The sequence below is a fragment of the Streptomyces sp. R44 genome, assembly GCF_041053105.1.
Classification (GTDB): domain Bacteria; phylum Actinomycetota; class Actinomycetes; order Streptomycetales; family Streptomycetaceae; genus Streptomyces.
In genome coordinates, this window is sequence record NZ_CP163444.1 from 7482093 (window position 1) to 7538602 (window position 56510).

Below are 56510 nucleotides of genomic sequence, written 5' to 3' on the forward strand. Positions count from 1 at the left end.
CTTGGAGTTGGTCAGGTTCGAGCCGGTGACCTTGGCGCCCGAGTCATTGATGTACTCGTAGGACGCGTCACCCTTCTTGAAGTACTCGACCGTGAGCGACTGACGGCCCGTCGGGTCGGTGATGTACTTGAGGAACTTGGTCGGCTTGTTGTTCGACTTCCGTTCCTCGTAGGTGTACGTCTGGGTGTTGCCGTTCTTCTCGATGGCCGACGTCATGTAGCCGTCGCAGCCGAACACGAACCGCGTGCCGTCGGGACGGGTCATCGTCCAGGCGTCCGGGACCGGGTCCTTCAGCGGGGTGCAGTCCAGACCGGGCTTGGCGGCCAGCTTGTAGTGCACACCGGCCGGGGCCTTCCAGGAGCTGGTGGCCGAGTCCCAGCGGAAGACGTGCGTGGTGCCGTCACCGTCCGGGAGACGGATCTCGGTCGGGTTCGGCTTGGGGTGGAACTCCAGCGGCGCACCCAGCCGGACCGGACCGGCTGCCTGCATCGACCAGCCGTAGCCGGAGACGGTGTCGGAGGTGTCCAGGCTGTTGTAGGCAAACCGAGTGAACGTGGTCAGGCCACGGCCCGGGTTGGTGAACGCGTTGTACGACCAGACGCTGTTGCCCGACGCCAGGTTGTTCATGACCGTGGAGCCGGCACCGGTGTTCTTGCCCGTGTAGGAGTAGAACTTCTCCATACCGAGCTGGTTGGAGGTGGGGTCCTCGACCGCGACGTTCTGGGTGAGGCCGGGGATGCCGGAGGTGCCGGAGGTCCAGGTGCCGGTCGTCTTGTTGTAGACGTCCCAGGTCAGGACGTAGTCCGTGCGCTTGTTGCCGTTGTCCGAGTTGATCGGCGTCTTGATCTGCGCCTGCAGGCTGACCGAGCCGCCCGGGGCGACGTTCGACGGAAGCGCCGTCTGGACCTGGTTGCCGCCGGTGGTGACGTCGCTGCCGTCGGGCAGGGCCCACTTGTAGGTCAGGACGTTGTCCGCCGAGGTCCAGGTGGACGCGGTGGTGTTGGTGAGGTTGAAGTCGACCGTGTAGTCGCTGTTCGGCGTCATACGGGCCGGGGTCTGCGGCGCGTAGTACGTCGAGTCCGTGGTGGAGTCGATGTACGTGACCACGATCCGGGGCGCGAGCCGCGGCTCGGTGCCCTCGGACGACAGGAACAGGGTGCGCTCCTGGGAGGCGGCCTCGTCGGCCATCTTCAGGACGACGCCCTTCTGGGAGGCCGGGGTGGTCACCCAGGACTGGGCGAGGGAGGTGACGTTCCAGTCGTGACGGGCGGGGTCGTTGGTCATGGCCCCGGTGTCGGCGGTGACGGCGCCGAAGTCGCCGCCCGCGGTCGTCCAGTTCGTCGCCGCGTCGGCCTTGGCCCAGGTGGCGGTGGCCTCGTCGAAGTCACGCGTCAGCGGGCGCAGCTCGTAGAGGGCGCCGGTGGTGTCCTGGGCGGTCTGGGTGGACCACAGGCGCACGTTGGCGTCCAGGACCCGGGCGGTGGTGGGGATGCCCAGGGCCGGGAACTTCAGCAGTGCGCGGGTGTCGCCGTAGGTGGCGGAGTTGTTGCCGACGGACAGCCAGTTCTTCGGGCCGGAGTCGTCGATGGTGTCGTGCGCGAGGGTGGACTGCGTCGAGGACAGGGTGGTGTCCTGCGAAGCGGCGTACACCTTCGTCGTGCGGCCGGCCTTCGGCAGACGCACCAGCTGGGTGGGCGCGGCGACGACCTGTCCGTCCTTCGTCTTGACCGCGACCATGTAGTAGTAGGCGCGGCCGTAGGGGTCGGGGTCGTCGGCCTTCGTCGGCGTCGCGGAGGTGTCGGTGTACGACGTGGTTCCGGGCGTGACGGGTGCCACGAGGGTGGCGGCCGAGGGGGTGAAGGTCTGGCTGACCGAGCGGTGGACCTGGTACTCGACGATGTCGTCGCCGGTTGCGACGGGGTCCTTGTCCTGGTACGCGGACCAGTTCAGCTCGGCACCGGTGTCGTGGATGGTGGTCGGGGCGGCAAGGTCGACGCCCTGACGGCCGAAGGTGAGGACGAGACGGGGGTAGTTGGCGGTCTCGCCGCCGTACCCGAACTCCGAGCCCTCGTAGCGCGGACCGCCCTTGGGGCCGTTCGCGGACTCGTCACCGGCCTTGATCACGAAACCGTTGTTGACGTTCGTACCGTCGATCCACGACTGGACAGTCTTGGTGACGGGGAAGGTGTGCCAGGTGTTCAGCTCACCGGGCTGCTTGGTGACCACACCACCCTTCGTGAACCGCACCGCATCGGCAATGACGGACGTGGTGGTCGATGCCGGACCGTCACCGAGAACGATCTTGCCGAGGGTGCCCGCCTTGAACGGGTGCGAGCCGAGGGTCTTCCAGACGCCGGCGGTGCCGGCCTGCTGGTTGACGGTGTAGGCCTTCGTGCCGCCGTCATAGGTGACGGTGAACGGCGCATTGGTGGCACGGTCCGAGGCCGGGACGTTGTGCGTCTCGACCTGATAGGTGCCGTCCTCGGGAAGACTCGGCTGCCAGGTGTACGTGTCACCCGCGACCGAATCCTTGTTGTACATGTACGTCTGATTCACCGCGTACTGCGTGTACGCCGTGTTCCCCGACGCCGGCCACGAACCCACCGCCGCCGTACGACCAGCCTCACCGTTGTCCACGACCACGGCCGTCCCGGACAACTCACCGGTGATCGCGTTCGCGTTGCTCCACGTCGCACCCGACTCGGTCCACGCCTGCGTCGCCCGGTGCGCCTCCAGCTGCACCTCGGTGTCACCCGTGGTGTGCGTCTGGTCGAAGTACATCCGCAGATCGGCCGAGTCCAGCTTGGTGCCGGCCGGGATGCTGCTGACCGGGAAACGGATCAGCGCACGCGAAGAACCCGTGGAGGTGTTACCGACCGACAGACGCCAGTTGTCGTCATAGTTCGTCGTCGCACCGTCCGACGAGATCATCACATCCTGCGCCGTCGACGGCGTCGGAGCGATCGAGATCGTCGGGTCGATGGTCACCGGGTACTGCCGCTCGGGCGCGGCCAGCCACGATGCGTCGGGAGTGACCGTGAGGTCCCAGCCCTTGCCGGCCCGCGTCAGCTTCTGCGTCACGTTCCCGCTGTACGCGGAGCCGTACGCGGCCTTCGCGTCCTTCTTCGCGTCCGTCATGAACGCGGCCGGGATGACGAGAACCGGGTCCGCGCCCTCACCGAAGAAGGAGACCGAGCCGTCCTTGTTCTGCTTCGGCGTCAGACCACCGGTGTTCAGGGTGAACGTGAAGGACACCGGACCGGACGGCTTCGCGTCCAGGACGATGTTCTCCTTCACCCGGCCCGGACCGACCACGTACGACAGATCCGCACCGGACACCGCGTCCTTGTACGTGACCGTGCCGCCCTTGGCCACCGGCGCGAGCTTCCCCGCACCCTTCAGACCCAGCGTCACCGCGTGACCGTCGGCCTGGAAACGCAGCAGCCGCTCCGCGTCCGAACCGAACCAACTGCCCGCCGCGTTCGTCGTGTTGGAGAACGCAAAGCCCTGGGCGTCGGACGGAACGACCGTCGGGTCGATGTCCTGCCAGGACTTCCCCGCCCGATACCCGGTCGGGACGGCCGACACCTCGGCCTGCACCCGGCCGTCGGACAGCTGCCAGTACCGCGCGTTCGCCGTCCGCTTCCCGGTCAGCTCCGCGACCCGCTTCGGCTTCGCGGCGGCTTTACCCTTCGGCAGCTTCTCCCGGCTCGGCAGCACACGCTCACCGCCCGCCGTCGGACTCTCAGGGCCCTTGTTGGCGTCACCCTCATCCGAGAACCAGCTGCCGATGGAGTCGATCAACCCCTTGTCGTCGCCCTGCGGCGGCGAACTGGGGGCCGCATACGCGACCTGCGGCAGCAGTGTTCCCGCTACCGCCGAGACCACAAGGCAGGAGAGATATCTCCTGTAAGGAACTTTCACGCCAATACCTTTCAGCCAAAAGGGCCCGTTTTCGGGCACACAAAGAGGGCGCACACAGTGCGCCCTTGGAGGCCTGCCGGTTCTAGCGGGCGAAGTGATCTTGCGTCAAACACACTCAGATTTAGGGCACTTACCTTGAATGGGAGCGAATGGCCTGCCGATGTGTCCGGCTTATCTGCGTGCTGGGGCGCCATGCCGCGGATGGTCGATGAACCTGGATCCGGCGGCATACGGGTGAGCGATTTCGGGTGAATCCATGGCCGAGCTGTGGCTGTGTTTCGACCGGTGGGCGTGTCTGATGGCCGGGTGGTCGTCCCGGCCGGCGGGGTTTCCGAAGCTTGGTGAGCGGTCCGGCAGGTGTCGGAGGCGCGGAGGGTCGCGGATCAGCGGCTGCACGCCACGGTCGTGTAGCTCAGTGAACCTCTTTCATCCTGGGCTGGTGGGTGAAATGGGCTGGTCAGCGGATGCGGTGACGAGGCAGGGCCCCTCGTCGTTGGCGCGGTGATTCCACTCATCACACCGGCGACCGAAGGGCCCTGTTGGTTCCGTATCGAGCCACGCTCGACGTCCCGCAAGAGCTCGTCGGGCATGTTGCCTGGCTGCTGTACGAGCACCGCCGGACCCGCAACACCCGCTGGCGCAAGCTCGGCTGCTTCGACCAGGCACTGCTCACCCTGGTCCACCTGCGTAAGAACGAGACGTTCAGCTCGGTGCCGGGTTCGCTATATCGCAGGCCACCGCCTGGCGCTACGTGGACGAAGCCCTGGACGTCCTCGCGGCCTGGCGCCAGGTCTGCACGAGGCTCTGACCGGGCTGGGCGAGGGCGACTTCGTCATCGTCGACGGCACGCTGGTCCCCACCGACCGTGTCCACGCCGACGAGCCGTACTACTCGCAGAAACACAAGAAGCACGGCATGAACGTGCAGGTCATCGCCCGTCCCGATGGCACACCGCTGTGGTTCTCCCGCGCGACGCCCGGTCGCACCCACGACCTGACCGCGGCCCGCGCCCATGGCATCGTCCAGGCCTGCCTCACCCGGCAGATCCGCGTCCTCGCGGACCGCGCCTACCAAGGTGCCGGCGCCACCAGCCTGGCGGCTGCTCCGGCGAGCCAGATGCTCCACCCGCCGCATCGGCACCATCGTCCAAGCTGTCCACACGCTGCTGACCTGCAACTATTCAGGATGAAAGAGGCCGAAGGAATCAGGCCGGCCTCCTCACCTATGGCTTCACATCGAGACGCACGAGCGCGCCGATCTCCACGAGTTGGTCCGGCAGTGCCAAGTCGGAAACGCCCATGACCGTGCTGGCGGGCCGGTGCTCCCCGAAGTACTCGGCGTGGAGGCGTGCTGTCGTGTCGAAGTTCTCCCGCAGGTTCCTCACCAGAACCGTGGTCTCCAGTATCTGGCTACGCTCGGCCCCGAACTGCCTCAGCACCAGGTCCAAATTCTCCAGCGTGGTGCGGACCTGCAGTTCGAAGTCGCCGGCACCCACGAAGTTGCCGTGACGGTCATGAGACAGCTGCCCCGACACATAAACCGTGTCACCGGCCTGAGTGGCCTGACTGTACCCGTACAACGACTCCCACGGCATGCCGAACCCGAATGCCTTCACCTGAGAACTCATGACTCACTCCCTTGATACAGCGCGCGGAACCGTCAGTTGCAGACAGCCCCCTTGCGCGTAGAAGTTACGGGTCCGCACAACCGATGCTTGTCTGGTAGCGCCTTCCAAGTGTTCTCTGCGCGCGCGGGTCAAACGGGCTGGCCGACGGGTGTGGTGAGGAGACAGGGCACCTCGTCGTCGGCGTACAGGCTCCAGCGGAGGATGAAAGAGGCTCAGTGGGCAGGGTTGACGAAGTGCAGGGCCTCACGGGCCAGTTCGTCCCAGCCGAGCTCGGAGTCAGGGTCCAGGCTGAGCCACTCGCGCATGAGCCGACCGTGCCCCGGGTCGAAGCGCTCGCCCTGACCGGCGTCCACCAGCTCGTCGACCCGGGACCGTGGGAGCTTCACCACCAGACGGCCCTGCGCGAGCATCGCGAAGATCTTCCCTCCCACCTTGAGGGCAGCAGCGCCGAACTTCCCCTCCCGTCCGGGCTCGTCGCCAGGGACGGTCACCCCGTCCACCTCCGCGAACCGCGCGACCAGCCGCTCGTACTGCTGCTCGGGGGAGACTGCCCGCCGTCGCTGCATCGGCTCCTCGACTCGTGCCGGCCGGTGCGGGGTCTCCTGCTGACCTCCGTCATCTCGGTGACAAGCAGCCTAGTGCTGTGGCCAGGTCAGATTGTGGATCGCTCGCTCCAGCCCGACGACGTGCCGCTCCTACCGGTCGCACGATCAACAGTCCGGCTGCGCGGTCGCCACATGGTCGGGGCCGACGGGCAGCCGTCCAGCCCGGGAGCAAGGTGGGCCGCACCCGTGAGCCGCGTTGTTGATGTGCGGAACTCGATCCGTCCGTGCGGCCTGCTTTTGGGCTGGGCGTGCCGCGTTCTGCGGCGAGGCTCATGGCCCTGCCGCCCTTCTAGCCTTGGGGGAGGGAGGGGTGATCGGTCTGGCTCAGGAGGAGGGGGAGTTCGGTTCGGGTGGTGATGCCGAGCTTGGGGAAGGCCCGGTAGAGGTGGTGGCCGACGGTGCGGGGGCTGAGGAAGAGCTGGGTGGCGATCTGGCGGTTGGTGGCGCCCGTTGCGGCGAGTCGTATGACTTCCCGTTCCTGCGGGCTGAGCCGGCTGAGCAGCGGGTCGGGGCGGCTGTCGGGGTCCGTGGTCTCGCCGGTGGCCTGGAGTTCGGTGCGGGCCCGGGACGCCCATGGCGGGGCGTCGAGTCTGTCGAACGTCTCCAGGGCGGTGCGAAGGTGGTTGCGGGCGTCGGTGCGGCGTCTTTCGCGGCGGAGCCATTCCCCGTACAGCAGCTCGGTGCGGGCTCGTTCGAACGGCTGGGTGGTGCCCTCGTCGTGCAGGCGCAGCGCGTCCTTGAAGTGCTGCTCGGCCTGGTCGTCCGGAGCAGTCAGTGCCTGGCAGCGGTGCGAAAGGGCGAGTGCCGCCGGTTGGCGTGCTGCCTGCGCCCATTGCGCCAGCAGCGTCGCGGGCTCCGTCGCGCGCTCTCGCTGCCCGGCCCGGATCGCGGCCTCCACCAGGTCGGGGAGGAGGAAGGCCGCGAGAGCGGGGTGCCCCACACGGGACCTTGCCGCCTCCAGGTGGGTGAGCGCGCTCGCGGCGTCGCCGAGGCCGAGGTCGAGCAGACCGAGGGCCCGGTGCGCGTGGGCGGCGGCCAGATCGATGCCGTGGGCATCGGCGTAGTCCAGTGCCGCTGTGCTCAGGTCGGTGCACTGCTCCTGTCCGCCCTGGAGGGCGGCGAGTGTCGCCAGGGTCGCGTGCAGGTACGTCTCCCGGTGGCGGCGGCCGAACTGCTGCGCGACGGCCAGCCCCTCCATGGCGGCGCTGCGGGCCTCCTCGTGGAGCCCCAGCGACATGTGGGCCTCGGCGAGCAGGTGCAGCGTGGTGTGGAGCCAGCCGACCACGTCTTGGGCCCGGCAGTCGCGTACGCAGGCGACGGCGATGTCGAGGGTGGTGCGGTGATCGGCGAAGAGCTGGCTGTACGTCCCGGCCAGGACCCTTTCGGCGAATCCCGCCTCCCCGCCCCCGTCCCCGGCCTGCGCATGCCTCATCGTGTCCCTGACCGCGTCGAGGGGGCCGGTCATCGCTCTCGCCATCGCGTACTCCGGCGATTCGGGGAGCCGGGCCGCGACGTCGGCCATCAGCCGGCGGTCGCCGGAGGACTGTGCCGTCTGGACCGCCTCGGTCAGCACCGGGGCCAGATCGGCGGAACGGCCGAGCCGGTCCGCGCATTCGAGCAGGATGCGTGCGGCCTGGCCGGGTGATCCCCGGTCGAGCTCGACGATGGCCCGCACGCGGGCGAAGTCGGCGAGCATTCCCTGGTCCAGGGCGAGCGCGTTGATGCGGTCGGTGAGGGCCGCGGTGCGGTGGAACTGCCCGGCCTCGGCAGAGGTGAAGGCAGCGGCGGCCAGGAGCCGGGCGCGTCCGGCGGAGTCCGCGGTCAGCTGTGCTGCCCGTTCGTAGGAGGCCGAGGCCGAGGCGGTCCCCTGACGGCCTCCCGCCCTCTGCGCGACGCCCACCATCTCGGCAGCGACGGCTTCGTCGGTTCCGGTCGTGGCGGCCGCCAGATGCCAGGCCCGGCGGTCGGCGTGCTGGGCGTCGCCCGGCTCCCCGTCCAGCGCGTCGGCCAGGGCCCGATGGGCTGCGAGGCGCCGGGCCAGCGCGGCGTCCTGGTAGGTGGCGGACCTGACGAGGGGGTGACGGAAGGACAGGGTGTGCTCGGTGAGCAGGACGAGCGTGGCGCGTTCCGCGGGTTCGAGGTCCTCCAGCGTGGCACCGAAGCGCGTCGATGCCCGCAGGACGAGGTCGAGGTCGCCGGAGTCATCGGCCGCGGCCACCAGCAGCATGGCCCGGGTGGCGTCGGGCAGTCGGCGGATCTGTTCCTGGAACGTCTCCTGGATCCGGCTGGAGGGCGAGGACAGCCCGGCGGGGAGGGTGACAGGGTTCAGCTGGCCGGCACGCTGTTCCGCGGTGAGGGCCGCGGGCAGTTCCAGCAGGGCCAGGGGGTTGCCCTGGGCTTGCTCGATGATCTGTTCCCGTGCGTAGGGCGACAGGGTGGCGACGCGGTCGCTGAGGAAGGCGTTGACGGCGGCGGAGTCGAGCCCCTCCAGCAGCAGTTGCGGCAAGCCGGTGATCTGTCCGCCGGGCACACCGTCCCGGACGGCGAACAGCATCACCACGCCCTCGGTGTGGAGCCGTCGGGCCGCGAACGTCAGCGCGTCCAGGGACGCCCGGTCCAGCCACTGGGAGTCGTCGATCAGGCACAGGAGAGGACCGCCGCCCGCGGCCTGCGACAGGGTCGTCAGCACCGCTGTCCCCAGGCTGAACCGGTCTCTCACCGATTCGCCGGACACCCCGAACGCTGCGTTCAGGGCGGCTGCCTGCGGCGCGGGCAGCCGGTCCAGTTGATCGGTGACGGGCCACAGGAGCTGGTGCAGGCCACCGAAGGCCAGCTCCGTCTCCGACTCGATGCCCACGGTCCGCAGCACACGCCCGGGGCCCGCGAGCCCGGCGGCGTACTCCATCAGTGCCGTCTTGCCTATTCCCGCCTCACCGTGAAGCACCAGCGCGCAGCTCGCACCGTCGCCGGCACGCGTGAGCATCCGGCGTATCTGGTCCTGCTCGATCCCCCGCCCGTACAGCATGGGGTCAATCTACCCAAGGATCCCGCCTTCTTGATCATCGCGTTAAGTCATGCCGACCGATGTGCCGGACCGTCAGACCGCCATAGCTTTCCGTGCATCAGGTCACATCGATCGCAGGAGTCGTCACCTTGTCCGAGCACGTCCACGTCGTACCTCTCCATCGAGTCTCGGTGACCGATGCCGCCGCATGGCACCAGGTCGTCGCCGCCTCGATGGCCCACGACCTGCCGGGAGTGCCGTCTCCCGGCCCGGGGCAGGTCCATGCCCAGCTCACCAAGCCCACCCTGGACAGCTCCCGGCTGACCTGGCTGGCCACCGGAGCGGACGGTGTCCCGATCGCGGTCGCGGGCCTGCGGCTGTTCGCCTCCGAGGGGAGGGATCACCTCGCCGAACTGGAACTCCACGTCGACCCCGCACACCGGCGTCTGGGAGCCGGCTCCCGCCTGCTGTCGACCGTCGTGGCGGCCTGCCGCACCGAGGGCCGGCGGAGCCTGATCGTCGAAGCTCCGGCGGAAAGCCCGGGCGAAGCATTCTGCGTACGGTGGGGCTTCCGACGGGCACTGAGTCTGGACCACCTGCTGCTGCACCTCGACCGGTCGGACGAGGCTGCCGTGATCACGGCCGCCGGCACCGGGCACCCCGGGTACCGGCTGGTCCACTGGACCGGAACTGTTCCCGATGGCCTTGCCGACGCCTTCGCCGCGGCCAAGAACGCGATGAACGACATGCCCATGGGGGAGCTGGACTACGGCAGCGTGGCGTGGGACGCCGACCGCGTCCGCGCCATGGGCAAGGTGATCTCCGACCGAGGGGACGTACTACTGACCCTCGCCGCTGTCCACGACGACGGCACCATGGCCGGCTATACGGAGGTCGTGCTCCCCGGGGGCTCTGGGCCGCGTGCCCAGCAGTACGACACGGCGGTCGTGCCCGCGCACCGCGGCCACGGGCTGGGGCTGTGGGTCAAGGCTGCCATGGTGCGCAGGCTGCGCTCCGAGCACCCGGAAGTGGTCGAAATCGAGACGGACAACGCCGAGGACAACGTCCACATGCTGGCGGTCAACCGCGCACTGGGTTTCCGCTCCTACCGGCGCACGCGCGAGTTCCAGCTCGACGTGCCCGCGATCTGATCTCCGTACGACGTCCCCCTAGAAGAAGCGAGCAGCCCTTGCACAAGCTGGACACCACCTGCGACACCCCCCGCCCACCCGTGATCACACCCCCGGCGGGCCACGTCAGCGCCTCCCCGAACACCAGCGCGACCCGCCTGGCGGCCCCCGGCAGCGGAAGCACCGAGCTCAGCACCCGGACCGTCACGGGGGACGAGGCCGCAAACCGCCCCGAGCGCTCCACCCGTCGCGATCACATGTGGACGGCCATGTCGGGCACGCGAGAGGCGGTGCTCGGGCCGCCCTCGCAGCTGCTCGGCCTGATGGCCTTCCCGTACGTGCGTTGACCTGCTGGGTGGCGGACAAGACCGAAAGTGCCGCCACGTCGACTCCGGCAAGATCCCGGGCCGAGTGCCGGCTGCGGCTGGACGATCCGGTGGACCGGTGGCTGCCGGAGCTGGCCGACCGGCAGGTCCTGAAGACGTACGACGGCCCGCTCGACGACACCGTCCCGGCGCGCCGTCCGATCACCGTCCGGGACGTGCTGACCTCCACCTTCGGCCTCGGTATGGACTTGACCTCGATCGGTACGCCGATCATGAACGAGGCCTTCGCACAGGGGCTGACGCCCAACCTGCCCACGCCGATGCCCGAGCAGGACGAGTGGCTGCGCCGCCTGGGCGCGCTGCCGCTGATGCACCAGCCCGGTGACCACTGGCAGTACCACCTCGCCGGCGTACTGGTCTCCCGGGTGGTCGGCAAGACCTTCGAGGAGGCGCTGCGCGACAGCGTCTTCGGCCCCCTCGGGATGGAGGACACCGGCTTCCACGTCCCGGACGACAAGATCGAGCGGCTGCCGGTCCTCTACGCGCCCGACCCGGAGTCCGGCGAGTTCCACGTATGGGACGCGCCCAAGGGCGGCCGTTGGAACATTCCTCCGGCGTTCCAGGGCGGTGGCGGTGGTCTGGTCTCCACCGTGGACGACTACCGCGCCCGCGCCACACACGAAGTCCGTCCCAACGGACCCGGGGCAGGCAGGCCCTGAAGACCTGGATCCTGCCGAACCGACGCCGGCTGATGCCGGCAGGCACCTATAGAAACGAGAAGCACGACATGCGTGTGTTGTTGATGGCGTACGGATCGCGCGGCGACATCGCCCCACTGGCGGGACTGGCCGCGACGCTGCGGGAACTCGGCGCGGCGGTGCGCGTGTGCGCACCGCCGGACGAGGAGTTCGCGGAACTGCTGGCCGGTGTCGGCGCGGAGCTGGTCCCCTTCGGGCGGGACGTGCGCGCGCTGCGGACGGGAGCGCCGCCGTCGGACGCGGCCGCGTTCGCGGCCGAGCTGGTCGCCGAGCACTTCGAAACGGTCGGCAAGGCGGCCGAGGGCTGTGACGTGCTGGTGGCGAGCGGTCTGATGCCGGCCGGCGCCCGTTCGGTGGCCGAGAAGCTGGGCATCCGCTACGTGTACGTCGGCCTCCACCCCTTCGAGATGCCCTCACCGCATTACCTGCCGCCGCCGCGGCCCGGCCGGCCGGCCCCGCCCGGCACGACCGACAACCAGGCCCTGTGGGACCTGGATACCGAGAAGGTCAACGCTCTCTACCGGGAGCCCCTCAACGCCCATCGTGCGGCGCTCGGCCTTTCACCGGTGGACGACGTACGCGCCCACGTCTTCAGCGAGCGGCCCTGGCTCGCGGTGGACCCGGTCCTGGGCCCGTGGAAGGAACTGCCGGACCTCGACGTCGTGCAGACGGGCGCGTGGATCCTGCGCGACGAACGCCCCCTCCCCGCCGATCTGGTGGCGTTCCTGGACGCCGGCACCGCGCCGGTGTACGTCGGCTTCGGCAGCATGCCCCTGAGCGCGGCCACCGAGATCGCCAGGACCGCCGTGGAGGCGGTCCGTGCGCAGGGCCGCCGCGTGCTCGTCTCCCGCGGCTGGGCGGACCTGGGCCTGGTCGACGGCTCGGACGACTGCTTAGCCGTCGGCGACGTCAACCACCAGTCCCTGTTCCGCCGGGTCGCCGCGGTCGTGCACCACGGCGGCGCGGGCACCACGACCACCGCCGCCCTGGCGAGCGCACCGCAGGTGGTGGTACCTCAGTTCGCCGACCAGCCGCACTGGGCCGCCCGCGTGGCCGAGCTGGGCATCGGTTCGGCACACGACGGCCCGATCCCGACCGTCGAGTCCCTGTCGGCTGCCCTCAAGACCGCCCTGGCCCCCGAAACGGCGGCACGGGCGAAGGCCGTCGCCGGCACGCTCCACACCGACGGAACGATGGTGGCCGCGAATCTGCTCCTCGACACGGAGCACGCCGCCGCGCCGATGAGCCGCGAACAGATCTCCGCGATCGCCCATGCCGACCACCCGATCAAGTCCCCGCTCGACGACGACTCGGTCAGCCGGCTGCTCGAACGCGGCCTGCCGCGAGGCGACGAGCGCGTGCTCGACCTCGGATGCGGCACGGCGGAATGGCTCCTGCGCGCCCTGGAGACACGCCCGCACCTGCACGCCGAGGGCGTCGACGTCTCCGAGGTCGCCCTGACGCAGGCACGGGAGGCAGCGCGCGCACGCGGCGTCGACGAGCGCCTGGTCCTCCACCGGCAGCAGGCCGCGGACTTCGGCCCTTCAGAGCCCTTCGACCTGGTGATCAGCATCGGCGCCACGCACGCCTTCGGCGGCCTCCTGCCCACCCTCGCTGCGGCCCGCGAGCACCTGGCTCCCGGCGGCCGCGTCCTGATCGGTGAGTCGTTCTGGGACCGCGACCCGTCACCGGAGGCCGTCGAGATGTTCGGTGAACTCGACGACCTGGCGACGACGGTGGACCACGTCGTCGCCGACGGCTGGACGCCCGTCCACGGCCACGTCAGCACCCGCGCTGAGCTGGACGCCTACGAGTGGGCCTGCTGGGGCTCGCTGGCCTCATGGGCTCTGGACCACCGCACGGATCCGGCCGCCGCGCAGGTGCTGGAGGCTGCCACCGACGCACGTGCGCAGTGGCTCCACGGGTACCGGGACAGCTTCGGCTTCGTCTGCCTGGTGCTGCGTCGCACCTCGGAGTGATCGCGTAGGTGCCTGGCCCACACACCAGGGTGTTCCCCGCTGGATATCTCACGGTCAATTCGCCTCCGGCCCGAACCGGGCCTTGTATGCCGACGGAGTGATGCCGGTCTCTCGGCGCATCAGCGCGCGCAAGTTGGCAGCGGTGCCGAGCCCGCTGCGCCGTGCGACCACTTCGAAGCGGTACTCACCGCGTTCGATCAACCGGCATGCCAGGGCGAGACGTTCCCCTGTGAGCCATGTCAACGGTGTCGTTCCCAGCTGGGCCCGGAAGCGGCGATGCAGCGTCGCCGAACTGACCGCCGCACGGGCCGCAAGGTCAGAGACCGCGAGCCGTGAGTCCAACCGCTCCTGAGCCCAGGCCAGGACCGGCGCCAGGGACTCGTCCGACAGGTCGGGCATGGGGCGCTCCACAAACTGCCGCTGCCCGCCGTCCCGGTGCGCGGCGAAGACCAGCCGCCGGCTCACGGAACTGGCGACCTCCGCGCCGTGGTCGCGGCGGACCACATGCAGCCCGAGATCGAGCGCGGCCGCGCTCCCCGCTGCGGTCAGGATGTCGCCGTCGTCCACGAACAGCACGTCCGATTCAAGGTGGACAGAGGGGAAGCGGGCACGGAAGGAATCCGCCCACTGCCAGTGCGCGGTGGCCCGGCGGCCATCGAGGACCCCGGCCTCGGCCAGTGTGAAGGCGCCGCTGCAGAAGCCGATCAGGCGCGTACCACGTGCGTGCGCCCGTCTGACGGCATCGAGCACGGCGGGACGGTGGGGCACCTCGGTGTCCGGGCGGTTGGGGACGATCAAGGTGTCCGCCTCGTCGGCCGCTTCCAGACCGGCGACTCCCGTGAGCGTGAAGAACCCGTCTCGCATCAGGGTGCGGGGCGCGGGAGAGCAGAGCCTGAAGTCGTAGAGATCACGACCGATCTCCGGTCTGCGCAGACCGAAGACCTCGGTCGCGCAGCCGAGCTCGAAGGGGTTCGAGTTCTCGTCCACGATCACGACGACCCGGTGTGCGCCCGTCGCCCGAAGCGCCTGCGAGGATTCTTTCGTCATGTGCGATTCCTAGCACTCACGCCGCGTCTGCGAACGGGTTCACGATGAGCCCGTGAGCAACGAACCCATTCCCCTCAGCAAGGCTCTGGCCTCCTTCGACGCCCTGTGGAGCCCCCGGATCGTCACGCGCGTCAACGACTACGACGTCCGCATCGCCAAGGTCGAGGGCGAACACATCTGGCACGTCCACGACGACACCGACGAGTTCTTCCTGGTACTCGACGGCGAGCTGCACATCTCCTTGCGCGAGCACGATGGCGAGCGCACGGTCCTCCTCTCACAGGGGGCGGTCTTCACCGTCCCCCGAGGCACGGAACACAAGCCGTACGCCCCGTCCGGCGCCGCGATCCTCATGTTCGAGCCCAGCGGGACACCGACCGTAGGTGATCGCCACGACGAGGTCCCAGACCACGTGGACTCCACGACCGGACATCCACTCAACGCCTGAGCCTTCGCCGCAGCCACCGCCGGCGCCGACGGCTCCTGGCGTCCTCGGGGGCTCATGGATCAGCCGCCCCCTCGTCGAGGTGACGGTGATCACGGATGCCGGCGGGGGAGTCCTGCGTACGCTTGTGGGGTCGTCGCGGTGAGATCTGGCGGGGCGAGCGACGTCCTGCCGTCGATGCCTGATGATGCGTCAGGAAGTCAGCAAGCGGTCAGCACGAGTCCTGGAAAACCTGGGGACAGCTGCCCGGACTGCGACTCGTTGTAGGGTGTGGAAACAGCCCTTGACCTGCAAAAACGCAGGCAGGGAGCCTAAGTCCAGGAGTACCTCAGTGATACGCACCATGTTCAAGTCGAAGATCCATCGCGCCACCGTGACCCAGGCCGACCTGCACTACGTCGGCTCCGTCACCATCGACGCGGAGCTGATGGAGGCCGCCGACCTGCTGCCCGGCGAGCTGGTCCACATCGTCGACATCGACAACGGAGCCCGCCTGGAGACCTATGTCATCGAGGGCGAGCGCGGCTCCGGTGTCATCGGGATCAACGGCGCGGCCGCCCACCTCGTGCACCCCGGCGACCTGGTGATCCTCATCAGCTACACGCAGCTCGAGGACGCGGAGGCGCGGAGCTTCGTGCCGCGCGTCGTGCACGTCGACGGCGACAACCGCATCGTGGAGCTCGGCGGCGACGCGTCCGCGCCCGTCCCCGGCAGCGACACCGTCCGCGGCCCGCACGCCGTGCCCGCCCAGGTCTGAGCCGCCCGGGCGCCCGGCTCCTCCTCCGAGGGGCCGGGTGACCCGAAGGGCCGGGTCCGGCGGGCGCGGCCGGGGTGGCGGGGCGACCCTGGAGAGGGAGCCCCCGCAAGGCTCCGTGCGGCCGAGTCTCCGCGCCAGGGGTCCCGTCGACCGGGAGGTCCGTCATGACCCACCCTTCCCCCGATCCGCTGCCGCCGTCGCCGATCCCGCCGCCCGTTCCCTCGCCGCCGCCGGTGCCCCCGCCGAACCCGGTGCCGGTCCCGCCGGAGCCGTCACCGACCCCGGTGCCCCAGCCGGGCGGGCCCGTACCGGAACCCGAACCTCAGCCCGAACCCGGCCCCGCCGGCGGTTGACCGGATCCAACGCCGAGGTGACACAAGGCGCTTGAGGTTTCGCGTAGACCCTTGTCACGGAGCGTGCACCACCCCTAACTTGGACGGCTGCTGCTGTGTTCAAGGGGGGCCCATGGCCGTACGCGGACGTCACCGCCGCCACCAGCCGAGCCGGATCAACCGTGCCTCGCTCACCGTCACGGCGGGAGGCGCCGGCATGGCGCTGCCGCTGATCGGCGCGGGCGCCGCACAGGCCGCCTCGCTCGACGTCTGGGAGAAGGTCGCGTCCTGCGAGTCCTCCTCCAGCTGGCACATCAACACGGGCAACGGCTACTTCGGCGGCCTCCAGTTCACCCAGTCCACCTGGGAGCGGTACGGCGGCACGCACTACGCCCCGCGCGCCGACCTCGCCTCCAAGGACCAGCAGATCGCGATCGCCGAGCGCGTCCTCAAGGGCCAGGGGCCCGGCGCCTGGCCGTCCTGCGGCCCCCGCGCGGGGCTCGCCCGTGGCGGGGAGGCACCCGCCGCGGGCGACGAGGGCGCCGGTGGGAACGACGTCCGCACGGCCTCCGTGCCGGGGCAGCGCCTCCTGCCCGAACAGCCGGCGCGGAGCGCGAGCCCGACGACCGTGCCCACCGTGCGCGAGATGTACACCGTGACGCCCGGCGACTCCCTGTCGAAGATCGCCCGGGACGAGCACGTCAAGGGCGGCTGGCAGCGCCTGTACGAGGCCAACCGGCCGGTCGTCGGCGACGACCCCGACCTCATCCTCCCCGGCCAGCGCCTGACCCTCCGCATCACCGCGCCGAAGAAGTCCGCCGAGAAGGCCGTGGAGAAAGCCCCGGGGAAGGCCGCCCCACGAGCGGTCAAGGCCGCGCCTCCCAAGGCCGCGCCCCCCAGGACCGCCCCTCCCAAGACCGCCGTGACCACGAAGCCGTCCCACAAGCCCGCCCCGAAGCCCGCCACCGAGCCGAGCACCCAGCACACCTCGAAGCCGGCCCCCGAGCCCGCCGCCAAGCCGGTCCACAAGCCCGCGCCCAAGCCCGCCGCCAAGCCGTCCACCGGCGGCTACTCCGCGCCCGTCTCCGCGGACATCGGCACCCGGTACGGCACCCGCGGTTCCTCCTGGTCCAGCGGCTACCACACCGGGGTCGACTTCCCCGTGCCCACCGGCACCTCGGTCAAGGCCGTGGCCGGCGGCCGGGTCGTCTCCGCCGGGTGGGGCGGCGCGTACGGCTACCAGATCGTCATCCGCCACGACGACGGCCGCTACAGCCAGTACGGGCACCTCTCCGCCCTCACCGTCCGCGAGGGCCAGCGGGTGCAGGCCGGGCAGCGCATCGCCCGCTCAGGATCGACCGGCAACAGCTCGGGACCGCACCTCCACTTCGAGATTCGGACGGGTCCCGGGTACGGCTCCGACATCGACCCCCTGGCCTACCTCAGGGCGCGGGGAGTCTCCCTCTGACGCGACGGGGCGGTCGGATGACACCGACAGCGACTCCGGCGGGACCGCCATGCGGTCGAGCGTGAGCTGGACGAGGCCGCCCGCGGCGACCGCGCCGCAGATCAGCGCGGCGACGGTGCCCGCCGCGCCGTAGCGGAAGCTCTCGCCGAAGAGCGTCACGCCCACCGCCGCCGCGACCACCGGGTTCACCACCGTGACGGTGGCCAGCGGGGCGGCGAGGCCCGCGCCCCGGTACGAGGCCTGGGAGAGCAGCAGGCCGGTCACCGCGAACGCGGAGAGCACGAGCAGCCCCGTCCACTCGGCGAGCGGGGCCGAGGGCGTCCACTCCTCGGCGACCGACTTCGTGAGGACCGAGGCCATGCCGAAGGAGACGCCCGCGGCCGCGGCGAGCACGACGCTGCGCAGGACGGACCGGCCCACCAGGCGCGCGGCCGTGAAGAGGACGGCCACCGCGCCGAAGGTGGCGCCCGCGAGCAGCCAGCGATCCCCGTCGGACAGGGACCGGGCCTCGGCGCCGCTGGTGAGGCTCAGCAGCCCGGCGAGGCCCACCGTGGCCATCAGCGCACCGCGCCAGGCCCGCCGCCCGGCCCTGCGGCCGACGAACAGGGCCGCCATGGGCAGCGCGAAGACGATGGTGAGCGCACCCAGCGGCTGGACCAGGCTGAGCGGCCCGTACGCCAGGGCGGCGACGTGCAGGGTCGCACCGACGCCGTTCAGCAGCACGGACACCCACCAGGCAGGGCTGCGCAGCGGCGCGTAGCGCGGACCGGCGGCGGAGGCCGCGACGCGCTCCTGCACGATCGCCGCGGCCGCGTAGGCGACCGCGGAGGCCAGGGCCAGGGCGACGGACAGCATGAGGGGGCTCATACCTTCCACGATCTCTCTTCCGGGCCGTTCGCGTCGTCGTACCAGGGGACGTCTTCGCGGATACCGCCGACGCAGTACACGGCCCGCGCATACGACCCGGGATGTACACCCGTGCAGGTCGGAACGGGTGCAAAGCGGCCTTTCCGGCCGGTCGGGGGCGGCTCTCCGGGAGCCCGCGGAGACGTTACGGTGGGGCCGGACGACAGGAACCGCGGGGCGGGGGGCGTACGGACATGGAACTCGGCGCGAGCGGTGCCGGCGGATCGCCGGGCGGCTTCTTCGTCCTGCGGACCACCGCCCCGGCGGCCGGCGGCGCGCACCGCCCGCTCGCCCGCCTGTACGCGGGGGAGGACGGCCCCCTCACCGCGCGCGTGGACCACGTCACCGCCCGGATCGGAGCCACCGAGCGGCGCGTCGGGGCCTCCGTCGCCCACCTCGGGCTCGCCGCCCGGCTCTGGTCCACCGCCCTCGGCCCCGCCGCGCTCCACGGCCGCTTCCCGGCCCTCGACCCCGCCGAGCTGTACTGGGACGGGGCGTCGGCCGCACCCGACGACCTGTGGTGGGCCGGCACCGAGACCCGTCCCGGGACCGTGGACGCGCTGCGCGAGGCCGTCCAGGAGGCCCACCTCGTCCCGCTGCACGCGGCACTGCGCCGCGACGGGAACGTCTCCCCGCGGCTCCTCCGGGGCAACGCCGGCTCCGCCCTCGCGGGCGCCCTGCGCGAGCTGACCCGCTGGGCGCGCGCCCACGGCCGTCCCGAGGCGGCCGAGCGGGCCGCCGTCCTGGTCTCCGGGCTCCTCGACGACCCGGACCTCGCCGGGACCCTCCGCGGCCCCCGGCTGCGCCGCACCACGTGCTGCCTCTACTACCGCGCCCCGGGCGGCGGGCTGTGCGGCGACTGTGTCTTCGACCACGCCCCCCGAACGGGTTTGGAGGCGCGGCCCCCCGCTCCGTAAAGTTGGGTCTTTGAATGCCCGAGAGCGGCGACGTACGAGCGAACGAGGAACCCGAAGGCCATGACGGTGACCGAAGAATTCCAGGACTACGGCCCGGGCATCGACCCCGAGCGCCTGGCCGTCTGCCTGAGCGTCCTCGACGAGCTCGACAAGATCGACGTCGACCACCCGGACGCGATCACCGTCCGGCGCGCCACCGCCGGGATCTACCGGACCGTGAAGCAGCGCCGCCGGCAGGAGCGCCGGGCCGCGAAGACCGCGAACGACAAGGCGGTCACCGAGGCCACGGCCACCGGCTCCGCGCAGCGCATCGACGACGAGACCGAGGGGCTGCTGCCCAGCTCCGTCACCGAGGAGGGGCGGATCGCGGGGATACTCCAGCGCCCGCGCTCCTGCTACGTCTGCAAGACGCGGTTCGTCGAGGTCGACTACTTCTACCACCAGCTCTGCCAGAAGTGCGCGGCGGAGAACCGGGCCAAGCGGGAGGCCCGCGCCGACCTCACCGGCAAGCGCGCCCTGCTCACCGGCGGCCGGGCCAAGATCGGCATGTACATCGCGCTGCGGCTGCTGCGCGACGGCGCCCACACCACCATCACGACCCGCTTCCCCAAGGACGCCATCCGCCGTTTCAAGGCGATGGAGGACTCCGCGGACTGGATGCACCGCCTGGAGGTCGTCGGCATCGACCTGCGCGACCCCGCCCAGGCGGTGGCGCTCGCCGACCAGATGACCGAGGCCGGCCCGCTCGACATCCTCATCAACAACGCGACGCAGACCGTGCGCCGGCTGCCCTCCGCGTACGCCGCGCTCGTCGAGGGCGAGGACGCCCCGCTGCCCGCCGGCGAGCTGCCCGCGCACCACGTCATCGGCGCGTTCAACTCGGGCGCGGTCGGCGAGCTCGTCGGCTCGTCCGAGCTTCCCGCCGGCGTCCGCGACCTGGAGGCCCAGCAGGTCGCGGACCTGGCCCTGGTCGCGGGCAACGCCAGCATCGCCCGGCACCTCGACGGCACCGCCATCGACGCGGGCGGCCTCGTGCCCGATGTCGTCGACACCAACACCTGGGTGCAGAGCATCGAGCAGATCTCCCCGGTGGAGCTCCTCGAGACGCAGCTGTGCAACTACACGGCGCCGTTCATCCTGATCAGCAAGCTGCGGCCGATCATGGCCGAGGCGGCGAAGAAGGCGGCCAGCGGCCGTGCCTACGTCGTGAACGTGTCGGCGATGGAGGGTGTCTTCAGCCGCGGCTACAAGGGCGCCGGCCACCCGAACACCAACGCCGCGAAGGCCGCGATGAACATGGTGACGCGGACCAGCGGCCAGGAGATGTTCGAGACCGACGGCATCCTCATGACCTCGGTCGACACCGGCTGGATCACCGACGAGCGCCCGCACTACGACAAGCTGCGCCTCGCCGAGGCAGGCTTCCACGCCCCGCTCGACCTCGTCGACGGCGCGGCCCGGGTGTACGACCCGGTCGTGCGCGGTGAGGCGGGCGAGGACCTGTACGGCTGCTTCCTGAAGGACTACGCGCCCGCCAACTGGTAGGACCCGCGGTACCGCGGGTCCCGCGGTCCTGACAAGAGCGCCCCATCGGCCCGGTGGGGCGCTTTTTCGGCTCCGTTCACTCGATCGCATCACACTTTGGAGCCCGGTAGAGCGCAGGCGTGCTCATTTGGTTAATCTGAGGCACACGGAAGGCCACCGAGGAAACACACATTCCTCACGATCTTCCCGGGACAGGCCTGCCACCAAGGCCGCGGTCCCGCCACCAACGGCGCCACCGCGACCGCCCGGCACCTCTCCCACATTGACGCGACACAAAGGAGTGCGCGGTGACACCCGAACTGACGAAGCAGGAACCGCGACCGGCCGAACGCACCGAGCGGCAGCGCCGCAACGGCGAGCTGGGCAGCCTCGAGGTGTGGGCCCACGCGGCCCCGATCCGGCTCGCGGGTTACGAGGAGGACCTCGCGGAGCCCCACATCCTGCCCGGTATCGACTGATCTCTTCGCTTCACCCCCGGGTGCCCCCGGCCGTCCTCGGCCCGGGGGCACCGGCGTGTTCAGCGGGCGGTGTCGGTGGGTTCCCGCAGGCGGATCGGCGGCAGGTACTCCCGTACCAGCGTCCGGTGCCACCAGGCCCCGGTCTCCCGGAGCTCGCGCCAGGTCGTGTACCGGTAGCGGTAGAGCCGGGCGCGGACGAGGGCCGGCGGCGCGTCCGGGAACGGGTTGTGGGCGAGCAGCCGCAGGGTGTCCCGGTCGTTGTCGAGGAGCCGCTCGACGAAGGGCCCGAACCAGTCGCGCGCGTACCCGGGGGAGAGCGCGGCGAACCACATCAGCCAGTCGAGCCGCAGGTGGTAGGGGGCGAACTGCCGGGGCAGCCGGCGCGGATCGCCCGGCTTGCCCTTGAAGCCGTACTCCCGCCACACCGTGCCGGGGTGCGGCACCTGGTCGTCGGTGCCCTCGACGACGATCTCGTCCCGGATCCGGCCGACGGTGCCGAAGGCCCCGTAGCTGTTGACCAGGTGGTACGGGTCGTACGAGCGGTTCATCGCCTGGTGCTTGGAGAGCAGGTTGCGCGCCGGGCGGTAGCTCCGTACCAGCACGAAGGCGGTCACCGCGACCACCGTGACCACGTACCAGAGCGGGGGATCCGGCTGGGGGTGCTCGCCGACGACCGGGGAGGCGTCCACGACGGAGAGCGCGAGGACGATCGTGAGCCAGTTCAGCCAGGCGAAGTTGCCGGAGAGCACGAGCCACAGCTGGGTCGCCACCATCAGACCGGCCGCGATCGTCGCCACCGGCTGCGGGGCGAAGATCAGGAACGGGACGAACAGCTGGACGACGTGGTTGGCGGCCACCTCGACCCGGTGCAGCGGGCGCGGCAGATGGTGGAAGAACCAGCTCAGCGGGCCGGGCATCGGCTGGGTCTCGTGGTGGTGGTAGAGGCAGGTCAGGTTCCGCCAGCAGGGATCGCCGCGGATCTTGATGAGCCCGGCGCCGAACTCGACCCGGAAGAGCAGCCAGCGCAGCAGGAACAGCACGAGGACGGGCGGCCCGGTGTCGTCGTTCCCGAGGAGGACGGCGAGCATCCCGGTCTCCAGGAGCAGTGACTCCCAGCCGAAGGAGTACCAGGTCTGGCCCACGTTCACGATGGACAGGTACAGCCCCCACAGCACCAGCCAGAGCAGCATCGAGACCGGCAGCGGCACGGCGTCCCCGGCGCCCGCGACGAGCGCGAGCGCGAGGCCGAAGCCGGACCAGGAGACGGTCGCGAAGAGGCGGTCCGAGTAGCGCCAGTGGAAGAGCGAGGGGGTGTGGCGCGGGCGGGTCCTGCGCACGTACTCCGGTACGGGGAGCATGCCGCGCTCGCCGATCAGCGCCCGGAACTGGAGGGCTGCCGACAGGAACGCCACGCAGTACAGCCCGGCGAGGCCCCGCTGGAAGACGATCCGGCTCAGCCACAGGTCGGGTGCGGTGAACCACTCCATCACCACCAGTATCGGTCCGGGCTCACGTCCTGACGAGGCGCGCGAGGGTCCGGCCGAGGCGGCGGGCGTAGGCGTGCTGGAGCCGCGGGATCACGGGCCCGGCGAGCCGGGTGTACCAGGTGGCGGGGCGGCTGAAGGCGGTGACCGTGAAGCGGACCGTGCCGTCGGCTTCGAGGGTCACGACGAAGGACTCCTCGCCGCACTCCGCGTGCCCGGCGAGGGTGCCGTAGGCGAAGCCGATGCGGTTCTCCTCGTACGCCGTCCATATCACCTCGCAGGGGACGCCGAACCGGAGCGGGCCGGCGCCGAGCGACACCTCCAGGCGGGCGCCGGGCTCGGCGCGGTCGGCGTCGGCGTGGACGCCCGCCCCGGAGGCGCGGTGCATCCGCCAGGTGGTGACGGCCGCCCCGGCGGTCTCGAAGGCGGCCCTGCCGTGGCCGACGACCGCGCTGTGCCGCAGGTGGTGGTAGCCGTCGGGGAGGGCCTCCGGGGTGCGGGTGGTGCCGACCTCGCGGTAGGTGAGGCCCGGGCGGCGGGCGGGCCGGGCGAGGCTGTTCAGCAGGCGGGTCATGCCGGGAGCTCCGTTCGCGGGCGGGTGATCGTGCGGTCGGTCTGAGGGCGGCGGGTCTGCGGGCGGGTGGGGTGGGGCGGGGTCGTGCGGTCGGTCTGCGGGCGGGTGGGGCGGGGGACGGGGTCGTGCGGTCGGTCCGCAGGCGGCGCCGGGCGAGGAGGGCGCAGACGGCGAAGCCGAGGGCGTTGCCCAGGCCGTGGGTGGCGGCCGTCCAGGTCAGCGAGAGGTGGGGGAGCCCGGTGGCCTCGCCGAGCGCCCAGCTGAGCGCGAGCAGCATGGTGACGGCGAGGACCAGGGCAGAGACGGCGAGGAGGCCCCGGGTGAAGCGGTCGGCGGCGAGTTCGCGGCGCTCGCGGAGGGTCAGCACGGAGACCGCGGCCATCCCGGCCGTGAGGACGACGGCCCCGGCGAGCTCGGCCCAGTCGTCGACGAAGTAGCCGAGCAGGACGAGCAGGGTGCCGGCGGGGACGCTGAGCGCGGCCGCGCGTGCGGCGGGACCGTCGGAGGTACGGCTGACGAGTCCGGCGACCAGTGCGGCGGCGAAGCCCGCGAAGTGGAAGTGCGGGACGGTCAGCGCGAGGATGTCGAGGTCGAAGCCGAACAGCGGGTACGAGGCCCGCTCCGCGACGAGCGCGAGACCGGCGACGGACGGCGCGACCAGGGCGGAGAGGACGGCGATCTCGCTCGGCCGGAGCGAACGCGTCAGCATCAGCCTGGCCGGGGCCTGGAGCGCGAGGGCCAGGGTCGCGAGGGCGTAGACGCCGGCGAGCGCGGTGGCGAGTCCGGACCGCGGGAGCCAGAGGGATACGGCTCCCGGGACGGCGAGCAGGGGCCAGACACGCCGGAGCGGGTCCCAGGTCGGTGGCCGGGGGCCGTCGAGAAGCGCGAGCCCCGTCGGTACGACCCAGAACATGCCGATCATCACGACCGAACTCACCAGGACCGACAGCGCGGTCATACGCCAGCACCCCCACTTGAACGCGTTCAACTGACGGGTCGAGCGTAGGGCCTCTCTTGAACGTGTTCAAGTCCCCGGGATGGTGGACCCGGTCGGCTGCGCTCCGCTTGCGGACCCCTACGCACTGCGACAGACATGAAGGACTGGCCGCAAACCGGGCGCCGGGCCCGGAGAGAGAAAGTCGGGAGAACCAGGTGCGCTCATCCCTCCGCCGGACGCGGCGAACCGGCCTCGCGGCCGCGGCGCTCGTCCCGGCCCTGCTGCTCACGGGCTGCGACTCCGTGTGGGAAGGCGCCGGCGGCGAACCGGCCGCGGCCCCCGTCCAGGAGGACGTCTTCCTCCAGGCGCTCGGTGCCCACGGTCCCGACCCCTTCACCGCCTCCACCGTCCGCAACACCGCACCGCCCGCCGCCCCGAACCGGCAGCCGGACGACGGCGCCGAGCAGGTCCGCGAGGTCGCCGGCTCCACCCCCGGCCTCTACGGCGGCACCCGTGCCGTCGGCAGCTGCGACGTCGAACAGCAGGTCGCCCTCCTGGCCGCGGACCAGGCCAAGACGCGCGCCTTCGCCGACGCGGCCGGCATCCCCGAGTCCCACGTCGCCGACTGGCTCCGCGGGCTCACCCCGGTCGCCCTGCGCGCCGACATCCGCGTCACCGACCACGGCTACCGCGAGGGCAAGCCCCGCGCCTTCCAGGCCGTCCTGCAGACCGGTACGTCGGTCCTCGTCGACCAGTACGGCGCCCCGCGCGTCCGCTGCGCCTGCGGCAACCCCCTCCGCAGCCCCGCCGCCGACCGCAGCGGCATCCACCAGGGCGAGGCCTGGGACGGCTTCGACCCCGACCGCGTGATCACCGTCAAGCCCACCAGCTCCGTCGTCGGCAGCCTGGTCATCGTGAACACCACCGACCGCACCTGGATCGAGCGGCAGACCGGCAGCGACGGCGCCGAGGACCGGAAGCCCGACGTGGAGCCCGCCTGCGACCCCGACGCCTGCGCCCTCGGCGGGGCCGGCACGCCCGACCCGACCGGCCCCGGCCGGCCCGCCTCCCCGGACCCCGCCTCCCCGGCTCCCGTGCCGCCGCCGCCCGGCTCCCCGGACCCCCTCCGGCCGGCCCCCACGACCCCGCACCAGGACGTCCCCGACCCGTCGGAGCCGACGCCGTCCGCCCCCGATCCGTCCGCGGACCCGTACCCCGACCCGTACACCGAGCCCCTCCCCGACCCGTTCGCGGAACCCCCCACCGTCCCCGACGGCGAACTGCCGCCCGACGAGCTCTTCCCGGCCGGTCCGGCACCCGACCAGCCGGAGACCTTCCAAGGGTGAAACGGATCTTCCTGGTGCGGCCGGGCGGGGCTGCGCCTAGCGTGGCCCCATGAACGCGGGCAGCGGGGGCGGGGAGGCGATCGCGCGGCTCGGCCGTGCGCCGGAGAAACCGGAGACCGGCACACGGATCCTGGCCGACCACGGCTCCGCCTTCCGGATGGGCGGCTTCGACTGGGACCTGCTCACCGGCACCATGGCCATGGACGACGCCGCCCTCGACGTGTTCGACATGGACCCCGACGAGTACGACGGCCGGCCCGAGAGCCTGAGCCCGCGGGTGCTGCCGGACGAGGGCCGCCGGCTCGACACCCTCGTGGCCCAGGCGCTCAAGGACGGCAGCGAGCAGTACGGCGCGTACTTCCGCATCCGCCGCCGCGACGGCAGCCACCAGTGGACCCACACCCAGGGCCTCGTCCACCGCGACGACGCCGGCCGGCCCGTCCGCATCATCGGCATCCTGCGCGACGCCACCCATGAACTCACCGAGTCCGCCGCCCGGCTCGGCCTCGACGAAGGGCGCAGAAAGCGGGCCGGGGTCGTCGAGGGCACCACGGCGGCCCTCGCCTACGCCCGGACCGTGCAGGACGTCATCGACCTGCTCAACGACTCGCACGCGCTGGAACACTTCGGGGCCGCCAGCCTGGTCATGGGCCTCCTCGAAGCCGGCCGCATCCATCTCGTCGCGGAGGGTCCCGACGGGGCCTTCGTGCCGGGCACCCGGTTCACCCGGGTGGACGAGCCGTACCCGATGAGCGAGGTCATCCGGACCCTGCGCCCCCGGTTCATCGAATCGCCCCGGGACTTCGCCGACTCCTTCCCCGTGCTCTGGCCGCACATCAGCGGGCTCGGCATCACCGCGGCCGCCTATCTGCCGCTCATCGCCCAGGCCCGGCCCATCGGCGCGCTCGGCCTGCTCTACAGCGACAAGACCGGCTTCAGCGAGGACGAGCGGACACTGCTCGTCGCCCTCGGCAGCAGCATCGCCCAGAGCCTCCAGCGGGCCGTGCTCTACGAGCAGGAGCACGACCTCGCCGAAGGGCTCCAGCAGGCGATGCTGCCCCGCCGGATCCCCGAGGTGCCCGGTGCCCAGACGGCCGTCCGCTACCGCTCCGCCCGGCTCGGCCGGGACATCGGCGGCGACTGGTACGACGTCATCGCGCTGCCCGGCGGCCGGGTCGGCTGCGTCATCGGCGACGTGCAGGGCCACGACACCCACGCGGCGGCCGTCATGGGCCAGCTGCGGATCGTGCTGCGCGCCTACGCCGCCGAGGGCCACCCGCCCGCCACGGTCATGGCCCGGGCCTCCGTCTTCCTCCATGAACTCGACACCGAACGCTTCGCCACCTGCACCTACGCGGAGGTCGACCTCGGCACCGGAGTCGTCCAGGTGGTACGCGCCGGTCATGTCGACCCGCTGATCCGGGAGATCGACGGCCGCTGCCGCAGACTCCCCGTGGAGGGTGGCCTTCCGCTCGGGCTCTCGGCGGAGTTCGGCCGCCTGGACTATCCGGTGACCACGCTGGAGCTGGACCCCGGCCAGACGCTGATGCTCTACACCGACGGGCTCGTGGAGAAGCCGGGCGCCGACCTCGACGAGGGCCTCCAGTGGCTCTCCTCGCTCGTCCGGCGCGGCCCCGCCGACCTCCAGCACCTCGCCGACCACCTCTGCGACGTCGTCGCCGAGCGGGGCGGCGAGGACGACGTCGCGATCCTGCTGCTGCGCCGCCACGGCACGTACCACCCGCGGGGCACCGGCCGCTTCCAGCAGCACGTGGCCCAGAACGACCCGGAGGCGCTGAGCTCCGCCCGGCACATGATCCGGGCCGCCGTCCGGGCCTGGGGCGCGGGGGAGCGCGCCGACGAGATCGAACTGGTCGCCGACGAGCTGATGACCAACGCCCTGATGCACACCGACGGGGGAGCGATCGTGACCCTGCGGATCCTGACCGGGCCCCCGAGGCGGCTGCGGGTGGAGGTGGAGGACCGGTCCAGCGCCCTGCCCCGGCGCCGCGAGGCCGGGGACGCGGGGGTGTCCGGGCGCGGACTGCTCCTGGTCGACCGGCTCTCCGACGCGTGGGGCGTGGAGCCACGGGGTGGCGGCAAGTGCGTGTGGTGCGAGTTCACCGTGGAGCGCTGAACTTGTTAACTGAGCGTGAACTGATGGTACTTGACCGTAACTGACGGTACGCGATTGACTTCGTTCGCCACCTCCCCGCGTAGGACACGTCGTAGAACACCGCAGGACACCGCCGGACAAGAGGACACTGTGAGCAGCGAGCTACTGGCACCCCTGGACCTGGCCTTCTGGCACCTCGAATCCACCGAACACCCCCTGCACCTCGGGGCTCTCGCCCACTTCGGCCCACCGCCCCCCACCGCCGGGAACGAACCGGCCGACATCCTCGGACTCCTCGCCCGGCGCGCCGCCGCCGTCCCCCGCCTCCGGATGCGCGTCCGCGACGTCCTGTTCCCCGTGGGCGGCGCGGCCTGGAGCGCCGACCCCGACTTCGACGTACGCCGGCACGTCCACGAGATCACCGTCCCCGGCACCGACTTCCCCGCCGAGACCGCCCTGCTCGCCGCGGAACTCATGGAACGCCCCGTCGCCCGCGGCCTCCCGCCCTGGGAGATGTACCTGCTCAGCGGCGCCCCCGACGGCTCCTTCGCCGTCCTCGTCAAACTCCACCACGCCCTCGCCGACGGCATGCGCGCCGTCGCCATCGGCGCCGGGATCTTCGACGAGATCGCGGCGGGACGACGCCCGTCGGGCCGCGCCCGCCCCGTCCCCCCGCGCTCCTGGCTCCCCGGCCCCGGCCGCCTCCTCGGCATCGCCCGGGACCGCCTCGGCGACCTCGGCCGGGCCGTCGAGGTCGGCGCCTCGGTCGTCGGCTCCTCCGTCGCCCGCGCCGGCCACCTCGACCCGCGCCCCACCGGCCCGCTCGCCGCCGAATCCAGCGGCACACGGCGGATCGCCACCGTCACCCTGCCCCTCGACCGCGTCCAGCGGATCCGCCGCACCACCGGCGGCACCGCCAACGACGTCCTCCTCGCCCTCGTCGCCGGCGCCCTCCGCCGCTGGTTCGACGGCCGCGACCTGCCCCTGCCCGGCACCGACCCGCGCGCCCTCGTGCCCGTCTCCCGCCGCCGCCCCGGCGGCCCGGCCGGACCCGGGAACAGCCTCTCCGGCTACCTCCTCGACCTGCCGGTCACCGACCCCGACCCCGCCTCCCGGCTCGCCGCCGTCCGGGCCGCCATGGACCGCAACAAGGCCGCAGGACCCTTCCGGGGAGCGGGCGCCGTCGCCCTCCTCGCCGACCAGCTCCACCCGCTCGCCCACCGATTCGGCGCCCCCCTCGCCGCCGGAGCGGCCCGTCTCCTCTTCGACCTCCTGGTCACCCAGGTGCCGCTGCCGCGCTCCGCGCTCTCCCTCGGCGGCGCCCCGCTGCGCGCGCTCTTCCCCATGGCCCCGCTCGCCCGCGGCCAGTCCCTCGCCATCGCCATGTCCCCGTACGGCGGCCGGGTCCACATCGGCCTCGTCGCCGACGGCGAGGCCGTCCCCGACCTCGCCGCCCTCGCCGCCGCGCTCACCGCGGAACTCGACCTGCTCGACCCGCCGGACGCTACGGAGCGCACGTAGTGCCGGGGCTGACCTTGGTGAGGGAGACCAGGTAGGCCTCGACCTTCGCGTCGACGCAGGCGTCACGGCCGTAACCGGTGTGCCCGGGGGCCCGGAAGGACAGCAGCATGCCGCCGGGGAACTGGCGCGCCAGGCTCACCGCCTCCTCGTACGGGGTCGCCGGGTCCCCCTCCGTACCGACGACGAGGACCGGCGGAACGCCCGCCGCCCGCACCCGGTGCGGGCGCTGGGTGCCGGCCGGCCAGTCCTTGCAGACCAGCTCGCTCATCACCCCGGACGTGCCGTACACCCCCGCGGCCTTGTCGGCGGGGGCCAGCGCGTCCCAGTAGGCCTGGGCGTCGCGCGGGTGGGGGACGTCGAGGCAGTTGACGGCGATGAGGGCGGCCTCGCTGTTGTCCTCGGGCACGTCGCCCGCCGTCCCCGTGGCCTCCTGGCCATCGGGGCCGGCATCGGCGTCGGTATCGGCATCGGCATTGGCGTCGGTGTCGGTGTCGGGCGTCTCCTCCTCGCCCGCCGCCAGGGCCGCCAGCTTCGTACCGTCGCCGCCCTCCGCCGCCCGCAGCGCCGCCGACAGGCCCTCCCACTGCGCCTCCGGCGTGTACATCGACAGGCTGAGCGCGCTGACCAGGCCCGCCGCGTCGAGACCGTCCTCGGAGCCGTCGACCGTCAGCGGTGCGCGCCGCGTCCGTTCGAGGAGCCCGTCGATCAGGGCGCGTATCTCCTCGGGCGACCCGCCGGGGCAGCCTTCGCCGACCACGTCGGCGCAGGAGTCGGCGTACTCGTCGACCGCGTCCCGGAACCCGGTCGACTGGCCCAGGACGCGCTGTCGCCAGTCCAGGGACGGGTCGACCGCGCCGTCCAGCACCATCGCCCGTACGCGGCGCGGGAACTGCTCGGCGTACGAGGTGCCCAGGCTCGTGCCGTACGACCAGCCGACGTACGTCAGCGCACGCTCGCCGAGGGCCGCCCTCAGCACGTCGAGGTCCCGGGCCGCGTCCTCCGTCCCGACGTGCGGCAGCAGCGGGCCGCTGGCCTTCCGGCAGGCGGCGGCCTGCGCCCGCGCACCCGCCAGGGCCTCGGCGCGCTCGGCGTCGGTACGGGGGTCGAGCGGCGTCGCGTCGACGGTCTCGGTCCCGCCCTCGGTGCGGCAGGTCAGGGCCGGCTTGCTGCCGCCGACCCCGCGCGGGTCGAAGGACACGACGTCGAACCGCTCCCGCACGCCCCGGCCGATCTCGTCGGCGACACCGTCCTGGACGAGCTTGGCGCCGGGCTCGCCCGGGCCGCCCGGGTTGAGGACGAGCGAACCGACGCGCTTCCCCGGGAGCGCGGTGGCCGCCTTCGCCACCGGCAGCACGAAGGTCTTGCCGTCGCCCGGACGGGAGTAGTCCCTGGGCACGGTGAGCGTCGCGCACCGGACGTCGCCGCAGGGCCGCCACACCAGCTTCTGGCCGTAGAAGCGCCGCAGATCGGGGCGGGCGGCCGGGTCGACGGGGGAGGCGGAGGTGCGGGGCCGCTTCCCGTCCTGGCCCGGCCCGGCCGTGCAGGCGGCCAGGGACGTGGTGCCGAGGACGGCGAGGGCGAGGACGAGGGCCCGGCGGCGGGCGGTGGAGCGGAACACGGAAACTCCCCTGAGTGGTCGGTCCGGGGAAGCGTCACGCACGGATGCTGAGGATTTGCTGAGGACGGTCCCTTTGCGGGAAGCGTCACGCGAGGATGCTGAGGATGCGCCGAGGACGGTTCCGTCGCGGACGGGTCCCGGGTCAGTCCGAGGCCGGCAGCCGCAGCACGAACCGCGCCCCGCCCGCCACCGACCGCCCCGCCGTGAGGGTGCCGCCGTGCGCGTGCGCCACCCAGGAGGCGATCGACAGACCCAGGCCGGTGGACCCCGATCCGCTGCGGAACCGCTCGAACAGCGCGCCCGCCACCTCCGGAGGCAGGCCGGGCCCCGCGTCCTCGACCGTCAGCGTGCCGTCCCGGCCCACCGTGAGCAGCACCTCCGCCGGAACGCCCGGCGCGTGGCCGTGCGCGAGCGCGTTGTCCAGCAGATTGCCGACGGCCCGGCGTACGAGATCGGGGTCGGCCACCACGACCGTCTCCTCGGCCTCCACCCGGACGCGATGGCCCTCACCGGCGGATTCCTCCACCACGGCCTCCACCAGCTGGTCCAGACGCAGCGGCTGCCGCGCCACCGCCGCCGTACCGGACATCAGCCGGGCCCGGGTGAGCAGCCCGTCGACGAGCCGGCCCATGCCCTCCGCGAGCCGCAGCGTGCGCCGGTGCACGTCCGCGCTGTCGGTCTCGCCGCGCAGCGCCGTCTCGGCGAGCGTCCGGAGCGAGGCGGCCGGGGTCCGCAGATCGTGCGCGGCGTCCGCGAGGAAGGCCTCCTGCCGGTCGAGCGCGGCGAGCGCGGGCCGGACCGCGCGGCCCGACAGGACGTGACCGACCGCCGCCGACAGCAGGACGAGCACCGCGCAGCCGCCCGCCGCCAGCCGGACGAGCCGCCGGTGGTCGTCCCGCGGCGCGGTCGCGTCGGCCACGGTCACGAGCACGCCCTGCGGCGCCTCGCCGTCGGCCGCCTCTGGCGCGTAGAAGGGCTGCGCGAACACACGGACCGGATCGCCGCCCGTCGTACGCCCGTCGAAGGCCCGTACGCCGTCGGCCCGCACCGCCGCACGGCCCGCGTCCAGGACGACGTCCCGGCTCACGGTCAGGCACGGCTTCGCCGGCGCGTGCTCGACGGTCAGCCGGTCCGTGTCCGCCGGGTCCACGAGCAGCACGGTCAGCGGAGGGCACGCGGTGTCCACCGAGTCGGCCAGGACGTCCAGGACGAGCCGCCCGCCCTCGTCGGTCTCCAGGAGCCCGAGGGCCCAGCTCGTGTCCGCGTCCATCGTGTGATCGAGCTGCTCCCGCCAGCGGCCGCTGTCGCCGCGCACGGCGAGCACGGCCATCGCGATCAGCCCCACGGCGCTGGTCAGCGCGAACAGCAGACTGATCCGCCGGCGCAGCCGCAGCACGCGGTCCTTCGGCGTGAGCGGCCGCGAGGTGGTCCTCACGACACGCCGTCGGACGGCGAGAGCCGGTAGCCGACCCCGCGCACGGTGTGGATCAGCGGCGGCTCCCCGAGCTTGCGGCGCAGCTGGGAGACGAGCACCTCCAGGACGTTCGACTGCGGTTCGGCCATCTCGTCCCAGCAGCTCTCGATCAGCTCGGCGCGGGAGACCGCCTGGTCGCAGCGGGCCGCGAGGACCTCGAGGACCGCGAACTCCCGGCTCGTCAGCATGAGCAGCACCCCGGCGCGGCGCACGTGCCGGCGGGCGGTGTCGATCTCCAGGTCACCGATCCGGTGCACCGGCGGCCGGACGACCGCGGACCGGCGGCACAGGCTGCGCACCCGGGCGACCAGCTCGGGCACGGCGAAGGGCTTGACGAGGTAGTCGTCCCCACCGCTCGCGAAGCCCTCCACCCGGTCCGCCACGGTGTCGCGCGCGGTCAGGAACAGGACCGGCACGTGACGCCCGGAACGCCGCAGCCCGTCGACATAGGCGGCGGCGTCGCCGGACGGCAGCATCCGGTCGAAGACCGCGCAGTCGTACGCCGTGACGAACAGCGCCTCGTCGGCGCGGGGCAGATCGGCGGCCTCGTCGACGGCGAGCCCGGCGGCCCGCAGAGCGGCGGCCACCCCGAACCGGAGGTCTTCGTCGTCCTCGACGAGCAGTACACGCACGCCGCAACCCTAGACGCCGTCCGCCGCGCGCCCCGATGCACGGTGCGGCAGGGTGGAGCCATGCCCGAACTCCCCGAGGTGGAAGCGCTCCGCGCGTTCCTCGACACGCACCTGGTGGGCAAGGAGATCGCCCGCGTCCTGCCCGTCGCGATCAGCGTCCTCAAGACGTACGACCCGCCCCTGAGCGCCGTCGAGGGCGCCGAGTTCACCGCCGTCGGCCGGCACGGGAAGTTCCTCGACCTCACCACCACCGGTGCCGCGGGCGAACTCCACCTCCTGATCCACCTGGCCCGCGCGGGCTGGCTCCGCTGGCAGGACCCACTGCCCTCGGGGCCGCCGAAACCGGGCAAGGGCCCGCTGGCGCTGCGTATCGCCCTCACCGGCGGCGACGGCTTCGACCTCACCGAGGCCGGCACCACCAAACGCCTCGCCGTCCACCTGGTCCACGACCCCCAGGACGTGCCGGGCGTCGCCCGCCTCGGCCCCGACCCGCTCGCGGAGGACTTCGGCGCGGAGGAGTTCGCCGCCCTGCTCGCCGGGGAGCGGCGCCAGATCAAGGGAGCGCTGCGCGACCAGAGCCTCATCGCGGGCATCGGCAACGCCTACAGCGACGAGATCCTGCACGTCGCGAAGATGTCCCCGTTCAAACCCACCCAGAACCTCACCCCGGAGGAGACCACCGCCCTCTGGACGGCGATGCGCACCACCCTCCGCGAGGCCGTCGAACGCTCCCACGGCCTCGCCGCCGGCAAGCTCAAGGCCGAGAAGAAGACCGGCCTGCGCGTCCACGGCCGCACCGGCGAACCCTGCCCGGTCTGCGGCGACACCATCCGCGAGGTCTCCTTCAGCGACTCCTCCCTCCAGTACTGCCCCACCTGCCAGACCGGAGGGAAGGTCCTCGCCGACCGCCGCCTGTCGAAACTCCTCAAATAGACTCCCGCGCATGCTGCGCGTACTGGCCGTCGACGACGAGGAGCCCGCCCTCGGGGAACTGCTGTACCTGCTGCGCGCCGACCCCCGCGTCCGGACCGCCGAAGGCGCAGGCGACGCCACGGCCGCCCTGCGCAGGATCGGGCGCGCCCTGGAGACCGGTCCCGACGGCGACGAGGGCATCGACGTCGTCTTCCTCGACATCCACATGCCCGGCCTCACCGGCCTGGACGTCGCCCGGCTGCTCGCGGGCTTCGCCCGGCCCCCGCACATCGTCTTCGTCACGGCCCACGAGGGCTTCGCGCTCCAGGCCTTCGACCTGAAGGCGGTCGACTACGTCCTCAAGCCGGTCCGCCGCGAGCGCCTCGGCGAAGCCGTACGCCGCGTCCACGAGCTCGTCCACGCCACCGCCGCGCCCGCCGCCCCGGCGGCCCCCGAGCAGATCCCCGTCGAACTCGGCGGGGTGACCCGCTTCGTCCCCGTCGACGAGATCGCGTACGTCGAGGCCCACGGCGACTACGCCCGCCTCCACACCGACCAGGGCAGCCACCTCGTCCGCATCCCGATCTCCACCCTGGAGGAGCGGTGGGCGGCCCGGGGCTTCGTCCGCATCCACCGCAGCCACCTCGTGGCCCTCGGCCGCATCGACGAACTCCGGCTCGACTCCGGCGCCACCTCGGTGCGGATCGGCGACACCGACCTGGCCGTCAGCCGCCGCCACGCCCGCCACCTGCGGGACCTCCTGATGCGCCGGGCCGGCGGCTGAACCCGTACCCCTACCGGCGCCGCACCCCGGCTGCATACACTCCACGGACCCAGGAGCCAGTCAGAGAGCGGACGCCGATGCCGGAGCAGCACCCCCCGCGCAGGCCCCGGCGCGAGACCGTCACCTACGCCTCCGCCCACGGCCCGGGAGCCGTGCCCGTGCCGGCCGGGCGGCGCCCCGTCCATCCGCCGGCCCGCTCCGAGATCGACGAGCAGACCACCCTCGGCCACACCTACGTCCGCTCCCTGATGCGCAGTCAGCTCCGCGCCGCCCTCACCGCCCTCGGTGCCCTGGCCCTGCTCGTCGGCTCGCTGCCGCTGCTGCTCGCGCTGCCCGCGCCCGAGGCGCTCGTCTGGGCCGCCCTCGGCTTCGGCGTGTACCCGGTCGTCTGGGCCATCGCCCACTGGTACGTGCGCAGGGCGGAGCGCAACGAGCGCGACTTCACCGGCCTCGTCGAACGGTGAAGTGCCGCGCGTGAACCAGACCTACGCCGTCGCCGCCGTCACCGCCGTCGTCCTCGCCACCGTCCTCATCGGCGCCCTCGGCCTGCGCGTCTCCCGCACCACCTCCGACTTCTACGTGGCCTCCCGGACCGTCCGGCCGGGCCTCAACGCCGCCGCCATCAGCGGCGAGTACCTCTCCGCCGCCTCCTTCCTCGGCATCGCCGGACTCGTCCTCGTCCAGGGCCCCGCGATGCTCTGGTACCCGGTCGGCTACACCGCCGGATACCTCGTCCTGCTCGTCCTCGTCGCCGCCCCGCTGCGCCGCTCCGGGGCGTACACCCTCTCCGACTTCGCCGAGGCCCGTCTCGAATCCCCGCAGGCCCGGCGGCTCGCCAGCCTCTTCGTCGTCGGCATCGGCTGGCTGTACCTGCTGCCGCAGCTCCAGGGCGCCGGCCTCACCCTGGAGATCCTCACCGGCGCCCCCGACTGGGTCGGCGGGCTGCTCGTCGCCCTCGTCGTCACCGGCACGGTCGCCGCGGGCGGCATGCGCAGCATCACCTTCGTCCAGGCCTTCCAGTACTGGCTGAAGCTCACCGCGCTGCTCGTCCCCGCCCTCTTCCTGCTCGCCGCCTGGTACGGGGACGAGGCGCCCCGGGCCCGTTTCGACGCCCCCGCCGTGCTGCGGGGCCACACCGTCGTCAAGGTCGCCGACACGGTACGGATCGGGCTCGACGCCCCGCTCACGGTCACCGTCTCCGGCAGCGTCGACTCCGTCGCGTACACCGGGCGGACCGTCACCCTCACCCCCGGCACCCATCACGTCCAGGGCGGCACCTCGCTCGCCTTCGCCCCGGGGTCGGCGCTTCCCGAGAGGGCCGCCGGCGGCTCCGATCCCCTCGGTTGGTCCCAGCCGCTCGCCGGGGGCCGCGACGGGCACCAGCTGTACGCCACGTACGGGCTGATCCTCGCGACCTTCCTCGGCACCATGGGCCTGCCGCACGTCGCCGTCCGCTTCTACACCAGCCCGCACGGCCGCGCCGCCCGGCGCACGACGCTCGTCGTCCTCGGACTCGTCGGCGCGTTCTATCTGCTGCCGCCCCTGTACGGAGCCCTCGGCCGGATCTACGCCCCCGAACTCGCCCTCACCGGTTCCGCCGACGCCGCCGTCCTCGTCCTGCCCGACCGGATGCTCGGCGGTCTCCTCGGCGACCTCCTCGGGGCGCTCCTCGCGGCCGGCGCCTTCGCCGCGTTCCTCTCCACGGCCTCCGGGCTCACCATGTCGGTCGCCGGGGTCCTCACCCAGGACGTCCTGCCCTCCCGGACGTCCTCCCGCGGCGTACGGCACTTCCGTCTCGCGACCCTGCTCGCCACCGCCGTCCCGCTCGCCGTCGGGGTGGTCGCCTCCAAGGTCCCGGTCGCCGACGCCGTCGGCCTCGCCTTCGCGGTCTCCGCCTCCTCCTTCTGCCCGCTCCTCGTCCTCGGGATCTGGTGGCGCCGGCTCACCCCGCCGGGCGCCATGGCCGGGCTCCTGCTCGGCGGAGGCTCCGCCCTCGCGGCCGTGATGGCGACCCGGGCCGGACTCGCCCCCGAGGGCTGGCCGCACACCCTGATGGCCTGGCCCGCCGTCTGGTCGGTCCCCCTGGGCTTCCTGACGATGGTGCTCGTCTCGCTCGCCACCCCCCGGCGGATCCCGCCCGGCACGCCCGCCATCCTCGCCCGGCTCCACCTCCCGGAGGAGATCACCGGCACGGTCCCCGTCCCCGTCCAGGAGGTACGCCGATGAGCGGCATCGCCCTCGCCGCCGCGGCCGCCGCCGGCGCTGTGCTCCTCGCCGCCGGCTTCGTCCTCGGCCGCCTCGCCGCCCGGCGCGGCGGCCGCACCGCCGACCCCGACCTCGGGACCCCCGTCGAACGGGCCACCTTCCACACCCTGCACACCGCCTCCCTCGCCGCGCCCCCGCTGCGCGCCGGACTCACCGAGGAGACCGCGCGGAAGGCGGCCCGCACGCTCCGCTCGCTGCTCGGCACCGAGGCGCTCTGCCTCACCGACCGGGGCGCGGTCCTCGCCTGGGACGGACCGGGCGAGGACCACCACCGCGCGCACGTGCCCGGGCAGGCCGCCGAGACCCTGGCGACCGGCCGCAGCCGCTCCGCGCACAGCGGCTGCGACGACCCGGCGTGCCCGCTGCGCTGGGCGGTGACCGCCCCGCTCTCCGGCGAGGACGGCGTCCTCGGCGCACTCGTCGCCTACGGCTCCCGGGAGTCGGCCGTCCTCGTACGGGCCGCGACCGAGGTGGCCCGCTGGGTCTCCGTCCAGCTGGAGCTGGCCGAGCTGGACCGTTCGCGCACCCGGATCGTGGAGGCCGAGATCCGCGCCCTGCGCGCCCAGATCTCCCCGCACTTCATCTTCAACTCCCTCGCCGCCATCGCCTCGTTCGTCCGCACCGACCCGGAGCGGGCCAGGGAACTGCTCCTGGAGTTCGCCGACTTCACCCGCTACTCCTTCCGCAGGCACGGTGAGTTCGCCCAGCTCGCCGACGAACTCCGTTCCATCGAGCAGTACTTGGCGCTGGCCGGGGCCCGGTTCGGCGACCGTCTGAAGGTGACCCTGCAGATCGCCCCCGAGGTGCTCCCGGTGACCTTGCCGTTCCTCTGCCTCCAGCCGCTCGTGGAGAACGCCGTCAAGCACGGCCTCCAGGACCGGGAGCGGGGCTGCCGGGTCACCATCGCCGCCCGGGACGCGGGCGCCGAGGCGGTGGTGACCGTCGAGGACGACGGCATCGGCATGGACCCGGAGCGGCTGCGCGCCGTTCTGCGCGGGGAGCACCCGGCGGGCTCAGGCATCGGCCTGTCCAATGTGGACGAGCGGCTGCGCCAGGTGTACGGGGCGGAGCACGGCCTCGTCATCGAGACGGGTGTCGGCGCGGGGATGAAGGTGACGGTACGCGTCCCCAAGTACCGCCCGGGGGTGCATCCTTCGGCACCTTAGCCGCCGCCTTCAGCGAAGGTGGAGGGAGAGGTGCGCGAGCGGCAGGCCCAGCTTCCAGGCGGGGAGCCAGATCTGCTCGGCCTCGTCGACCGGGCTCTCCGGGTCGCTCCGGCCGTCGAGGTCGGCGGCCCGGATCCAGGTGTCCCGCAGCCGCTGCCAGGCGGTCCGCGCGAGCGCCAGGTCGGGGCCTTCGCCGCCGCTCGCCCGCCGCGCGGCGAGCCGCTCCTCGACCCAGGGCGGCCAGGGGCGGTCGTACGCGGTGTGCCGCAGCCACTCGTCGACCCGGCAGGCGGCCCACGCGCCGGCCGGTCCGTCCGGCTCCTCGGCGAGGTGCACGGTGAGGGCCAGGGCCTGGAGGCCGGCCCGGTACTCCAGTGAGCCGGGGGCCACGAGCGCGGCGGCCCGCAGGACCTCGTCGGCCAGGTACTCGGCGCACAGCCAGGCCATCGGGACGGCGAGGCCGCCGCCGCTGGTGCCGCCGGCGCCGTTCGTGCTCTCGGGCAGCAACGCTCCCACCTTCTCCCGGACGTGGAGGGCCCCGGACGTCAGGGGCCCGGGGGAGAGCCTCCTCCGTGAAGGGCCCCCGCGGGTCCCGCTTTGCTCAACTCGCCCGTGTGGTTTCGGATACGTTTCCCGGCCGGATCGGTACGGGTGAGGTTCCTGGTGTCGGGCGGGTCGAGGGTGACGGGAGGGGCGGGGGAGACACCTTCACGGCCTAGCCCAGGAGTGCGTAGACGGCGGTCGCGTGGGCCGCGGTCTCCTCCGAGCCCTCGGCCGTCATGGTGATGTCGGCGAAGGCCATCCGCTTCCCCGCCTTGGTGAGCCGGGCCCGTACGAGGACGTCGGCGCCGATCACCGCGCGCTGGAAGCTGATGGACTGCTGGACGGTGGTCATCGGCACGAAGCCGCCCCGGGCCGCGGCGACCGCGATGACCGTCGCGGTGTCGGCGGCGGCCATCAGGGCCTGACCGGACAGGCCGCCGCCCTCCCGGGCGAGCCGGTCGGACCAGGGGAGCCGGAGTACGGCCTCGTGCCCGTCGGCCGTGTCGACGGATTCGACGGTGAGTCCCAGATCGAGCACCCAGGGGGCGAAGTTGTCGGCGAGGACCTGTTCGGCGGCGGTGAGTGTCAGCGTCACGGCGTCATTGTGGGGCCCCGGCGCGGACCCGGGCAACGGCCAAGCGGCGCGGCCGGTAGCCGGGGAGGGAACGCCCCAGCTGCCGCAGCGCGTAGTGCGAGCGGGACTTGACGGTTCCGGCGGGGATCCCGAGCTCGACGGCGGCCTCGTTGACGGTGAGGCCGTGGAAGTAGAGCCGGACGAGCACGGCCCGGTGTTCGGGGCTCAGCTCCCGCACGGCCGCCCGTACATCGAGCGCGGCCTCGGCCGAGGCGGTGGCGTCGGCCGGGTCGGGCGTCACCGCGAGGACGCCGTCGCCGATCTCGGCGGGCCGGGCGAGTCGTGAGCGGCGGGCGTCGATGGCGAGACGACGGGCCACGGTGAAGAGCCAGGGGCGCATCGAGGTGTAGGGGCCGTCGAAGGCCTCGGGGTGGAGCCAGGCCCGTACCAGGGTCTCCTGGGCGAGGTCCTCGGCCCGCTGCCGGTCCCCGTGGGTCAGGGAGAGCAGGAAGGAGAGCAGCGCCGGACCGTGGTCCCGCTGCAGTTCCTCCAGGGTCCGCTCGTCGGTCGTCGCCGTTGTCGCCGTCGTCATGCTGCCCGCCTCTCCCGCGGCTCGTCGTCCGGGGCGTATACGAGCGCATCCGGACGGCGAGGGACAGGGAACGGACGGCGGTCTGCGACGAACGGTCGCACCGAGCGGCGAATGGCACGGCGAACGGTCGGACGGAGTAGGTGCATCCGTTTCGGCGGGGTTCGTGAGCATGTGCGGCCTTGACCCTTGACTGCGGCTTTCCCAGGAGATCAATTCGTCAGAACAGATGTTCATCACATGATTCGGGCGGAGTGCCGTACATGACCTCACGCACCAGACCCGCGGGGGCGGCGACGCTCGCCGCGCTCCTGCTCGCGGCGGCGACCGGCTGCGCCGGCGGAACCGGACCGGCCGCCGGCACCGGACCGGCCGCCGGCACCCCCACCCCGGGGGCCACTCCCGGGGCCGGGAGCGCGACCGGGGCCGCGCCTCCCGCCGCCCCGTCCGCCGCCCCCGGCGGAGCCTCCGCGCCCGCCGGCTTCACCCTCGTCGCCTCCGGCGACGTCCTGCCGCACGACTCGATCATCCGGCGGGCCGCCGAGGACGCGGACGAGGCCGGCTACGACTTCGGCCCCATGCTCTCCGGCGCCAAGCCCATCGTCTCCCGCGCCGACCTGGCCATCTGCCACATGGAGACCGTGTACGGAGAGAAGGGCGGGCCCTACACCGGCTACCCCGCCTTCAAGTCGCCGCCCGAGATCGCCGCCGCGCTCAAGGCGACCGGCTACGACTCCTGCTCCACCGCCTCCAACCACACCCTCGACGACGGGGCGGCGGGCCTCGGCCGCACCCTCGACGCGCTCGACACGGCCGGCGTCCGGCACGCCGGCTCCGCCCGTACGGCCGAGGAGGCGGCACGGCCCACCCTGCTCAAGGCCGGCGGCGCCACGGTCGCCCAGCTCGCCTACACCTACGACACCAACGGCTACCCGCTGCCCGAGGGCCGGCCCTGGGCCGTGAACCTGCTCGACGAGCACAAGGTCGTCGCCGACGCGCGCGCCGCCCGGGCCGCCGGAGCGGACGTCGTCGTGGTCAGCGTCCACTGGGGCAGCGAGTGGCAGACCGAGCCCGACGAGCGGCAGCTCTCCCTCGGCCGCGCGCTGACCGCCTCGCAGAGCGGCGGCCGCCCGGACATCGATCTCGTGATCGGGACGCATGCCCACGTCCCTCAGGCCTACGAGAAGGTCAACGGGACCTGGATCATCTACGGGATGGGCGACCAGATCGCCGGCGACATGATCAACCACGAGGGCGCCTACGACGCGCGCGGCAACATGAGCAGCATCGGCCGCTTCACCTTCGCCCCGCCCAGGACCGCCGGCGGGCGCTGGGAGGTCACCAAGGCGGAGTTCCTCCCCCAGTGGTTCGACACCGCGCACGGCCGGGTGGTGAACCTCGCCGCCGCGGAGGGCGCGGACGCGCGCGAGACCGAGATCCGCGACACCGTCCGGCAGGTCGTCCTCGGCCGTGGAGCCGACAAGGACGGCCTGGTGATGGGGAAGTAGGACGAGGGCGGTACCCGGCCGGTCACGGCACGACGGTGACCGGCCGGCGGCCCGCGCAGGCGTCGCCCCGGAAGGTGTGGAACTCCCAGCGCATCCGCCACGGGTCCTTGACTCTCCCCGCGGACGCCCGGATCTCCGAGGCTATCGGCTCATCGGGTGTTTTCGGACAGGTGGCCGGTGTCGCTGAGCCATGCGGACCCTCGCCCGTAGGGACCATTGGTCATGAAAAAGGATCAGATGCCCAGCACCCGCCGGGCGGTTCTGCGCCTCGCCGCCGCGCTCGGGGCCACCGCCACGGTCGGAGTATTCGCGGCGGACCGGTTCACCGAGCCCGATGCGGTCACCGGCCCCGCCGCCACCCCCGGAGGCACCTCAAGTCCGGGGCGCGCGGGCCCGGCCGCGGGCCCCCAGGCGCACGCCGCCCGGCTGAGCCCGTCCGCGTACCGGCTCCAGCCCATGACCTCGTACGCGCCCCCCGCCTTTCGCCGCGCGGTGCCGCCGGTGCGGCAGCGCCCCTTCCTGAGCATGTCCGGCGTCGGCCGCTCGATGGTGCTGACCTTCGACGACGGCCCCGATCCCCGGTACACCCCGGGCATCCTGGAGACCCTGCGCCGGTACGACTGCCGGGCGATGTTCTTCGTCTGCGGCGAGATGGCCGTGGAGAACCAGGACCTCCTGCGGGAGATGGACGCGGACGGCCACATCGTCGGCAACCACACCTGGTCCCACCCCCTGGTCCCCAAGCTGCGGCCCTCCCGGATCCGCGACGAGCTCGGCTCCACCAGCGAGATCGTCGAACAGGTCCTCGGTACGCCCCCGCTCTGGTACCGCGCGCCCTACGGCGCCTGGAACCGGCTCTCCTTCGAGATCGGCGCCGAACTCGGCATGGAGCCGCTCGCCTGGACCGTCGACACCCTGGACTGGAAGGAACCCGGCACCGGATCCATCGTCCGCCGCGTCGTCGACGGGGCCGCACCCGGCGTCGTCGTCCTCTCCCACGACGCCGGCGGCAACCGCTCCCAGAGCGTGGCCGCGCTCCGCCGCTATCTGCCCGAACTCCTCGACGCCGGCTACCACATCACGGTCCCCAGACGCTGAACCGTCCCCGGGGGCCGCACCGCCCCCCCCCCGGCGCCGGCCACCCGGGGAAGACGGAAGGGCCCCGGCACCTCTGACGGTGCCGGGGCCCTTCCGCCGTGGCGTGCGGCCGGCTAGCGCGAGCCGACCATGCGCGCGTAGACGACGACGTTCCCGTCGTACCCACGCGCGCGCGTGTACCCGCCGCCGCAGGTGATCACCCGCAGCTCCGGCTCCCCGTTGTCGGCGTACACCTGCACGCCGGGGAAGTTGTCCTTGGCGTACACCTCGACGCCGTAGATCTCGAAGACCGCGACCCGGCCGTCGTACCGCTCGACCTCGATGTGCTGCCCCTTCTGGAGGGAGCCCAGGCCGTAGAAGACCGCCGGGCCCTTCGTGTTGTCGACGTGGCCGACGATCACGGAGGTGCCGCGCTGGCCGGGCGCGATGCCGTTCTGGTACCAGCCGGCGATGTTGGGGTCCTCCGGGGGCGGGGCCGCGACCCAGCCGCTCTCGTCCAGGCCCACGTCCATGAGGGGGGCCGCCACCTGGATCGCCGGGATCTTCACCCGGGAGGCCGGGGCGAAGGGCAGCGGTTCCAGCCCGGTGCTCGCGGCGGGAGGTGCGACCGGGCGCGCCACCGGCCGGGCCGCCGCGGCGGGCTGCGGCGGCCCGTGGGCGATGTCCACGCCGTTGCGCATCATCGCGAGCCCGGACAGCATGGCGAGGGCCAGGACGCCCCAGGGTTGGCGTCTCCTGCGCTCGAAGACGCGGAAGTCCTTCGGGGGCATGGTTCTCCCTTCTCGGCGTCGTCAGAACGGTAAGGGCGGTCGCGAGGGCCGTCGCGCCGGGCGGTGCGAACGGGTGGGGGCCGCCGCCGGACGGGTGTCCGGGCCCCGGGCACGGAGGCATGCGGCGGCGCGCCCCGGCGGAGCTGTGGCGAGCCGGCGCGGAAGCGTCGCGCAAGGCAGGTGGGTGACAGCCCGGCTGACCCATCCGAGTAATCGTCAGATAAGCACCCCGGAAGGCCCTGACCTGCGATTCCGTCGCCTCAGGGGGACTCCTCCTCGGCGTGTCGCCTCACCGGGGTGGCCCAGTGCCGACATGCACGGCTCGCACCGGCTTGTGATGGTTCGTCATGGAAGGCGTACTCGTCGAAACTTCCGGAGCACCGCTTTGGGGCGTCTTCCACTGGAGGTTCAACCATGCGTGCTGCACGCACTCTGGCGGTGACGGCGACCGCGTTCGCGGCGCTCGGACTCGCGGCCCCCCTCGCCACCGCCACCAACGGGCCCAGCAGCGTGACCGTCAGCCCCTTCCAGGCCGAGCGGGGCGGAGACAACTCCAACGGCGTCACGGTGTCCCCCTTCGCGGTCCACCAGGGCGCGCTCCTCACGATCACCGTCCGGGGCTGCGCGGGCGGCACGGTCACGTCCAACGCCTTCGCGACGGCCACGCTCCCCGCCGCCGTGAACGGGGTCTCCACCGTCACCGTCCGCATCTTCAACAACGCGACGCCGGGCCAGTACAACCTGGCCGTCCAGTGCAACGGCCGTACGCTCACCCAGTCGTTCCGGGTCCTCGCCGGCCAGGGCGCGCAGGGTGGCCTCGGCGGCTCGATGGCCCCCAGCTCCACCGAGATGGCGGTGGGCGGTTCGCTCGTCGCCGCGGCCGCGCTCGGCGGTGGTCTCTTCATCGTCCGCCGTCGGCGTGTGACCGGCGCAGGAGTCTGACCGGCCGAACCTCCCGGTCGGCCCGCTGTGCCCGTCGCCCCCGAGTCCCTGCCGGGACCCGGGGGCGACGGGCGTCCTGAGACGCCGTGCACCGCTCCGGGCCAGGACGTCCGCTCAGTGACGCCGGCCGGCGCCGGAGCGGCGACGGACCGCGTAGACGCCGGCGCCGGCCGCCGCGAGCACCACCAGGGCGCCGCCGACGGCGATCTCGGTGCCGGTGGGGGCCATCGAGCCGCCGAGACCGCCCCGCACCCCGCGCGGGGGAGTGAGGATCGTGGCGCTGATGGTGGGGGTGGCGGTGGGGGAGCCGCTGATCGTGAGGGCGACGGTGTCCTGCACGCCGCCCGTGCAGTTGAAGAGCACCGTGTACACGGCGCCGCGCTTGGCGTCCGCGTCCACGGTGGCGGACGCCGTCGCACCGGGCGGGATGGTGACGGTGTCGAAGATGCCGGCCGAGGCCGTCGCCGTACTGGCGCAGCCGGGGGCGCTCAGCGTCAGCCGCCCGCCCGGGGCGACGACCGCGGGCGACACGACGAAATCGCCCGGTGCCTTGGCCCTGTGTGCCCGCGGGGGGTTGGCGGGAGCACCGTCCGCCGCGAGGGCGACGGGGGCGGCCAGGGCGATGGCGGCCGCCCCCAGCAGGGCAGTGGATGCGGCACGTATCGCGCGCATGGTGAATCCTCCGGGTCCCGAGGGGCAGCCGCGGGAGGGGGTTCCCGCGAAGCCACGCACCTCGATGCCCGAAACGCTAGGAGCGCACTACCACAGCCGCGATCCCAGAGGTGCGAATGGGGCACCGAAGTCCCCCGGGTGGCCCACTCGCATGGGCTCGCTCACCGCGTGAGCTGCGGGAACAGATCGGTGAACGGCGCGGCGGTCGCCGAGATGCCCCGGCCGAACGGCGCGTCGAAGTCCCAGATGAGGAACAGCAGGAAGGCGATCAGGACGCTGAACAGCCCGGCGAGCAGCAGTTCCCGGCCGCTCCTGCGGATCTGCAGCGTGAAGATGAGGCCCACCGTCACCAGGGCCCCGATGATCAGACCGAACCAGACCACGCCCGGCATCGTCTCGCCCGCGCTCTGCCCGCGTGCGCCCCGGGCGTCGTCGGCCAGGGCCACCTGGTCCACCAGGGGCTGGTACGCCTGCCCCTCGAAGTCGTTGGCGGGCTGGTAGTCGGTGACGCTGCGCCGCACCTTCTCCAGGAGCGCGGTGCCCTCGTCGCTGAGCTCGCCCTTCTCGGCCATGTACGTCCACTCGTCGTGCACCACGTACGAGACGTACGCGTCGACGTCGGCGCGGATCCTGGCGCGGACGTCCTGCGGGTACACCTCGGCGCGCGCCGAGATCTCGTGCATCGCCTGGGCCTCCTGCCGCACGGTCTCCTGGGCGGCCCCGCGGGCCTCCCAGACGCCGGCGATGGCCAGACCGAGGACGATCGCGTAGATCACGCCGATCATCATCGTCATGTACTCGATGACGTCGGGGGTCTCGCTGGGGTCGTCGTCCTCGGGGATGCGGCGGTTGTTCATGACGACGATGGTGAGCACGACGGCACAGGCGGCGGCCATCGCGAGGGAGAGAACAAGCCATTCGGACATGGATTCCTCCGGCGGGATTCAGAGGGTCGGTGGATGAGGGGGACGGCGCGTCACTTGGAGCGCGGGCGCAGGATCGCCGTCGCGAGCACGGCGGGGGCGGTGATCATCAGCGTCGCCGTGACGACGGAGGTGCCCCCCTGCTTCTTGGTGTGCGTCGCCGGGCGGTAGGTGGGCAGCGCCACGGGGGTCGAGGGTCGCGGCCGCACGGTGGGGGTCGGGGACGGCGCCGGCGGTGCGGCGGCGGGCTCCGGAGGCCTGGTGGTCGGAGGCGCGGGGGACGGCGGCTCCGGGCGGGGTGCGGGCCGGGTGGCCGGCGGCTTCGGCGCGGGCCGGGGGCGGGGACCGGCTCGGGCTCGGGCGGCGGGGGGCACCGGCTTCGGGGTCGGCTTGGGGGACGGGGAGGGCCTGGGGGGCTCGGGCGTCGGCGTCGGGGGGGGGCGTGGGCGTCGGTGTGGGCGACGGGCACGGCGGGGGCGGCTCGGGGTCGCAGGGGTTCGGGTGGTGGTGGTGCTCGTGGCCCTTGCCCTTGCCCTTGCCGTGGTGCTCGTGGCCCTTGCCCTTGCCGTGGCCTTTCCCGCCCCCCTTCCCGCCGCCCTCGCCGTCCCGTCGGTCGTTGCCGTTCCCGTCGTCGTCGCCGTCGTCGTGGTGGCCGTCGCCGGCGACCGCGACCGCGATCTGTGAACCGCCCGAGTCGGTCGAGGCGTAGGCGCAGGCGTCGGCGGCGGCGGGCGCCGGTGCGGCGAGCAGCCACACGAGCCCGAGGGCCGCCAGCGGCCGCGCGAGGAGTGATCCGTACAGAGACACGCCGTCGAGCTTGATCACAGCAGCGGCGCGCCGGGGCGGAATCGGGCGGGATTCGCCAGATGGAGGGGATCTCCGGATGTGTGGGCTTGACGTTTCGCCAGGTGTCGGTGACGGATTCGGCGCAATGCCCGTTATTGCCGGGCAGGATGATTCCGGACGGGTGGCCGACACGGTCCGTTCAGGCCTCCCGGGCAAGAACTGTCCGGTTGTCGCCCTGTCGGACGGGACGGCCAACAGGGCATCCTGCACCGGCGACCGGGCCCCGAGGGCGGCAACAGCCGAGCTACGGACGGGGTCTGGCGCTCCACCGGGCGCGACCGGCACCGTCCCGGGAACCGACGCACGATCATATGCACGTGAATTTGCACAGCCTGAAGGCGTGAACTCTGCGTTCCAAGAGCACGTGCCAATGGCGTGTGACCAAGAACGGACCGCGAATTTCCGTTTCTACTCGCTCTCCCGGCGGGCGATCAGTAGCCTCACCTCGAACACCGGCCGCGAACACCTGGCCGCATCCCCCATGGCGACTTGTTGGAGACATTGATGGAGCGTCCCGCCTGGGCTCCGCCCGGTATCGACATCTCGGTACCGAGTGTGTCCCGTATGTACGACTTCTATCTGGGCGGCTCGCACAATTTCGAAGTGGACCGGGAAGCGGCGCGCAAGGCCATGGAGTTCATGCCTGGTCTGCCCAAGGTCATGCAGGCGAACCGTGCCTTCATGCGGCGCGCCGTCCGCCACGCCGTTGACAACGACGTCACCCAGTTCCTCGACATCGGCTCCGGCATACCCACCTTCGGCAATGTGCACGAGGTCGCCAGGAACGCGGACCCCGCCGCCCGGGTCGTCTACGTCGACCACGACCCGGTCGCCGTGGCCCACAGCCGCGCCGTCCTCGAAGGCGACGAGAACGCCGCGGTCGTCGCCGCCGACCTGCGCAAGCCCGCGGAGATCCTCCACAGCCCCGAGGTCACCCGACTCCTCGACCTGGACCGGCCGGTGGCCCTGCTCCTCGTCGCCGTCCTCCACTTCCTGGAGGACGAGGACCGCCCGTACGAGGCCGTCGCCGAGCTGATCGACGCCCTCGCCCCCGGCAGCCTCGTCATCCTCACCCACGCCTCGTTCGAGGGCATCCCGCTCTCCGAGGAACAGGCCGGCGGCACCGTCGGGGTCTACCGCAACATCCGCAACCCGCTGGTGATGCGGACGAGCGGCGAGATCGCCCGCTTCTTCGAGGGCACCGAACTGGTCGAGCCCGGACTCGTCCCGATGCCGCTGTGGCGGCCGGACAGTCCGGCCGAGGAGGAGGATCCGTACGCCTTCTCCGGGTTCGCAGGGGTGGGGCGCAAGGCGTGAAGGTCCCGTCGCAGCCGTCCGGCGCCGTCGCCGAAGCCGACGGCCCGGAGGACAGACTCAGGCGGTTCGTCACCATCTGGAGCCGCGCGATCTTCCCGGTGACCGCCACCTCGCTGACGCGCGCCGAGTTCGAGGGGCATCTGCTGCCGCTGGCCCGCACCCTGTGCGACGCCCTGCACGCCCGCCCCTTCGACACGGCACCGGCCCAGCGCACCGGCGCGGCCCTCGTCGCCGCCCACTGCACCGACCCGGACGCGCTCGGCCGCAGCCTCGGCGTCGTCGACTCGTACCTGGTGCTCTACTGCGGTACGGAGTCGGACCTCCCTGCCGAGGAACTGCGGGCCCGCTGCGCCCGGCTCCAGCACGCCATGGCCACCGGCTACGCGGGGGCCCTGCGCGAGCGGACCCTCACCGAGCAGGAGGCCATCGCCCGCTCCGCGCTCGTCGCCCGCAGCGCCGCCGAGATCGCCCTGCACGCCACCGAGAGCCGCTTCCGCGCCGTCTTCGACGGGGCCGCGATCGGCATCGGCATCGCCGACCTCGACGGCAACGTCCTGGAGGTCAACGAGACCCTCACCCGCATGTTCGGCGGGATGGAGGGCCAGGTGCGCAGCCGGAACGTCTCCGAGTGGGTGCACCCGGAGGACGGGCCGCACGTCTGGAAGCTGTACGAGGAGCTGGTCCGCGGCGAGCGCGAGCACTACCGCGTCGAGAAGCCGTACTACCGCGGTGACGGAACGGTTCTGTGGACCAACCTCACCGTCTCGCTCCTCCGGGACGCCGAAGGCCGCCCCCAGTACCAGCTGGCCCTCATGGAGGACACCACCGAACGGCGCCTGCTCCATCTGCGCCTGCGGTACGAGGCCACCCACGACGCGCTCACCGGACTCCCCAACCGGACCCTGTTCTTCGAACGCCTGGAGAAGGCCCTCGCCCCCGGCGACAACGCCCGCTTCGGCCTCTGCTACCTCGACCTCGACGGCTTCAAGGTCATCAACGACAGCCTCGGCCACTCCACCGGCGACCGGCTGCTCGTCGAGGTCGCCGACCGGCTGCAGAGCTGCGTCACCGGGGCCGGCGAGATGGTGGCCCGGCTCGGCGGCGACGAGTTCGTCGCCCTCACCACCGGCGCCGGCGGCCAACGGGACGTCACCGAACTCGCCGACCGCATCCTCGCCGCCCTAGCCACGCCCCTGCGCATCGACGGCCGCGAGCTCACCGTGCGCGGCAGCCTCGGCGTCGTCGAGGGCCCGGCGGGGGAGCGCACCCCGGCCGAGGTGCTCCGCAGCGCCGACATCACCATGTACCGGGCCAAGTCGGCGGGCGGCAACCGCTTCGAACTCGCCGACCCCGAGGCCGACGCCCGCGCCATCACCCGGCACGGGCTCACCACGGCCCTCCCGACGGCCCTGGAGCGCGGCGAGTTCTTCATCGAGTACCAGCCCCTCGTCCACCTCGACGACGGCAGCGTGCACGGCGCGGAGGCCCTCGTCCGGTGGTGCCACCCGCAGCACGGGGTGCTCGGCCCGGACCGCTTCATCCCGCTCGCCGAGGACACCGGGCTCATCGTGCCGCTCGGCCGCTGGGTGCTCCAGGAGGCCGTGCGCCAGGCCCGCTTCTGGCAGACCCGGCACTCCGACGGCGGGCCGCTGCGGATCAACGTCAACCTCTCGCCGACGCAGCTCCACCACCCGCGCCTGGTCGCCGACACGGTCGACGTCCTGGAGCGCTCCGGCCTCGAACCGGGCGCGCTCTGCCTGGAGGTCACCGAGTCGGCGCTGATCGGCGCCGACGAGGACCTCCTGAAGCCGCTGCGGCAGCTCGCCGAGATGGGCGTGGACATCGCGCTCGACGACTTCGGCACGGGCTACTCGAACCTGGCCAATCTCCGGCGGCTGCCGGTGAGCGTCCTGAAGCTCGACCGGTCCTTCACCCGGGGCATGCAGCAGCACCCGGTGGACCCGGTCGACCTCAAGATCGTCGAGGGGATCGTCTCACTGGCACACAGCCTGGAACTGGCGGTCACGGTCGAGGGCGTGGAGACCGGCGCCCAGGCCCGCCAGCTCCGCGACCTGGGCTGCGACACGGCCCAGGGCTGGTACTACGCCCGCCCGGGCGCCCCGGACCGCATCCACTCGCTCCTGCTGGCGGACGCGGTCTAGCCCGACCCCCCGTGTGGGCCAGCGGAACGCCTGCCCACAACGGGGGCCTCGCGTCAGAGCGTCGCGAGCGTGAGCACCACCGTGTCGGCGGTCGTGGCGACCGAGACGGACGTCTTGTCCGAGGTGGCGGTGAAGATGCCGGCGACGTCCACGACCGTGTACTGGGCGCCCTCCAGGGCCTTGCGGTACTCGGCGACGACGGCCTTCGGGTCCTGGGCGGTGAAGGTCAGGACGTAGGCGCCCTGGCTGCCGGTGACCGAGGTCAGTTCTCCGGAGGGCAGCGGCAGGCCCGCCGGCAGGTCGTCCGGCTTCTTCACGCCGCCGGTGGCGGGCGCGTCGGTGGTGGGGGAGGCGCCGCCGTCGGTCGGAGCCTGAGTGGGGGCGGTGGCGGTGGCGCCGCCCTTGCCGTCGGTGCCGTCGGTCCCGCACGCGGTCAGCCCGAGGACGGCGAGTGCGGCGACGGCGACGAGCGAAGTGGTGCGCTTCCAGGGCATGGTGACGTCCCATCGATGAGAGGTGTGGTCGTGCCTTCCGACCGGGAGAGTGACATAGGAAAACCCCCTTTGACTTCGGAATGATCCAGTCCGGGCTCGCCGAGGCCCTGGGGAGCTCGCCCGCCGTACTCAGCCTCGTCATGCGGGGCCGGCGGGCCCGGATCCCCCACCCCGACGCGTACCCCCGGGAGCGCCGCAGCGCCGCGCTCCCGCGCGCCTCCGCCGGTGACCGCGGAGCGCGTCACACGCCCCTGCGGGAGGCCATGAGCAGCCGCTGGAGTTCCCGGGCCGCCCTCGGCGGGGCCACGTCGCTGCGGTGCGCCAGCGCGATGGTGCGCCGCAGCCCCGGCCGCGAGAGGGCCGTCACCCGCAGGTCCCGGCCCGCGCGGGCCGCGACCATCGCCGGGACGACCGCGAGCCCGAGCCCCGCCCGTACAAAACCGAGCACCGCGTCCAGCTCCCCGCCCTCCACGGTGAACGTCGGCTCGAAGCCCTCCGCCCGGCAGGCCGCCACGGTCAGTTCCCGCAGGTCGTAGCCGTGCCGGAACATCACGAGGGGCTGATCCCGCAGGTCCTTGATCCGCACCGGCCGGCGTGGGGCGGGCTCGGAGGCCGCGGAGACCACCACCAGGTCCTCCCGGAGCAGCTCGACCGTCGTCAGGGCGGGGGAGGGGGAGGGGAGCGGGAGGACGACCAGGGCCAGGTCGAGCGCCCCGCGCGCCAGCTCCCGTACGAGATCGTGCGAGCCGCCCTCCTCGATCAGGAGCTCGATCCCCGGGTGCAGGTCGTGGAAGGACCGCAGCACGTCCGGCAGGAGCCCCGTGCACAGGCTCGGCGTCGCGCCGAGCCGCACCCGGCCCCGCTTCAGCTGGGCCAGCTCCTGCACCTCCAGGCGGGCCGTCTCCGTGTCGGCGAGGATCCGCCGCGCGAGCGGCAGCAGGGCCTCGCCGGCGTCGGTGAGGGTGATGTTCCCCCGGGCGCGGCTGAACAGCTCCGCGCCCAACTCCTGCTCCAGGGCCTTGATCTGCTGCGAGAGCGACGGCTGCGAGACGTGCACGCGCTCGGCGGCCCGGGTGAAGTGCCGGGTCTCGGCCACGGCGACGAAGTAGAGGAGCTGCTGGAACTGCATGCTCCCAGCGTAGGCGATATGAATAGGTACAGCCTATGGAGATCAGCCGGAGCATGTCTTGGACCTCTCGGGCCCTTCGGCCCTAGCGTCGAGTACATGGCTCTGGCACCCACGAGGGAGCGGACGGCCGCCCGCCCGCCGTCCCCCACACCGTCCCGCGGATTCTGGTCGTCGACCCTCGGCAAGAAGACGGTCATGGCCGTCAGCGGGCTCATCATGCTCGGCTATCTCGTCGCCCACGTCGCCGGCAACCTCAAGGTCTTCTTCGGCCCGGAGGAGTTCAACGCCTACGGCCACTGGCTGCGCGTCATGGGCGCCCCGGTCCTGCACCACCACTGGGCCCTCTGGCTGGTCAGGATCGTGCTCCTCGCCGCCGTCGTCGCCCACGCCGTCTCCGCGTACCAGCTCAGCCGGCGCGACCTGAAGGCCCGCCCCACCGCGTACGTCCACCGCCGCAAGCGGTCCTCGTACGCCACCCGCACCATGCGCTGGGGCGGGATCATCCTCGCCCTGTTCATCGTCTGGCACCTCCTCGACCTGACCACCGGCACCGTCCACCCCGGCGGTTTCGAGGAGGGCAAGCCCTACCAGAACGTCGTCGACACCTTCTCCACCTGGTACGGCAACGTCGTCTACATCGTCGCGATGCTCGCCCTCGGCCTCCACGTCCGGCACGGCTTCTGGAGCGCCGCCCAGACCCTGGGCGTCGGCAACGCCCGCCGCGAGCGGCTCCTCAAGGCCCTCGCCGACACCCTCGCGCTCGTCCTGACCGCGGGCTTCGTCTCCGTCCCCGTCGCCGTCATGACCGGAGTGGTGAGCTGACATGAGCTATCTCGACTACGTCACCGGTGAGCCCCTCGCCGATGCCAAGGCGCCCGCCGGGCCCGTCGCCGAACGCTGGGACACCCGCCGCTTCCAGGCCAAGCTGGTCAACCCGGCCAACCGGCGCAAGCACCGGATCATCGTCGTCGGCACCGGCCTCGCCGGCGGCTCCGCCGGCGCCACCCTCGCCGAACAGGGCTACCACGTCGTCCAGTTCTGCTTCCAGGACTCCCCGCGCCGCGCCCACTCCATCGCCGCCCAGGGCGGCATCAACGCCGCCAAGAACTACCGCAACGACGGCGACTCGATCCACCGCCTCTTCTACGACACCGTCAAGGGCGGCGACTTCCGGGCCCGCGAGTCCAACGTCCACCGCCTCGCGCAGATCTCCGTCGAGATCATCGACCAGTGCGTCGCCCAGGGCGTCCCCTTCGCCCGCGAGTACGGCGGCCTCCTGGACACCCGCTCCTTCGGCGGCGTCCAGGTGTCCCGTACCTTCTACGCCCGCGGCCAGACGGGTCAGCAGCTCCTCCTCGGCGCCTACCAGGCGCTGTCCCGGCAGATCGCCGCCGGAAACGTCGAGATGCACGCCCGTACGGAGATGCTCGACCTCATCGTCGTCGACGGGCGGGCCCGCGGCATCGTCGCCCGCGACCTGATCACGGGCGAGATCTCCACCCACTACGCGGACGCCGTCGTCCTCGCGACCGGCGGCTACGGCAACGTCTTCTACCTGTCGACGAACGCCATGAACTCCAACGCCACCGCCGTCTGGCGGGCCCACCGGCGCGGCGCGTACTTCGCCAACCCCTGCTTCACCCAGATCCACCCCACCTGCATCCCGCGCACCGGCGACCACCAGTCGAAGCTGACCCTGATGAGCGAGTCGCTGCGCAACGACGGCCGCATCTGGGTCCCCAAGGCGAAGGGCGACACCCGGCCCGCCGCCGAGATCCCCGAGGACGAGCGCGACTACTACCTGGAGCGGATCTACCCCTCCTTCGGCAACCTCGTCCCCCGCGACATCGCCTCCCGCGCCGCCAAGAACGTCTGCGACGAGGGGAGGGGAGTGGGCCCCGGCGGGCAGGGTGTCTACCTGGACTTCGCCGACGCCATCCGCCGCATGGGCCGCAAGGCCGTCGAGGCGAAGTACGGCAACCTCTTCGACATGTACGCGCGGATCACCGCGGAGGACCCGTACGAGGTCCCCATGCGGATCTACCCCGCCGTGCACTACACGATGGGCGGACTCTGGGTCGACTACGACCTCCAGACCACCGTCCCCGGCCTCTTCGCCATCGGCGAGGCCAACTTCTCCGACCACGGGGCCAACCGGCTCGGCGCCTCCGCCCTCATGCAGGGTCTCGCCGACGGCTACTTCGTCCTGCCCGCCACCATCAACGACTACCTGGCCCGCCATCCGCACGGCGAACCCGTCACCGACGACCACCCGGTGGTCCGCGAGGTCCTCGCCGAGACCGAGGACCGCCTCCACCTCCTCCTCTCCGTCGACGGCGACCGCACCCCCGACTCCTTCCACCGCGAGCTCGGCGAACTCATGTGGGAGTACTGCGGCATGGCCCGCACCGAGGAGGGCCTGACCAAGGCCCTGCGCCGCATCCCGGAGATCCGCGAGGAGTTCTGGAGCCGCATCAAGGTCCCCGGCACCGGCGAGGAGTTCAACCAGTCCCTGGAGAAGGCCAACCGGATCGTCGACTACCTGGAGCTCGCCGAGCTCATGTGCCTCGACGCGCTGCACCGCGCCGAGTCCTGCGGCGGCCACTTCCGCGAGGAGTCCCAGACCCCGGACGGCGAGGCCGCCCGCCGCGACGAGGAGTTCTCGTACGTCGCCGCCTGGGAATTCCGGGGGTCCGGGGGTCGTCCCCCGGGAGGGCACAGCACCCCCGACGGAGCCGCCCCCGTCCTCCACAAGGAGGACCTCGCCTTCGAGTACGTCCACCCCACCCAGCGGAGCTACGCATGAGGCTCAACCTGCGCGTCTGGCGCCAGAAGAACGCCGGCACCGAGGGTGCCATGGCCACCTACGAGGTGGACGGGGTCTCGCCCGACATGTCCTTCCTGGAGATGCTCGACACCCTCAACGAGGACCTCATCCTGCGCGGCGAGGACCCCGTGGCCTTCGACCACGACTGCCGCGAGGGCATCTGCGGCGCGTGCAGCCTCGTCATCAACGGCGACGCGCACGGGCCGGAGCGCACCACGACCTGCCAGCTGCACATGCGCTCCTTCCGCGACGGCGACACCATCGACGTCGAACCCTGGCGCGCGTCCGCCTTCCCCGTCGTCAAGGACCTGGTCGTCGACCGCTCCGCCTTCGACCGCGTCATCCAGGCCGGCGGCTACATCACCGCCCCCACCGGGGCCGCCCCCGAGGCCCACGCCACCCCCGTGCCCAAGGCCGACGCCGACTCCGCCTTCGAGCACGCCGAGTGCATCGGCTGCGGCGCGTGCGTGGCGGCCTGCCCCAACGGCTCGGCGATGCTCTTCACCTCCGCCAAGATCAACCACCTGAACGTCCTGCCCCAGGGCTCCCCGGAACGCGAGACCCGGGTCCTCGACATGGTGGCCCAGATGGACGCCGAGGGCTTCGGCGGCTGCACCCTGACGGGCGAGTGCGCCACGGCCTGCCCCAAGGGCATCCCGCTCCCGTCGATCGCGGCGATGAACAGGGAGTGGCTGCGGGCACGGCGGAAGGCTCCGCGCGGCTGATCGGATCCGGCCAGTCTGGCGGCGTGGGCTCCACCACACCGCGCACCCCGGAGCCGAAGATCATTCACGGAACGATCACTTTCTCCGCAGGATCTTCGCTCCGGGGTGCTTCTGTCCGCCACGACAGCAAGATCAACTCCGTTCAAACCTGTACTTACCGTGGCATGTTGTCCACTTCGCGGCCAACCGGCCGCCGGTGATTTCCGCCGCGCCGACACCCCCGGGTACTGATGAAGGCCGCCGGGGGGCACCTGACCGAACCCCCCGGTCGCACCGACCATTGGGGGAACTCATGTCCAGCATCACCCGCCGCCGGGCTCTCGGCGTCGCGGCCGGCGCGGCAGGCGCCGCCGCGGGCCTCGCCCTGGCCGGCCCGGCCGCCGCCGCACCGGGGGCCGCCGCTCCCGCGCCCGCCCCGGACTCGTTCGACGAGGTCTACCAGGGCCGCCGCATCCAGGGCGGGCCCTCTCACGGCGGCCACCACGGGGGACACCACGGGGGTGGCTACTCCGTGACGATCGACGGCGAGGAACTGCACGTCATGCGGAACGCCGACGGCACCTGGATCAGCGTGATCAACCACTACGAGCCCGTCGCCACGCCCAGGGCGGTGGCCCGCGCGGCCGTCCGGGAGCTCCAGGGCGCCCCGCTCGTACCCCTCACCCTCACCTGATCCGAGCCAGGAGCAGCACCACCATGACCGTACGCAAGAACCAGGCCACCCTCACCGCCGACGAGAAGCGGCGCTTCGTCGACGCCCTCCTGGAGCTCAAGCGCTCCGGGCGGTACGACACCTTCGTCACCACGCACAACGCCTTCATCATGGGCGACACCGACAGCGGCGACCGGGTCGGCCACCGCTCGCCCTCGTTCCTGCCCTGGCACCGGCGCTTCCTCATACAGTTCGAGGAGGCGCTGAAGTCCGTCGACGCGACCGTCACCCTCCCGTACTGGGACTGGACGGCCGACCGCACCTCCCGCTCCTCCCTCTGGGCGCCCGACTTCCTCGGCGGCACCGGCCGCGCCCGCGACGGCCAGGTGTCGGACGGCCCGTTCGCCCGCACCGGGAACCGCTGGACGATCAACGTCCGCGTCGACGGGCGGGACTACCTGCGGCGCGACCTCGGCGCCGGCGGCCGCCAGCTGCCCACGCGGGCCGAGGTGGACTCCGTCCTCGCCATCGAGACGTACGACACGGCCCCCTGGAACAGCTCCTCGGACGGCTTCCGCAACCACCTGGAGGGCTGGCGCGGGGTGAACCTCCACAACCGCGTCCACGTCTGGGTCGGCGGCCAGATGGCCACCGGAGTCTCCCCGAACGACCCCGTGTTCTG

General features: G+C 72.5%; 49 protein-coding genes and 3 pseudogenes (2 of these 52 cut by a window edge). 31 read left to right on the forward strand and 21 right to left on the reverse strand.

The genetic code is table 11. The features are described from left to right. Positions 1-2931, reverse strand: the beginning of a protein-coding gene (locus tag AB5J54_RS34760) for a DNRLRE domain-containing protein (RefSeq protein ID WP_369149556.1). 4716 nt of this gene lie to the left of the window's left edge; only the first 2931 of its 7647 coding nucleotides appear in the window; the start codon lies at positions 2929-2931; its stop codon lies beyond the left edge, outside the window. A gap of 1494 nt (positions 2932-4425) precedes the next feature. Between AB5J54_RS34760 and AB5J54_RS34765 the strand changes: the two are divergent. Further along, positions 4426-5113 (forward strand): annotated as a pseudogene (locus AB5J54_RS34765) (transposase family protein). 33 nt (positions 5114-5146) lie between these two features. Here the strand turns inward: AB5J54_RS34765 and AB5J54_RS34770 are convergent. The 3 genes from AB5J54_RS34770 to AB5J54_RS34780 form a co-directional block, all read right to left on the reverse strand. After that, positions 5147-5551, reverse strand: coding sequence for a RidA family protein (locus tag AB5J54_RS34770; RefSeq protein ID WP_369147901.1), 405 nt, complete (start codon positions 5549-5551; stop codon positions 5147-5149). A 212-nt stretch (positions 5552-5763) separates the two neighbouring features. Next, positions 5764-6117: a hypothetical protein gene (locus AB5J54_RS34775; RefSeq protein WP_369147902.1), complete on the reverse strand. Its 354-nt coding sequence runs from the start codon at positions 6115-6117 to the stop codon at positions 5764-5766. 328 nt (positions 6118-6445) lie between these two features. Next, positions 6446-9181: an AAA family ATPase gene (locus tag AB5J54_RS34780; RefSeq protein WP_369147903.1), complete on the reverse strand. Its 2736-nt coding sequence runs from the start codon at positions 9179-9181 to the stop codon at positions 6446-6448. A 170-nt stretch (positions 9182-9351) separates the two neighbouring features. Between AB5J54_RS34780 and AB5J54_RS34785 the strand changes: the two genes are divergently transcribed. The 5 genes and pseudogenes from AB5J54_RS34785 (at position 9352) to AB5J54_RS34805 (ending at position 13353) form a co-directional block, all read left to right on the forward strand. After that, positions 9352-10311, forward strand: coding sequence for a GNAT family N-acetyltransferase (locus tag AB5J54_RS34785; protein WP_369147904.1), 960 nt, complete (start codon positions 9352-9354; stop codon positions 10309-10311). Between the two features lie 38 nt (positions 10312-10349). After that, a complete protein-coding gene (locus tag AB5J54_RS34790) occupies positions 10350-10637 on the forward strand; it encodes a hypothetical protein (protein ID WP_369147905.1) in 288 nt (95 codons plus the stop codon). Positions 10638-10645: 8 nt separating this feature from the next. Further along, complete coding sequence (locus tag AB5J54_RS34795) at positions 10646-11335, forward strand: serine hydrolase domain-containing protein (RefSeq protein ID WP_369147906.1); 690 nt, start codon at positions 10646-10648, stop codon at positions 11333-11335. Between the two features lie 68 nt (positions 11336-11403). Further along, positions 11404-12594 (forward strand): annotated as a pseudogene (locus tag AB5J54_RS34800) (glycosyltransferase); the annotation flags it as partial. A gap of 21 nt (positions 12595-12615) precedes the next feature. Next, a complete protein-coding gene (locus AB5J54_RS34805; protein ID WP_369149557.1) occupies positions 12616-13353 on the forward strand; it encodes a cyclopropane-fatty-acyl-phospholipid synthase family protein in 738 nt (245 codons plus the stop codon). 54 nt (positions 13354-13407) lie between these two features. Here AB5J54_RS34805 and AB5J54_RS34810 read toward each other — a convergent pair whose 3' ends face one another. Further along, entirely contained in the window at positions 13408-14400 is a 993-nt protein-coding gene (locus tag AB5J54_RS34810; RefSeq protein WP_369147907.1) for a GlxA family transcriptional regulator, read from the reverse strand. A gap of 52 nt (positions 14401-14452) precedes the next feature. On the opposite strand from AB5J54_RS34810, the gene AB5J54_RS34815 reads away from it, so the two are divergent. The 3 genes from AB5J54_RS34815 (at position 14453) to AB5J54_RS34825 (ending at position 17402) form a co-directional block, all read left to right on the forward strand. Next, positions 14453-14848, forward strand: a complete 396-nt coding sequence (locus AB5J54_RS34815; protein WP_369147908.1) for a cupin domain-containing protein — start codon at positions 14453-14455, stop codon at positions 14846-14848. 328 nt (positions 14849-15176) lie between these two features. Next, on the forward strand, positions 15177-15602 hold the full coding sequence (gene panD / locus AB5J54_RS34820; protein WP_369147909.1) for an aspartate 1-decarboxylase: 426 nt from the start codon (positions 15177-15179) through the stop codon (positions 15600-15602). A 465-nt stretch (positions 15603-16067) separates the two neighbouring features. Next, on the forward strand, positions 16068-17402 hold the full coding sequence (locus AB5J54_RS34825) for a transglycosylase family protein (RefSeq protein WP_369147910.1): 1335 nt from the start codon (positions 16068-16070) through the stop codon (positions 17400-17402). On the opposite strand, the gene AB5J54_RS34830 is transcribed toward AB5J54_RS34825, so the two are convergent. Then, positions 17283-18269: a DMT family transporter gene (locus AB5J54_RS34830; protein ID WP_369147911.1), complete on the reverse strand. Its 987-nt coding sequence runs from the start codon at positions 18267-18269 to the stop codon at positions 17283-17285. The two genes, AB5J54_RS34825 and AB5J54_RS34830, sit on opposite strands and share 120 nt — an antisense overlap. Positions 18270-18502: 233 nt before the next feature. Here AB5J54_RS34830 and AB5J54_RS34835 point away from each other — a divergent pair, with 233 nt between their 5' ends. The 3 genes from AB5J54_RS34835 (at position 18503) to AB5J54_RS34845 (ending at position 21228) form a co-directional block, all read left to right on the forward strand. Then, positions 18503-19225 (forward strand): (2Fe-2S)-binding protein, encoded by a 723-nt coding sequence (locus AB5J54_RS34835; protein ID WP_369147912.1) that lies wholly within the window; start codon positions 18503-18505, stop codon positions 19223-19225. A 60-nt stretch (positions 19226-19285) separates the two neighbouring features. Next, positions 19286-20770 (forward strand): SDR family NAD(P)-dependent oxidoreductase, encoded by a 1485-nt coding sequence (locus tag AB5J54_RS34840; RefSeq protein WP_369147913.1) that lies wholly within the window; start codon positions 19286-19288, stop codon positions 20768-20770. A gap of 287 nt (positions 20771-21057) precedes the next feature. Further along, entirely contained in the window at positions 21058-21228 is a 171-nt protein-coding gene (locus tag AB5J54_RS34845; RefSeq protein ID WP_369147914.1) for a hypothetical protein, read from the forward strand. 59 nt (positions 21229-21287) lie between these two features. On the opposite strand, the gene AB5J54_RS34850 is transcribed toward AB5J54_RS34845, so the two are convergent. The 3 genes and pseudogenes from AB5J54_RS34850 to AB5J54_RS34860 all read right to left on the reverse strand — a co-directional run. After that, complete coding sequence (locus tag AB5J54_RS34850) at positions 21288-22715, reverse strand: lipase maturation factor family protein (RefSeq protein ID WP_369147915.1); 1428 nt, start codon at positions 22713-22715, stop codon at positions 21288-21290. A gap of 22 nt (positions 22716-22737) precedes the next feature. Further along, complete coding sequence (locus AB5J54_RS34855) at positions 22738-23286, reverse strand: DUF1990 family protein (RefSeq protein WP_369147916.1); 549 nt, start codon at positions 23284-23286, stop codon at positions 22738-22740. 124 nt (positions 23287-23410) lie between these two features. Beyond that, positions 23411-24235, reverse strand: a pseudogene (locus AB5J54_RS34860) (YndJ family protein); the annotation flags it as partial. A gap of 203 nt (positions 24236-24438) precedes the next feature. Between AB5J54_RS34860 and AB5J54_RS34865 the strand changes: the two are divergent. The 3 genes from AB5J54_RS34865 (at position 24439) to AB5J54_RS34875 (ending at position 29206) form a co-directional block, all read left to right on the forward strand. After that, complete coding sequence (locus tag AB5J54_RS34865) at positions 24439-25569, forward strand: DUF6777 domain-containing protein (protein WP_369147917.1); 1131 nt, start codon at positions 24439-24441, stop codon at positions 25567-25569. A gap of 157 nt (positions 25570-25726) precedes the next feature. Continuing rightward, positions 25727-27706 carry a SpoIIE family protein phosphatase gene (locus AB5J54_RS34870; RefSeq protein WP_369149558.1) on the forward strand — a complete coding sequence of 660 codons (1980 nt, stop codon included), beginning with the start codon at positions 25727-25729 and terminating at the stop codon, positions 27704-27706. Between the two features lie 129 nt (positions 27707-27835). Then, positions 27836-29206, forward strand: coding sequence for a wax ester/triacylglycerol synthase family O-acyltransferase (locus AB5J54_RS34875; RefSeq protein ID WP_369147918.1), 1371 nt, complete (start codon positions 27836-27838; stop codon positions 29204-29206). On the opposite strand, the gene AB5J54_RS34880 is transcribed toward AB5J54_RS34875, so the two are convergent. From AB5J54_RS34880 to AB5J54_RS34890, 3 genes are all read right to left on the reverse strand, one after another. Then, complete coding sequence (locus AB5J54_RS34880; RefSeq protein WP_369147919.1) at positions 29190-30824, reverse strand: alpha/beta hydrolase; 1635 nt, start codon at positions 30822-30824, stop codon at positions 29190-29192. The two genes, AB5J54_RS34875 and AB5J54_RS34880, sit on opposite strands and share 17 nt — an antisense overlap. A gap of 142 nt (positions 30825-30966) precedes the next feature. Further along, on the reverse strand, positions 30967-32259 hold the full coding sequence (locus tag AB5J54_RS34885; RefSeq protein ID WP_369147920.1) for a sensor histidine kinase: 1293 nt from the start codon (positions 32257-32259) through the stop codon (positions 30967-30969). Continuing rightward, entirely contained in the window at positions 32256-32930 is a 675-nt protein-coding gene (locus AB5J54_RS34890; RefSeq protein ID WP_369147921.1) for a response regulator transcription factor, read from the reverse strand. Before AB5J54_RS34890 ends, AB5J54_RS34885 begins: the two co-directional genes overlap by 4 nt. Positions 32931-32990: 60 nt before the next feature. Here AB5J54_RS34890 and AB5J54_RS34895 point away from each other — a divergent pair, with 60 nt between their 5' ends. The 5 genes from AB5J54_RS34895 (at position 32991) to AB5J54_RS34915 (ending at position 38057) form a co-directional block, all read left to right on the forward strand. After that, entirely contained in the window at positions 32991-33863 is an 873-nt protein-coding gene (locus tag AB5J54_RS34895) for an Fpg/Nei family DNA glycosylase (protein ID WP_369147922.1), read from the forward strand. Between the two features lie 10 nt (positions 33864-33873). Next, the gene (locus AB5J54_RS34900) at positions 33874-34626 is read left to right on the forward strand and encodes a LytR/AlgR family response regulator transcription factor (protein WP_369147923.1); all 753 of its coding nucleotides are present in this window, start codon (positions 33874-33876) and stop codon (positions 34624-34626) included. 77 nt (positions 34627-34703) lie between these two features. Next, positions 34704-35090 (forward strand): hypothetical protein, encoded by a 387-nt coding sequence (locus AB5J54_RS34905; RefSeq protein WP_369147924.1) that lies wholly within the window; start codon positions 34704-34706, stop codon positions 35088-35090. A 10-nt stretch (positions 35091-35100) separates the two neighbouring features. Then, positions 35101-36852, forward strand: coding sequence for a cation acetate symporter (locus AB5J54_RS34910; RefSeq protein ID WP_369147925.1), 1752 nt, complete (start codon positions 35101-35103; stop codon positions 36850-36852). Continuing rightward, positions 36849-38057, forward strand: a complete 1209-nt coding sequence (locus tag AB5J54_RS34915; protein ID WP_369147926.1) for a sensor histidine kinase — start codon at positions 36849-36851, stop codon at positions 38055-38057. Before AB5J54_RS34910 ends, AB5J54_RS34915 begins: the two co-directional genes overlap by 4 nt. 9 nt (positions 38058-38066) lie before the next feature. Here the strand turns inward: AB5J54_RS34915 and AB5J54_RS34920 are convergent, their stop codons facing one another. The 3 genes from AB5J54_RS34920 to AB5J54_RS34930 all read right to left on the reverse strand — a co-directional run bounded on the left by AB5J54_RS34920 (position 38067) and on the right by AB5J54_RS34930 (position 39766). Continuing rightward, positions 38067-38564, reverse strand: a complete 498-nt coding sequence (locus AB5J54_RS34920; RefSeq protein WP_369147927.1) for a hypothetical protein — start codon at positions 38562-38564, stop codon at positions 38067-38069. Between the two features lie 208 nt (positions 38565-38772). Then, the gene (locus AB5J54_RS34925) at positions 38773-39195 is read right to left on the reverse strand and encodes a PaaI family thioesterase (RefSeq protein ID WP_369147928.1); all 423 of its coding nucleotides are present in this window, start codon (positions 39193-39195) and stop codon (positions 38773-38775) included. 4 nt (positions 39196-39199) lie between these two features. Further along, entirely contained in the window at positions 39200-39766 is a 567-nt protein-coding gene (locus tag AB5J54_RS34930) for a sigma-70 family RNA polymerase sigma factor (protein WP_369147929.1), read from the reverse strand. A 260-nt stretch (positions 39767-40026) separates the two neighbouring features. Between AB5J54_RS34930 and AB5J54_RS34935 the strand changes: the two genes are divergently transcribed. Together AB5J54_RS34935 and AB5J54_RS34940 are read left to right on the forward strand one after the other, a co-directional pair. Continuing rightward, positions 40027-41271 (forward strand): CapA family protein, encoded by a 1245-nt coding sequence (locus AB5J54_RS34935; protein WP_369147930.1) that lies wholly within the window; start codon positions 40027-40029, stop codon positions 41269-41271. Between the two features lie 237 nt (positions 41272-41508). Then, positions 41509-42369: a polysaccharide deacetylase family protein gene (locus tag AB5J54_RS34940; protein ID WP_369147931.1), complete on the forward strand. Its 861-nt coding sequence runs from the start codon at positions 41509-41511 to the stop codon at positions 42367-42369. Positions 42370-42482: 113 nt separating this feature from the next. Here AB5J54_RS34940 and AB5J54_RS34945 read toward each other — a convergent pair whose 3' ends face one another. Next, complete coding sequence (locus AB5J54_RS34945; protein ID WP_369147932.1) at positions 42483-43139, reverse strand: class F sortase; 657 nt, start codon at positions 43137-43139, stop codon at positions 42483-42485. A 414-nt stretch (positions 43140-43553) separates the two neighbouring features. Between AB5J54_RS34945 and AB5J54_RS34950 the strand changes: the two genes are divergently transcribed. Continuing rightward, the gene (locus AB5J54_RS34950) at positions 43554-44081 is read left to right on the forward strand and encodes a hypothetical protein (protein WP_369147933.1); all 528 of its coding nucleotides are present in this window, start codon (positions 43554-43556) and stop codon (positions 44079-44081) included. Between the two features lie 114 nt (positions 44082-44195). Here the strand turns inward: AB5J54_RS34950 and AB5J54_RS34955 are convergent, their stop codons facing one another. From AB5J54_RS34955 to AB5J54_RS34965, 3 genes are all read right to left on the reverse strand, one after another. Next, a complete protein-coding gene (locus AB5J54_RS34955) occupies positions 44196-44753 on the reverse strand; it encodes a hypothetical protein (protein ID WP_369147934.1) in 558 nt (185 codons plus the stop codon). Positions 44754-44914: 161 nt separating this feature from the next. Then, positions 44915-45679 (reverse strand): hypothetical protein, encoded by a 765-nt coding sequence (locus tag AB5J54_RS34960; protein WP_369147935.1) that lies wholly within the window; start codon positions 45677-45679, stop codon positions 44915-44917. 50 nt (positions 45680-45729) lie between these two features. Continuing rightward, positions 45730-45861 carry a hypothetical protein gene (locus tag AB5J54_RS34965; protein WP_369147936.1) on the reverse strand — a complete coding sequence of 44 codons (132 nt, stop codon included), beginning with the start codon at positions 45859-45861 and terminating at the stop codon, positions 45730-45732. A gap of 316 nt (positions 45862-46177) precedes the next feature. Here AB5J54_RS34965 and AB5J54_RS34970 point away from each other — a divergent pair, with 316 nt between their 5' ends. The 3 genes from AB5J54_RS34970 (at position 46178) to AB5J54_RS34980 (ending at position 50001) form a co-directional block, all read left to right on the forward strand. Then, positions 46178-46360, forward strand: coding sequence for a hypothetical protein (locus tag AB5J54_RS34970; protein ID WP_369147937.1), 183 nt, complete (start codon positions 46178-46180; stop codon positions 46358-46360). A 666-nt stretch (positions 46361-47026) separates the two neighbouring features. Next, positions 47027-47839, forward strand: coding sequence for an SAM-dependent methyltransferase (locus AB5J54_RS34975; RefSeq protein WP_369147938.1), 813 nt, complete (start codon positions 47027-47029; stop codon positions 47837-47839). Next, positions 47836-50001, forward strand: a complete 2166-nt coding sequence (locus AB5J54_RS34980; protein ID WP_369147939.1) for a putative bifunctional diguanylate cyclase/phosphodiesterase — start codon at positions 47836-47838, stop codon at positions 49999-50001. The genes AB5J54_RS34975 and AB5J54_RS34980 overlap by 4 nt, the downstream gene beginning before the upstream one ends. 53 nt (positions 50002-50054) lie before the next feature. Here the strand turns inward: AB5J54_RS34980 and AB5J54_RS34985 are convergent, their stop codons facing one another. Both AB5J54_RS34985 and AB5J54_RS34990 read right to left on the reverse strand, forming a co-directional pair. Beyond that, positions 50055-50495: a hypothetical protein gene (locus AB5J54_RS34985; protein ID WP_369147940.1), complete on the reverse strand. Its 441-nt coding sequence runs from the start codon at positions 50493-50495 to the stop codon at positions 50055-50057. Positions 50496-50736: 241 nt separating this feature from the next. Next, positions 50737-51624, reverse strand: a complete 888-nt coding sequence (locus AB5J54_RS34990) for a LysR family transcriptional regulator (protein ID WP_369147941.1) — start codon at positions 51622-51624, stop codon at positions 50737-50739. A gap of 195 nt (positions 51625-51819) precedes the next feature. On the opposite strand from AB5J54_RS34990, the gene AB5J54_RS34995 reads away from it, so the two are divergent. The 5 genes from AB5J54_RS34995 to AB5J54_RS35015 form a co-directional block, all read left to right on the forward strand. Continuing rightward, complete coding sequence (locus AB5J54_RS34995) at positions 51820-52446, forward strand: succinate dehydrogenase (protein WP_369149559.1); 627 nt, start codon at positions 51820-51822, stop codon at positions 52444-52446. A 1-nt stretch (position 52447) separates the two neighbouring features. Further along, entirely contained in the window at positions 52448-54430 is a 1983-nt protein-coding gene (locus AB5J54_RS35000) for a fumarate reductase/succinate dehydrogenase flavoprotein subunit (protein WP_369147942.1), read from the forward strand. Then, on the forward strand, positions 54427-55176 hold the full coding sequence (locus tag AB5J54_RS35005; protein WP_369147943.1) for a succinate dehydrogenase/fumarate reductase iron-sulfur subunit: 750 nt from the start codon (positions 54427-54429) through the stop codon (positions 55174-55176). The genes AB5J54_RS35000 and AB5J54_RS35005 overlap by 4 nt, the downstream gene beginning before the upstream one ends. A gap of 292 nt (positions 55177-55468) precedes the next feature. Continuing rightward, on the forward strand, positions 55469-55849 hold the full coding sequence (locus tag AB5J54_RS35010; protein WP_369147944.1) for a tyrosinase cofactor: 381 nt from the start codon (positions 55469-55471) through the stop codon (positions 55847-55849). Positions 55850-55872: 23 nt separating this feature from the next. Continuing rightward, positions 55873-56510, forward strand: partial view of a tyrosinase family protein gene (locus tag AB5J54_RS35015; RefSeq protein WP_369147945.1) — the 5' portion only. It continues 190 nt past the right edge of the window; 638 of the gene's 828 nt are visible here — the first part of the coding sequence; it begins with the start codon at positions 55873-55875; its stop codon lies off the right edge, out of view.

Coding starts and splice junctions, on each gene's coding strand:
- AB5J54_RS34770 (WP_369147901.1), bottom strand. CDS start 5,551: ATGAGTTCTCAGGTGAAGGCATTCGGGTTCGGCATGCCGTGGGAGTCG.
- AB5J54_RS34775 (WP_369147902.1), bottom strand. CDS start 6,117: ATGCAGCGACGGCGGGCAGTCTCCCCCGAGCAGCAGTACGAGCGGCTG.
- AB5J54_RS34780 (WP_369147903.1), bottom strand. CDS start 9,181: ATGCTGTACGGGCGGGGGATCGAGCAGGACCAGATACGCCGGATGCTC.
- AB5J54_RS34805 (WP_369149557.1), top strand. CDS start 12,616: ATGAGCCGCGAACAGATCTCCGCGATCGCCCATGCCGACCACCCGATC.
- AB5J54_RS34810 (WP_369147907.1), bottom strand. CDS start 14,400: ATGACGAAAGAATCCTCGCAGGCGCTTCGGGCGACGGGCGCACACCGG.
- AB5J54_RS34825 (WP_369147910.1), top strand. CDS start 16,068: ATGGCCGTACGCGGACGTCACCGCCGCCACCAGCCGAGCCGGATCAAC.
- AB5J54_RS34830 (WP_369147911.1), bottom strand. CDS start 18,269: ATGAGCCCCCTCATGCTGTCCGTCGCCCTGGCCCTGGCCTCCGCGGTC.
- AB5J54_RS34835 (WP_369147912.1), top strand. CDS start 18,503: ATGGAACTCGGCGCGAGCGGTGCCGGCGGATCGCCGGGCGGCTTCTTC.
- AB5J54_RS34840 (WP_369147913.1), top strand. CDS start 19,286: ATGACGGTGACCGAAGAATTCCAGGACTACGGCCCGGGCATCGACCCC.
- AB5J54_RS34850 (WP_369147915.1), bottom strand. CDS start 22,715: ATGGAGTGGTTCACCGCACCCGACCTGTGGCTGAGCCGGATCGTCTTC.
- AB5J54_RS34855 (WP_369147916.1), bottom strand. CDS start 23,286: ATGACCCGCCTGCTGAACAGCCTCGCCCGGCCCGCCCGCCGCCCGGGC.
- AB5J54_RS34870 (WP_369149558.1), top strand. CDS start 25,727: ATGGGCGGCTTCGACTGGGACCTGCTCACCGGCACCATGGCCATGGAC.
- AB5J54_RS34895 (WP_369147922.1), top strand. CDS start 32,991: ATGCCCGAACTCCCCGAGGTGGAAGCGCTCCGCGCGTTCCTCGACACG.
- AB5J54_RS34900 (WP_369147923.1), top strand. CDS start 33,874: ATGCTGCGCGTACTGGCCGTCGACGACGAGGAGCCCGCCCTCGGGGAA.
- AB5J54_RS34905 (WP_369147924.1), top strand. CDS start 34,704: ATGCCGGAGCAGCACCCCCCGCGCAGGCCCCGGCGCGAGACCGTCACC.
- AB5J54_RS34915 (WP_369147926.1), top strand. CDS start 36,849: ATGAGCGGCATCGCCCTCGCCGCCGCGGCCGCCGCCGGCGCTGTGCTC.
- AB5J54_RS34930 (WP_369147929.1), bottom strand. CDS start 39,766: ATGACGACGGCGACAACGGCGACGACCGACGAGCGGACCCTGGAGGAA.
- AB5J54_RS34935 (WP_369147930.1), top strand. CDS start 40,027: ATGACCTCACGCACCAGACCCGCGGGGGCGGCGACGCTCGCCGCGCTC.
- AB5J54_RS34940 (WP_369147931.1), top strand. CDS start 41,509: ATGCCCAGCACCCGCCGGGCGGTTCTGCGCCTCGCCGCCGCGCTCGGG.
- AB5J54_RS34945 (WP_369147932.1), bottom strand. CDS start 43,139: ATGCCCCCGAAGGACTTCCGCGTCTTCGAGCGCAGGAGACGCCAACCC.
- AB5J54_RS34950 (WP_369147933.1), top strand. CDS start 43,554: ATGCGTGCTGCACGCACTCTGGCGGTGACGGCGACCGCGTTCGCGGCG.
- AB5J54_RS34955 (WP_369147934.1), bottom strand. CDS start 44,753: ATGCGCGCGATACGTGCCGCATCCACTGCCCTGCTGGGGGCGGCCGCC.
- AB5J54_RS34960 (WP_369147935.1), bottom strand. CDS start 45,679: ATGTCCGAATGGCTTGTTCTCTCCCTCGCGATGGCCGCCGCCTGTGCC.
- AB5J54_RS34975 (WP_369147938.1), top strand. CDS start 47,027: ATGGAGCGTCCCGCCTGGGCTCCGCCCGGTATCGACATCTCGGTACCG.
- AB5J54_RS34985 (WP_369147940.1), bottom strand. CDS start 50,495: ATGCCCTGGAAGCGCACCACTTCGCTCGTCGCCGTCGCCGCACTCGCC.
- AB5J54_RS34990 (WP_369147941.1), bottom strand. CDS start 51,624: ATGCAGTTCCAGCAGCTCCTCTACTTCGTCGCCGTGGCCGAGACCCGG.
- AB5J54_RS34995 (WP_369149559.1), top strand. CDS start 51,820: ATGGCCGTCAGCGGGCTCATCATGCTCGGCTATCTCGTCGCCCACGTC.
- AB5J54_RS35000 (WP_369147942.1), top strand. CDS start 52,448: ATGAGCTATCTCGACTACGTCACCGGTGAGCCCCTCGCCGATGCCAAG.
- AB5J54_RS35005 (WP_369147943.1), top strand. CDS start 54,427: ATGAGGCTCAACCTGCGCGTCTGGCGCCAGAAGAACGCCGGCACCGAG.
- AB5J54_RS35010 (WP_369147944.1), top strand. CDS start 55,469: ATGTCCAGCATCACCCGCCGCCGGGCTCTCGGCGTCGCGGCCGGCGCG.